Below are 56,303 nucleotides of genomic sequence, written 5' to 3' on the forward strand. Positions count from 1 at the left end.
GTACGAACCACCCGTTTTGGAGCGGCGCGAGCCGCGACCGCGACATTGAAACTCCGCCGATGCTGGCGTCGTGGTTGCGTTGTCGCGGTCGCGGCTCGCGCCGCTCCTACAGGGAGATACGCAGCAACACGTCAGTCGGGTTGCTTGCGTTGCGCCGCGATCGCCGCGATCCGCGCGCGCCGCATCGCCTCGCCGATGGCGGGGCCGCTCAGGCCCGGCGGCAGGTCGCTCGCACGCACCTTCAGCGCCGCGTGCAGCGCATCGACCAGCGCCTGCCGCGACGGGTAATCGCCGTCTTCCAGTCCCAGCCGGCCGCGCTTGTCGGCCTCGCACACCAGCGCCATCTGCTCGATGCGCTGCGGGTTGCGCCAGCCGTCGCAGCGCGCGATCAGCTCGTACACGCTGCGCGGGCGCATCTCGCCGAGGCGATGCACGTTGAGGTGTTCGCGGCACACCGCTTCGGCCAGCAGGCGATGCTCGGTCGGCACTTTCAGCCGCGCGCACAGCTGCGCCAGCGGCTCCAGGCCGTTGTGCTCGTGGTTGTGGTGGCGCGGCAGCAACTCGGCCGGCGTGCGCGCCTTGCCCAGGTCGTGGGTCAGCGCGGCGAAGCCGATCAGGTCGTCGCCGGGCGCGAGTTTCGCCGCCATGTCCACGACCATTTCGGTGTGGACGCCGGTATCGACTTCCGGGTGGTACTCCGGCCGCTGCGGCACGCCGTACAGCGCTTCGACTTCCGGCAGCACGACGCCGAGCGCGCCGGCCTCGTGCAAGGTGCGCAGGAACGCCGACGGCTTTTCGCAGCGCAGCGCGCGGCGCAGTTCTTGCCACACGCGCTCGGCGACCAGGTCGCTCAGTTCGCCCGATTCGGCCATGCGCCGCATCAGCGCCATCGTTTCCGGCGCCACGCGGAAGCCGTGCGCGGCAAAGCGGGCCATGAAGCGCGCCGCGCGCAGCACCCGCAGCGGGTCCTCGACGAACGCCTCGCCGACATGGCGCAGCACTTTCGCTTCCAGATCGCGCGCGCCGCCGTAGGGATCGACCAGGCGGCCGTCGGCTTCGTCGCGGGCGATGGCGTTGATGGTGAAGTCGCGCCGGCCCAGGTCGTCCTCCAGCGTCACCGCCGGATCGGCGTCGACGACGAAGCCGCGGTAGCCGCGGCCGGATTTGCGTTCGGTGCGCGCCAGCGCGTACTCCTCGCCGGTGTCCGGGTGCAGGAACACTGGGAAATCCTTGCCCACCGCCTTGAAGCCGGCGGCGAGCATGGCCTCGGGGGTTTCGCCGACGACCACGTAGTCGCGATCGCCCGCCGGCAGGCCGAGCAGGCTGTCGCGGACCGCGCCGCCGACGAGATAAGTCTTCATTGCGTTTTCTCCGTGGAACCGCGGGGCGATGTTTGCCGATGCGGATCCGTTGCGCTTGGCCGCGTATCGGAACGAAGCGGCGTCGCCGTTCTCGCAGCCTGCGAAGTCCCGGTGCCGCCGCGCTTCAGCGCGGCGCGTTCTGCGCCAGCAACGCGATGATGTCTTCCGCGCCGGCGCTGCGGCCCAGGTGGCGCACGATCGGATTGGGCTGGCCCGACACCCACAGCCGCAGTTCGGCTTCCAGGTCGAAATGGCCCGCGGTTTCCAGCGAGAACATGACGATGCTGCGGTAGGGCAGGCTGAGGAACTCGGTCTTGCGTCCAGTCACGCCCTGCTTGTCGACCAGGATCAGGCGGCGGTCGGTGAACACGATCAGGTCGCGGATTTCGCCGAACGCGCGCTGCACGGTTTCGCCCGGCGCCAGCAGCGCGCCGAAGTCCTGGTTGATCTTGTCGGCGGACTTGGCGCCGGCGTGGCCGAGCAGGGTATCGAGCAGGCCCATGGCGTATTCCTTTCGCGTGAGATGTGCTGCGCATCCTAGCGCAGTGGGGAGAACCCCTGTAGGAGCGGGGGGGGGGGGGGCGGCGCGCCCCCCCCCCCCCCCCCCCCCCCCCCCCCCCCCCCGGTATCTCACCTGAGGGATACTCAGGAGACCTGTGGGACTACGAGGTGACCTGCGCGGTCACCAGGCTGGAGAAGGTGGTCAGCCGGGTGTACACACCGGGGTAACCGGCCTGGGCGCAGCCCTCGCCCCAGGAAGTGATCCCTGCCAGGACGCCCCCGACGAGCAGGGGACCGCCGCTGTCGCCCTGGCAGGTGTCCACGCCGCCGGAGGTGTATCCGGCGCACACCATCTCGCTCTGCACGAAGTCGGTGCCGTACGAGCTGCGGCAGCTGGAGTCGGACACGACGGGCACGGTCGCGGTCCGCAGCTGGTTGGAGGAGCTGCCGCCCGAGGAGGTGGTGCCCCAGCCCAGGATCCGGGCGGTGGTGCCGGCCGCGTACACGCCGGTGTCCGAGGACGACACGTACTTCGCCGCGGTGTACGGCATGGCCGTCGACAGCGTCAGCACGGCCACGTCCTCGCCCCGGGTGGCGGTCGTGTAGCTCGGGTGGATCCAGATCCGACTGACCCGGCTGACCGTGCCGTTGGTGCCGTTCAGGTAGGTGCGCCCGCCGACCACGCGCACGCTGCCGGTGGTCTCGCCGACCATGCAGTGGGCGGCCGTGACGACCTTGGTGGGGGAGACGAGCGTGCCGCCGCAGAACTGGTTCTGCGAGGCGTCCGTGATCTGCATCACGAACGGGTACGCGGACGTCGTGGTCGTCGTGCCGCCGACGATGGGCTGGGGCGCGGCGGCGGCGGAGGGCGCGGACAGCAGCGCGGTCACGGCGGCGGCAGCGGTGGCGGCGGCGAGGGCGGCGGCCTGTCTGGCACGGGTGAGCCCGAACATGAGTCTCCTCGGGGAAGGGCCGGTGGGGGGTCGCGCGGGTGGGGGTGCTGCACCGGAGGTCTCGGGACCGACCCCCGCGTGCCCGGGCGAGCGGCACGCCCTTACGCTAGGACCGGCCCCGCGGGCGCCCCAATGAGGGACTCCCCTAAGGGAGTTGGGCAGGGTTAACCCTCGGTTCCCGTGCTCAAACCCGTGCGGCGGCCGTCCCGGTGCCCGAGCGGTCCGCGCGGAGCGGGGCGGGAGGGACGAGGCCCCGACGGCGGCCCGGGACCGGCGCGGCGCCGCGCCGGACCGCCGGACTCCGCGGCGGCCGGGCCCCGGCGTCGTGGTGCTACGGGGTGTGCCGCCCCGCCGCCAGTCTGACGATGTCCACCCGGGAACGGATCCCGAGCTTGCGGTAGACCCGGGTCAGGGTCGCCTCGACCGTCTTGACGCTGATGAACAGGCGGCCGGCGATCTCCCGGTTGGTGGCGCCCTCCATGACCAGCGCGGCGACCTGCCGCTCCATCGACGCCAGGCCCTCCAGGGCGTCCAGCGGAGCGGCCGGCGGCACGGCCGGCTCCGGGGGAGCGGCGGCCGCCGCCGTGGCGGCCGTCTCGACCCGGCGCAGCCAGGGCAGCGCGCGGCAGCGCCGGAACAGCCGGGCCGCCTCGTCGTACGCGGCCGGACCCGCCACGGGCGTCCCCGCGGCCCGGGGGAAGCCCGGCGGGACGGCGCGCAGCCGGGCCAGCGCGAACGCGGCCCGCGCCTCCTCCAGGCCGTACCCCAGCTTCGCGAGCCGGTCCTGCGCCGACGTCAGCTGGGCGAGCGCCGAATCCCGCTGACCGCGGGCCGCGCGCACCAGGGCCTCGGCCCGGTCCAGCACGGCCAGGACGCTCTCGCGGCCCAGCCGCAGCGCGTGCACCCGCGTGACGTCCACGACGTCCTGTGCCTCGCCCGGCTCCCCGATCCGCACCAGGGCCTCGGCGAGGTCGCCGTGCCAGCGGCCGCGCGCCGGGTCGTTGATGCCCAGGCCCTGCTCCAGCTCCCGCACCCGGCGCAGCGAGCGGACCGCGCCCGCCGCGTCGTCGGCCACCAGCTGGGCGTAGCCCAGGGCGGCCAGGGCCCGCGACAGGTACATGTGGTCGCCGTCCACCTCGGCGTGGTCCGCCGCCTCCCGGGCCAGGGCCAGCGCCTGGTCCACGTCCCCGGCCGAGGCCTCCGCGAGGGAGGTGAGCATCGCCGAGGCGCCCTCGCCGATGCCGGAGTCGCGGGCCAGCCGCAGGCTCTCGCGGGCCAGGTCCAGGGCCCGGCCGCAGTGCCCGGAGCGCAGTTCGGTGTCGGCGAGGAAGCGCAGGAAGTGCACCTCGCTCTCGACCATGCCGCGCCGCCGCGCCTCCCGCAGCAGCGCCGTGACGGCCGCCCGGGCCTCCGGCAGCCGGTCGCTCATGATCAGCCAGCGGAACCGGGCCGACCCGGCGCCGTTGTGGTGGCAGGCCACGTACGGGTCCTGCGGCTCGCGCAGCGCCTGCTTGATCGTCGCGGGCGCGTCGGGATGGCCCATCAGCGTCTCGGTGGAGGCCTGGAAGGCGAGCGACATCAGTTCGGTGCGCCGGTCCGCGCCCCGCGCGGCCAGCTCCGCCGCGTGCGCGGCCTCCTGACGGGCCTCGGCGAAGTCGCCCTCGACGACCAGGCCCCGCCAGGCCAGCTGGTAGTGGACCAGGGCCAGCAGCCGCGGGTCGTCGCCCGCGTCGGCCAGCACCTGCGGGAAGACGGCGTCGACCTCGCCCAGGGCCTGCCCGGCCGCCTCGATCACCACCATCCAGGCCCGCACCCGCTCCGTCGGCACCGTCGCCCGCGTCAGCACGTCCCGGGCGATGTCCCGCGCCAGGTCGACCTCGCCGGCGGTGATGGCGTCCTCGGCGGCCTGCAACCGCCGCTCGTCGGGGCCCGGCACACCGTCCGCGGGGGCGTGCCGCGCGGCCAGCAGCCCCAGGGAGGCGGCCACCGACGGCGCCCCGCGGTCCCGGGCCAGCGCGGCGGCCTCCGCGAGCCGGGCCGCCACGTCCGGATGGGTGCCGCTGGTCGCCAGGGCCAGGTGCCGGGCCCGCTCGATCGGGTCGGAGGCCGCCGTGGACAGCGCGGCGTGCGCGGCCCGCCGCTCCTGCGCCGGGGCCTCCGCGTACAGCGCGGCGGAGATCAGCGGGTGCGCGAACCGCACGCCCGGCCCCTCCGGCTCCGTCGCCAGCAGTCCCAGCGCGGCGGCCTGCGCGGTCTCGGCCTCGGCGTTCTCCCGGCCGGCCGCGTGCAGCAGCGCCAGGGTGGGGCGGGCGCCCGCGCTGGCCACCAGGAGGGTGCGGCGCGCCTCGTCCGACAGCATCTCCAGGCGGCTGAGCACCAGGGCGCGCAGGGAGGTCGGCACGGGCAGCGGCTCGCCGGGCCGGGGCCGGGTGCGGCTCTCGGCCAGGGCGCGGCCCAGTTCGAGGGCGAAGAGGGGGTTGCCGCCGCTGGTGCGGTGGAGGTCGCGGACGGTGGAGCGGGACAGGCCGGCGTAGCCGCGGTGGTCGAGCAGCTCGGAGACCTGGACGCGGGAGAGGGGACCCAGCCGGACGGCGAGGGTGTCCGGCGGGGAGGCGCGCAGGTGGCGGTCGTACTCCTCGCCCTCGGTCCGCACCGCGCACAGCAGCTGCACGGGCGTGTCCCCGAGGCGGCGGGCCGCGAACCCGAGCAGTTCGGCACTGGCCGAATCCAGCCACTGCAGGTCGTCGGCGACGACCAGGACGGGACCGTCGGCGGCGAGGGCGCGCAGCGTCGACAGCACGGCCAGGCGCAGCGCGAGCCCGTCGCGCTGGAGGGTGGACTCGCCCCGGCCGGTGAGGGCCGACTCCAGGGCGGTGCGCTGGGCGGCGGGCAGCTTGCCGGAGACCTCGTCGAGGACCAGCCCGAACAGGTCGGCCAGCGCCAGGAACGGCAGGTGCGATTCGGACTCGGTGGCCGAGCAGCGCAGAACGGTCCGCGCCGTCCCGGTGTAATCGGCGGCCAGGGCCCGCAGCACGGTCGACTTCCCGATTCCGGCGGGCCCGTGGAGCAGCACACTGCCCCCTCGGCCGAGCTGGTCCCGAGCCGTCGTGAACAGCTCCTCGCGGCCGATGACCAGGTCGGGGCGGCACCTGGCAGGCTCCTTGAAGTCCCGTCGCACGGTCACCGCTCCCTCCGTGTGTCGTGTCCTGGCCAATATTAGGCAACGGCTCTTTGAATTTCGGACGGACGGTGAGGTGAGGGACATAACAGCGGACGGAGCGGAGGGAAATCCAAGGATGCCTGAGTGAAGTGTGCCTGAGCGAATAGAAGCACCTCGGGGCTACGGCAACCAGCCCGCGCGGCGCGCGGCCACCACGGCCTCCCCGCGGGTCGCGGCCCCCAGCTTGCGCATGGCGGACCGCAGGTAGCCCTTCACGGTCTCCGCCGTCACCCCCAGCCGCGCGGCGGCGGCCGCGTTGGTGGCCCCGGTCGCGACACACGCCAGGACGTCCACCTCGCGGGGGGCCAGCCGGACCCCCGGCGCCGGCCGGGCGGTCAGCAGCGCGCACGCGTCGAGGAGCTCGGCCCGCACCACCGGGTCGGCGATCCGCGGCGCCAGGGCCCGCAGGGCCGCGTGCGCCTGCCGCACCTGCTCGTCCCGCGCCGCCCCGAACGGCCCCCGCGCCTCCGCGCGCACGGCCGCGAGCGTCTCCCGGGCCTCCTCCCGCACGAGCAGCGCCCGCGCCACCTCCCGCGCCGCCTCGACGGCCGCGTCCAGCGTCCGGTCGCCGAGCGGCCGGGCCGTGCGCAGCGCGCCGTACAGCACCGCGTGCACCCGGCGCCCCACGACGACGGGCACCGCCACCACCGACCGCAGCCCCTCGGCGGCGACCGGCCCGTCGTACTCGTGGCTGATCCGCCGCGACGCCGAGTAGTCCGTCACCTGGCACGGACGGGCCAGCGCCACCGCCTTGCCGCCCAGGCCGTTGCCGGAGGTCACCGTCAGCGCGCGCAGCGCCGAGGTGGTCGTGCCGTCCAGCTCCGTGATGCGCACCTGCCGCGGCCCGGCCTCCACCAGCCCGCCGAAGGCCACCGGGAGGCCCGTGGCGCGGCGCAGCCGCCCCAGCGCGTTCCGGATCTCCACCGCCTCGGCCGTCACCCGTTCGCCCTTTCCCTGCGGCCGCCTCGCCGCACACACCCCCGTTCGGGGGTGGTGAGACCTGCATCACGGATTACACGATGGTGCACGGCCGCCCGGCAATGGTCCGGCACCGGGCGGGAGCGGCCGAGGGGGCCGTGGACGCCCCCGACCGGTACGACCTGGCACACGGAGGACAGATGACGACGGCGACGGAGCAGTTCCGCAGGGCACGGGACTTCCTGCTGGAACACCGCGAGGACTACGCCACCGCGTACCGCGACTTCACCTGGCCGCGTCCCGCCCACTTCAACTGGGCGCTGGACTGGTTCGACGTGATCGCCGACGGCAACGACCGCACCGCGCTGCACCTCGTCGACGAGGACGGCTCCGCCGCCCGCCTGTCCTTCGCGGAGCTGTCGGCCCGCTCGGACCGGACGGCCGTCTGGCTGCGCGAGCGGGGCGTCGCCGCCGGGGACCGGGTCCTGGTCATGCTCGGCAACCAGGTGGAGCTGTGGGAGACCATGCTGGCGGCGATGAAGCTGCGCGCCGTCGTCATCCCCGCCACCCCGCTGCTGGGCCCCGCGGACCTGCGCGACCGGGTGGAGCGGGGCCGGGTGCGGCACGTCGTGGTCCGGGCCGAGGACACCGGCAAGTTCGACGAGGTGCCCGGCGACTACACCCGGATCGCGGTCGGCGGCGCGACGGGGGACTGGCGGCCCTACGAGGACGCGTACGGCGCCCCGGGCGGCTTCACCCCCGACGGCCCGACCCCGGCCGACGCCCCCCTGATGCTGTACTTCACCTCCGGGACCACCGCCCGGCCCAAGCTGGTCGAGCACACCCACACCTCGTACCCGGTGGGCCACCTGGCGACGATGTACTGGATCGGCCTGCGGCCCGGCGACGTGCACCTGAACATCTCCTCACCCGGCTGGGCCAAGCACGCCTGGTCCAACCTCTTCGCCCCGTGGAACGCCGAGGCGACCGTCTTCGTGCACACCTACACCCGCTTCGACGCGGCCCGGCTGATGGCCGAGATGGACCGGGCGAAGGTCACCACCTTCTGCGCCCCGCCGACCGTGTGGCGCATGCTCGTCCAGGCCGACCTCGCCCAGCTGCGCACCCCGCCCCGCGAGGTGGTCGCCGCCGGCGAGCCCCTCAACCCCGAGGTCATCGACCAGGTCCGCCGGGCCTGGGGCGTCACCGTCCGGGACGGCTTCGGCCAGACCGAGACCGCCGTGCAGATCGCCAACACTCCGGGCCAGTCGCTGCGGAGCGGCTCCATGGGACGGCCCAGCCCCGGCTACCGCGTCGAACTCCTCGACCCGGTCACCGGCGCGCCCGGCGCCGCCGAGGGCGAGATCGCGCTCGACCTGTCCGACCGGCCCGTCGGCCTGATGACCGGCTACCACGGCGACCCCGAGCGCACGGCGGAGGCGATGGCCGGCGGCTACTACCGCACCGGTGACATCGGCCGCCGCGACACCGACGGCCACCTCACCTACGTCGGCCGCGCCGACGACGTCTTCAAGGCCTCCGACTACAAGATCAGCCCCTTCGAGCTGGAGAGCGCCCTGCTGGAGCACGAGGCGGTGGCCGAGGCCGCCGTCGTCCCCGCCCCGGACGAGCTGCGCCTGGCCGTCCCCAAGGCGTACGTGGTCCTGGCGGAAGGCTGGGAGCCCGGACCGGCCACGGCGAAGGCGCTGTTCGCGCACTCCCGCGAGGTCCTCGCGCCGTACAAGCGGATCCGCCGCCTGGAGTTCGGCGCGCTGCCCAAGACCGTCTCCGGCAAGATCCGCCGGATCGAGCTGCGCGAGGCGACCGCGGCCGGCTCGGACGCCGAGTACCGCGAGGAGGACTTCCGGTGAACACCCCCGCCCGCGCGACCGGCGCGCCGCCGCCCTCCTACGCCCACGGCACCGGCACCACCCCGCTGCTCGGCGACACCGTCGGCGCGAGCCTCGACCGCGCCGTCGCCGCCTGGCCCGACCGGGAGGCGCTGGTCGACGTCCCCTCCGGCCGCCGCTGGACCTACGCCCGGTTCGCCTCGGACGTCGACGAACTGGCCAGGGCCCTGCTCGCCGCCGGGATCGCCAAGGGCGACCGGGTGGGCATCTGGGCGGTCAACTGCCCCGAGTGGGTCATCGTCCAGTACGCCACCGCCCGCATCGGCGCGATCATGGTGAACATCAACCCGGCGTACCGCACCCACGAAGTGGCCTACGTGCTCCGGCAGGCCGGTGTCTCCCTGCTGTTCGCCTCGCTCCGCCACAAGGCCAGCGACTACCGCGCCATGGCCGAACAGGTCCGCGGCGACTGCCCGGACCTGCGCGAGACCGTGTACTTCGGCGACCCGAGCTGGGAGGCGCTGCTGCGCCGGGCCGCGCCGGACGCGCGGTACGAGGAGCTGTCCTGCGACGACCCCGTCAACATCCAGTACACCTCCGGCACCACGGGCTTCCCGAAGGGCGCCACCCTCTCCCACCACAACATCCTCAACAACGGCTATTTCGTCGGGGAGCTGATCGGCTACACCGAGCAGGACCGGGTCTGCGTGCCGGTCCCCTTCTACCACTGCTTCGGCATGGTGATGGGCAACCTGGCGGCCACCTCCCACGGCGCCTGCATCGTCATCCCCGCCCCCTCCTTCGACCCGCGGGCCACCCTGGAGGCGGTGCAGCGGGAGCGCTGCACCTCCCTGTACGGCGTGCCGACCATGTTCATCGCCGAGCTCAACCTGCCCGACTTCGCCTCGTACGACCTGACCTCCCTGCGCACCGGCATCATGGCGGGCTCGCCCTGCCCGGTGGAGGTGATGAAGCGGGTGGTCACCGAGATGCACATGGCGCAGGTCTCCATCTGCTACGGCATGACCGAGACCTCGCCCGTCTCCCTGCAGACCCGGATGGACGACGACCTGGAGCACCGCACCGCCACCGTCGGCCGGGTCCTGCCGCACATCGAGGTGAAGATCGTCGACCCGGCGACGGGCGTGACCCGCCCCCGCGGCACCGCCGGGGAGCTGTGCACCCGCGGCTACAGCGTGATGCTCGGCTACTGGAACGAGCCGGAGAAGACCGCCGATGCCGTCGACGCCGGCCGCTGGATGCACACCGGCGACCTGGCCGTGATGCGCGAGGACGGCTACGTGGAGATCGTCGGCCGCATCAAGGACATGATCATCCGCGGTGGCGAGAACATCTACCCGCGCGAGATCGAGGAGTTCCTCCACGGCCATCCCGGGATCGCCGACGTCCAGGTCGTCGGCGTGCCGCACCCCGTGTACGGCGAGGAGGTGCTGGCCTGCGTCGTCCCCGGGGACCCGGACGACCCGCCGACCCTCGACGACGTGCGGGCCTTCTGCACCGGCCGGCTGGCGCACTACAAGATCCCCACCCGGCTGGAGGTCCTGGACTCCTTCCCGCTGACGGTGTCCGGCAAGGTGCGCAAGGTCGAACTGCGCGAGAGGTACGGCGCCTGAGCGGCGGAGGCCGACGTCCGGAACGCCGCCGGGGCGTTCGATCACGGCGGGGGCGGCCCCGTAAGATCGGGGCTCCTGGGGGGTGATTATGGTCAAGCGGCGTCTCGGCACGCCGACGCTGGAGGAGGTGGCCGCCCTCGCCGGCGTCGGACGGGGCACGGTCTCCCGCGTCATCAACAACGAGGCGGGCGTGAAGGAGTCCACGCGCCGTGCCGTGCAGCGCGCCATCGCCGAACTGGGCTACGTGCCCAACCTGGCGGCGCGCTCCCTGGCCGGGCGGCGCGCGGACGCCGTCGCGCTGGTCATGACGAAGACGGACTGGCGGCTGTTCGGCGAGCCGTTCTTCTCCGAGGTCGTCCGCGCGGTCGGCGACGCCCTGTCCGACACGGCGGTGCAGCTGCTGCTCACCCTCGTGCGCACCGACGCCGAGCGGCAGCGCTTCGTCGAGTACGCGCGCGGCGGCCGGGTCGACGGGGTGCTGCTGATGTCCGTGCGCGCCGAGGACCGGCTGCCGGACATGCTCGCCGGCGCCGGACTGCCCACCGTGCTGCTGGGCCGGCGCTCCGGCGACGAGCAGATCACCTACGTCGACGCCGACAACGTCGGCGGTGCCCGCGCCGCCGTCGAGCACCTGGTGCGCGGCGGCCGCCGGGCCATCGCGGCCATCACCGGCCCGCCCGGCATGTACGTCGCCCAGTGCCGGCTGCGCGGCTACCGGGAGGCGCTCGCCCAGGCCGGGCTCGACACGGGCCCGGCCCTGATCGCCGAGGGCGACTTCACCGAAGCCAGCGGGCGCCGGGCGACGGCCGGCCTGATCGAGCGGCACCCGGAGATCGACGCCGTCTTCGCCGCGTCGGACACCATGGCCGCCGGGGCGCTGGCCGCCCTGCGCGCGGCGGGCCGGCGGGTGCCGGAGGACGTCGCGGTGATCGGCTTCGACGACTTCGAGCTCGCCGAGCACACCGATCCGCCGCTGACGACCGTCCGCCAGCCGCTGGAGGAGATCGGCCGGACCCTGGTGCGGCTGCTCCTGGAGGAGATCGAGCAGCCCGAGGTGGCCTGGCGCCACGTGATCCTGCGGACGCAGTTGGTGGTCCGGGACTCGGCCTGACGCCCCGCCGCCGGTACGAAGGCCCCGTCACGTCCCTCGACAGGCACCGGGACCGCCGACTCCACGACCAGGAGTGGGAGCACCCCCACAGGCTTCTGTGCCCGGCGTCCGGGCCGCTGTGTCTCCCGGGTCCGGGAGCGGCCTCCGCCGGATCCCCGCCTCGTCCCGCCCGGCTCCGGCGGGGCACCCGACCGTCTACGAAAGTTTCGGGAGCGCTCCCAACTCGGGCTCCTGAGGCGGCAGTTGTCCACCCCGCCTGCCGCACCCCCGTTGAGCTGGGACTTCGAAATCCATTCGACACAATCGCTTCCGCAGGGTTGTCAGGGCCATGAATGGACTCCTACAGTCCACACCGAAACCAGTGGGTGGGAGCGCTCCCATCAGTGGGGAGTTGGGAGCGCTCCCGATTTCGGGTCAGAAACAGGTTGTCCGCCCAGAGAGGCCCCCGCATGCAACCGTTACCGCACCGCCCCCGGACCACGCGCGGCCTGGTCGGCGCGCTGCTCACCGCTCTCGCCGGCATCGCCGCCCTGATGACCGCCGCCCCGGCGGCGCAGGCCGACACCACCGTCTGCGAACAGTTCGGCTCGACCGTCATCCAGGGGCGCTACGTCGTCCAGAACAACCGCTGGGGCACCAGCGCCACGCAGTGCGTCACCGCCACCGACACCGGCTTCCGGATCAGCCAGGCCGACGGCTCCGTGCCCACCAACGGCGCCCCGAAGTCGTACCCGTCGGTCTTCAACGGCTGCCACTACACCAACTGCTCGCCCGGGACCAGGCTGCCCGCCCAGATCAGCGGCATCTCCAGCGCGCCCAGCAGCATCTCCTACGGCTACGTCAGCAACGCGGTCTACAACGCCTCGTACGACATCTGGCTGGACCCGACGCCCCGGACCGACGGGGTGAACCGCACCGAGATCATGATCTGGTTCAACCGGGTCGGCTCCATCCAGCCGATCGGCTCGCAGGTCGGCACGGCCACCGTGGGCGGGCGCACCTGGCAGGTGTGGACGGGCAGCAACGGCTCCAACGACGTGATCTCCTTCGTCGCCCCCTCGGCGATCACCAGCTGGAGCTTCGACGTCATGGACTTCGTCCGGCAGACCGTCTCCCGGGGCATGGCCCAGAACAACTGGTACCTGACGAGCGTCCAGGCCGGGTTCGAGCCGTGGCAGAACGGCGCGGGCCTGTCGGTCAACTCCTTCTCCTCGACCGTCAACACCGGCGACCCGGGTGATCCGGGCGACCCCGGGAACCCGGCGGTGAGCTGCGACGTGACGTACACGCCCAACGTCTGGCAGGGCGGCTTCACCGCCGACGTCACGGTCAAGAACACCGGTTCGTCCCCCGTGGACGCCTGGAAGCTGGCCTTCACCCTGCCCTCCGGGCAGCGCATCACCAACGCCTGGAACGCCACCGTCTCCCCGTCCTCCGGAACCGTGACCGCGAGCGGCACGACGAACAACGGGCGGATCGCGGCCGGCGCCAGCCAGACGTTCGGCTTCCAGGGCACCTACAGCGGCACCTTCGCCCAGCCGACCGGCTTCAGCCTGAACGGCACCGCCTGCTCGTGACCGGCCGGCCCGGGCCGCGCGCCACCCGCCCGGCCGGCCCCGACGGTCCCGCGTCCCCCGGGCGCGCGTGACCGTACGGCACCCGCCGGCCGGGCGACCCGAGCGGCACCGCCCGCCCGGGAGGTCCGCCGGGCCCGCCGCACCGGACCGCTCCGGGGCCCGCCCCGCCTCTTCCCCGCGCCGGCGAGCGGGGCGGACCCCGCAGCGACCCCCCCGTCACGGCGTCCCGTGCTCCCGCACCACCCCCGCACGACCGCCACGGCCCGCACCCTCCCGTGCCCCGTTCCCGCGCCCCCTCCGGCCCGCACCCGGAAAGGCCCCTCCTGCCATGAGCCCGAGTCCCGCACGGTCCCCCCGCCGTCCCGCGTTGGCCGCCGCGCTGTGCGCCGCGATCCTCGCCGTGACCGGGCTGACCGCCGCCGCCCCGCCCCTCGAACGGGCCGCGCCGGCCGCCGCCCTCCCGTACCAGGACCCCGCCCTGCCGGTGGCGGACCGGGTCGCCGACCTGCTGTCCCGGATGACGCTCGACGACAAGCTCGGCCAGATGACGCAGGTCGAGAAGGACGCGCTGGTCCCGCAGTCCGACCTCGCGTCCTACCGCATCGGCTCGGTGCTCTCCGGCGGCGACTCCACCGTCAGCCCCAACAACGCCCAGACCTGGGCCGACACCTACGACTCCCTCCAGCGCACCGCCCTCGGGACCCCGCTCGGCATCCCGATGATCTACGGCATCGACGCGGTGCACGGCCACAACGCGGTGCGCGGCGCCACGCTCTTCCCGCACAACATCGGCCTCGGCGCCACCCGTGACCCGGCCCTGGTGCAGCGCGTCGGACGCGCGGTCGCCGAGGAGGTGGCGGGCACCGGCATCGACTGGTCGTTCGCGCCCTGCCTGTGCGTGGCCCGCAACGACCGGTGGGGCCGCACCTACGAGTCGTTCGGCGAGAAGCCCGAACTGCCCACGTCCATGGCCACGTTCGTCACCGGGATGCAGGGCGGGACCCTGGGCGGCGACCCGGCCTCGGTGCTCGCCACCGCCAAGCACTACCTCGGCGACGGCGGCACCACCGGCGGCGTCGACCAGGGCGACACGGAGCTGTCCGAGGCCGAGCTGCGCGCGATCCACCTGCCGCCGTTCCAGGAGGCGGTCCGGCGGGGCGTCGGCTCGGTGATGCTCTCGTACAGCAGCTGGAACGGCGTGAAGTCGCACGCCCACAAGTACCTGGTGACCGACGTGCTCAAGGGCGAGCTGGGCTTCGGCGGGTTCGTCGTGTCCGACTGGGCCGCCGTCGACCAGCTCGACGGGCTCAGCGGCTTCACCGGCGCCGAGATCACCACGGCCGTCAACGCCGGCGTCGACATGGTGATGGTCCCGCACGACTACAAAAGGTTCCTCTCCCTGCTGCGCGGCGAGGTGAGCGCCGGGCGGATCCCTCTGGCGCGCGTCGACGACGCCAACCGGCGCATCCTCACCAAGAAGTTCCAGCTCGGACTGTTCGAAAAGCCGCTCACCGACCGGTCGTTGACCCCGACCGTTGGCTCTGCGGAGCACCGGGCGCTGGCCCGGCAGGCGGTGCGGCAGTCGCAGGTGCTGCTGAAGAACGACGGCGGTGTGCTGCCGCTGGCGAAGAACGCCAAGCTGTTCGTGGCGGGGAAGTCCGCCGACGACATCGGCAACCAGAGCGGCGGCTGGACCGTGGGCTGGCAGGGCCGCAGCGGCCCGGTCACCGAGGGCACCACCGTCCTGCAGGGCATCCGCGCCGCCGCGACCGACCCGTCCCGGGTCACGTACGACCGCTACGGCAACGGCGTCGACGGCAGCTACACCGCCGCCGTCGCGGTCGTCGGGGAGACGCCGTACGCGGAGATGCGCGGCGACCGGCCCGGCGGCATGGGACTGGACCAGGAGGACCTGCAGACCCTCGCCCGGCTGAAGGCGAGCGGGGTGCCCGTCGTCGTGGTCCTGATCTCCGGCCGCCCGCTCGACGTCGCCGCCCAGCTGCCCGACTGGAAGGCGCTGCTGGCGGCCTGGCTGCCCGGCACCGAGGGCGGCGGCGTCGCCGACGTGCTCTTCGGCGACCACGCCCCGACCGGCAAGCTGCCCATGACCTGGATGCGCAGCGCCTCCCAGCAGCCGATCAACGACGGCGACGGCAAGAGCCCGCTCTTCGCGTACGGGCACGGCCTGACCTACGGCACCGGTCCCGACCCCGATCCGGACCCCGACCCGGAGCCCCAACCCAAGTCCTGCACGGTCCAGTTCAAGGTCGCCTCGGCCTGGAACGGCGGCTACCAGGCGGAGATGACGGTCAAGAACTCCGGCACCGGCCCGCTCACCGGCTGGTCCGTCGCCTGGGATCTGGGCGGTTCCACCGTCACCAGCCTGTGGAACGGCTCCCTGACCGTGGCCCAGGGCCGCGCGACCGTCCGCAACGCCGCCCACAACGGCGCCCTGTCTCCCGGCGCCACCACCTCGTTCGGCTTCACCGCGAACGGCGGTGCGGGCACGCCCGCTCCGCAGTGCACCGGCTTCTGACGTACGACCGGCACACCCGCACGTACCACCGAGGAGGGCACGATGACCAACCCGACCAGAGCCCACGGCGCCTCGCTGCCGCGCAAGCGCCGACGACGGTCGGCAGCCCTGGCCACCGCCCTGGCCACCCTGATGCTCGGGGTGGCGGGTCAGATCGCGGGACAGCCCGCGGCAGCGGCGGAAGCTCATGTCGACAACCCCTTCGCCGGGGCCACCTTCTACATCAACCCCGACTACGCCGAGCGCGTCGACTCGTCCATCGCCCAGACCTCCGACGCCACGCTCAAGGCGAAGATGGAGAAGGTCAAGACCTATCCGACCGCCGTCTGGCTGGACCGGATAGCGGCCATCCACGGCGGTACCGCCAACGCCGGACGCAAGAGCCTCGCCGACCATCTCGACCTGGCGCTCGCCCAGAAGAAGCCCGGACAGCCGATCACCGCCACCATCGTGGTGTACGACCTGCCCGGACGGGACTGCGCCGCCCTCGCCTCCAACGGCGAACTCCCGGCCACCCAGGCGGGTCTGGATCGCTACAAGACCGAGTACATCGACGTCATCGCGAACGTCTTCAAGAACCCCAAGTACCAGGACATCCGCATCACCACGGTCATCGAGCCCGACAGCCTGCCCAACCTGGTCACCAACACCTCCGACCCCGAGTGCGCCCAGCTCAAGAGCAGCGGCCTGTACGTCAAGGGCATCCAGTACGCCCTGGACAAGCTGCACGCGATCCCGAACGTGTACACGTACCTGGACTACGCGCACTCCGGCTGGCTCGGCTGGGACAACAACCTCACCCAGACCGTGCAGCAGTACACCGAGGTGGCCAGGGGCACCGCGGCCGGTCTGAGCAGCGTCGACGGCCTGATCACCAACGTGGCCAACTACACGCCGCTGGAGGAGCCCTTCCTGACCAACCCCGACAAGACGGTCGGCGGCAACCCGGTCAAGTCGGGCAAGTACTACGAGTGGAACCCGAACTTCGACGAGGTGGACTTCACGAAGAACGTCCACCGGGCGCTGGTCGCGGCGGGCTGGCCCGCCTCCACCGGCATGGTGGTCGACACCTCCCGCAACGGCTGGGGCGGCGCCGCGCGGCCCACCGCGGAGAGCACCAGCACCACGCTCGACACCTACGTCACCGAGTCCAAGGCTGACCGCCGTACCCACCGCGGACTGTGGTGCAACGTGAGCGGAGCCGGCATGGGGCAGCCGCCGCAGGCCTCGCCCGCGGGATACCCCGACTCGCACCTCGACGCCTACCTGTGGGTCAAGCCGCCGGGGGAGTCGGACGGCGCGAGCAAGGACATCCCCAACGACGAGGGCAAGCGCCAGGACCCGATGTGCAACCCCGACTACACGGCGCCCAGCGCCGGGAACAACAAGACGGGGGCACTGCCCGACGCGCCGCTGGCCGGGCACTGGTTCCACGACCAGTTCTCCATGCTGGTGCGCAACGCCTACCCCGCCGTGCCGACGGGCGGCACCGACCCGGGTGACACCACGGCCCCGACCGCCCCGACCGGACTGCAGGCCACCGCGAAGACCGCGAGCAGTGTCTCCCTGGCCTGGACCGCGGCCACCGACAACGTGGGCGTGAGCGGCTACGACGTCTACCGCGACGGCGTCAAGGTCACCGCCCAGCCGGTCACCGGGACCGCCTTCACGGACACCGGGCTGCGCGCGGCGACGGCCTACGCCTACACCGTGCGGGCCCGGGACGCGGCCGGGAACGTCTCCGCCGCCTCGGCCGCGCTGAGCGTCACCACCGAGGCGGGCGACGGCGGACCCGACCCGGCGGGCGGCCTGAAGGTCGCCTACAAGAACAACGACGCCTCGGCCACCGACAACGCCATCCGCCCGGGCCTGCGCATCACCAACACCGGCAGTGCCGCCCTGGACCTGACCAAGGTGACCGCCCGCTACTACTTCACCCGCGACGGCGGCTCGTCCACCGTGAACGCCTGGTGCGACCACGCGGCCGTCGGCTGCTCCACCGTCAAGCTCCGGGTGGTGCCGCTGAGCACACCGGTCGCGGGCGCGGACGCCTACCTGGAGGTCGGCTTCTCCGCCGGCACGCTGGCCGCCGGCAAGGACACCGGCGACCTCCAGCTCCGCCTGGCCAAGTCCGACTGGTCCGCGTTCGACGAGACGGGCGACTACAGCCGCACCACCGCCACCGCGTACGCCGACGCCCCGGCGGTCCCCGCCTACGTCGGCACCGTCCTGGCCTGGGGCGCGCCGCCCGCCTGAGCCGCGCACGCCCTCCCCGCACTCCCTCGCCCGTCCGGCGGCGTCCTCCCCGGACGGGCGGGGGCTCCACCACCGGGCGGCGCACCGGCCGCGCGCCGCAAGGAGAACGGCACGACCCGTAAGAGAACGGCACGACCGCAAGGAGAGCGACAAGACCGCAAGGAGAACGGCACGACCCGCGACGATCCCCACGAAGTACAGGAGACACCATGGCTCGACCCAAGAAACGACTGGTTTCCCTGGCGGCGGTGCTGGCGACCCTGCTCGGCGGCATCGGTCTGGCCCTGCTGGGCCAGGGCAGCGCACAGGCGCACGGCGTGACGATGATGCCCGGATCGCGGACCTACCTCTGCTGGCTGGACGCCAAGACCAGTACCGGATCGCTGGACCCGACGAACCCGGCGTGCCGGGCCGCGCTCAACGAGAGCGGCGCGTCCTCGCTGTACAACTGGTTCGCCGTGCTCGACTCCAACGCGGGCGGCCGCGGCCCGGGTTACGTCCCGGACGGCAAGCTGTGCAGCGCCGGCGACCGCTCCCCGTACAACTTCACCGGCTACAACGCCGCCCGCGCCGACTGGCCCCGCACGCACCTGACCTCCGGGGCGACGGTCAGGGTCAAGCACAGCAACTGGGCGGCGCACCCGGGCAGTTTCCGGGTGTACCTGTCCAAGCCCGGCTACGCGCCCACCTCCCCGCTCGGCTGGGGCGACCTGGAGCTGATCCAGACGGTCACCAACCCGCCCCAGTCGGGTTCGGTGGGCTCCGACAGCGGCCACTACTACTGGGACCTGAAGCTGCCCTCGGGCCGCTCGGGCAACGCGGTGATGTTCATCCAGTGGGTGCGCTCGGACAGCCAGGAGAACTTCTTCTCCTGCTCCGACGTGGTCTTCGACGGCGGCAACGGCGAGGTGACCGGGATCCGCGGCTCGGGCGGCACGCCCACCCCGGAGCCCACGCCGACCCCGACGCCCACGCCGACCGACCCGCACTCGGGGTGCATGGCCCTCTACAAGGTGACGAACCAGTGGAACGGCGGCTTCCAGGGGTCCGTCGAGGTGATGAACCACAACACCACCGCGCGTGACGGCTGGGCCGTGCGCTGGCAGCCGGGCGACGGCACCAGGATCAGCCAGGTCTGGAACGGCACCCTGAGCACCGGCTCCGACGGCACGGTCACGGTCAAGAACACCGACCACAACCGCACCATCGCGCCGGACGGCAGCGTGACGTTCGGCTTCACCGCCACCTCGACCGGGAACAACCTGCCGGTCGGCTCGATCGGCTGCGTCAACCCGTAACACCCGGACCAGCGGCGCCGGTTCCCGATCCCGCGGGAACCGGCGCCGTCGTGTGCCCGGGGCGTCAGGCGGCGAACGCGTCGGCGTGCTCGTTGACCGGCTGCGGCGTGCCGGTCAGGTCGAGCACGAACAGCGGCACCCCCAGCCCGTCGGCCCGGGCGCGGGCGGCCTCGGTGTACCCGGCGAGGGAGAAGTGCACGCAGGCCGCGGACTCCGTCATCGCCGTCAGCCACAGGCACTCCACGTCCCGCAGCGGCACCGGGCGCAGCGAGGCGTCCACGTGGACCAGCAGCCCGGGGGCGGCCAGCCCGACGCCGGACACCGGCCGCCGGTCGGCCCGGCGGACGTCCCGGTGGCCGAGCCAGCGCAGGTAGAGGGCGGCGGCCGTCACGGCGTCGCGCACGGTGCGGATGCCCGGCGGCCGGAAGGCGGGGCGCCCGGCCGCGTCCGTTTCCGGTTCCGCGTCCGGCGGCCCGTCGCCGGGAGCCGTCCTGGGGCCCGCCACCGGTATCCGCAGCACCGTGCCGCAGGGGCAGCCCAGTTCGGGCACCGGCCACTCGGTCTCCCGCGCGCAGGCGGGACAGCGCACGGCGACCCACTCCTCCCGCCACGCCCGGTGCCGGACGGCCGCCGGCGTCCCGTGCCGGTCGAGCGGGACGGTGACGGCGGTCCCGCAGGCGCACGGGTAGGAGGGCGCGGAGTACAGGTGCGCGCGCCGGCAGGCGGGACAGCGCACGGACACGCTCGCGGACATGGCACCCATCGTGGGGCACGGGACCCCCTCCTGTCCGCCGCTCGGACGTCTCTCGTCTCTTGACGGCTCCCACGACCCTGCCTACATTACTTCCAGATCGTAGAAATTACTTTCCACAATACGGAATAGCTCACCGCGGGGCGCGACGGAGTGCGAATCCGACAGCCGAAGCAGGAGTACTCGATGGCTCGAATGACCGCTGCCCGCGCGGCAGTTGAGATCCTCAAGCGCGAGGGCATCACCGACGCGTTCGGTGTCCCGGGCGCGGCGATCAACCCGTTCTACGCGGCGCTCAAGGCCTCCGGCGGCATCACCCACACCCTCGCCCGGCACGTCGAGGGCGCCTCGCACATGGCCGAGGGCTACACCCGGACCCACCCGGGCAACATCGGCGTCTGCATCGGCACCTCCGGCCCGGCCGGCACCGACATGATCACGGGCCTGTACTCCGCGACCGGGGACTCCGTCCCGATCCTGTGCATCACGGGCCAGGCCCCGACCGCCGTGATCCACAAGGAGGACTTCCAGGCCGTCGACATCGCCTCGATCGCCAGGCCGGTCACCAAGATGGCGGTGACGGTCCTGGAGGCCGCGCAGGTCCCGGGCGTCTTCCAGCAGGCCTTCCACCTGATGCGCTCCGGCCGTCCCGGTCCGGTCCTGATCGACCTGCCGATCGACGTCCAGCTCACCGAGATCGAGTTCGACCCGGAGACCTACGCGCCGCTCCCGGCCTACAAGCCGGCCGCGACCCGCGCCCAGGCCGAGAAGGCGATCGGGATGCTGAACGCCGCCGAGCGGCCGCTGATCGTCGCGGGCGGCGGTGTCGTCAACGCCGACGCCTGCGACCTGCTCGCCGAGTTCGCCGAGCTGACCGGCACGCCGGTCGTGCCGACCCTGATGGGCTGGGGCGTCCTGCCCGACGACCACGAGCTCAACGCCGGGATGGTCGGCCTGCAGACCTCGCACCGCTACGGCAACGCGACCTTCCTGGAGTCCGACTTCGTCCTCGGCATCGGCAACCGCTGGGCCAACCGCCACACCGGCAGGCTCGACGTCTACACCGCGGGCCGCACCTTCGTGCACGTCGACATCGAGCCCACCCAGATCGGCCGGATCTTCGCCCCCGACTACGGCATCACCTCCGACGCGCGGGCCGCGCTGAAGCTGTTCGTCGAGGTCGCCAGGGAGCTGAAGGCGGCCGGGACGCTGCCCGACCGCTCCGCCTGGGCGGCCTCCGCGCAGGAGCGCAGGGCCACCCTCCAGCGCCGTACGCACTTCGACGACATCCCGATCAAGCCGCAGCGCGTCTACGAGGAGATGAACAAGGCCTTCGGACCCGAGACGCGGTACGTCTCCACGATCGGCCTCTCGCAGATCGCCGGCGCGCAGATGCTGCACGTCTACCGGCCGCGCCACTGGATCAACTGCGGTCAGGCGGGCCCGCTCGGCTGGACCGTCCCCGCCGCGCTGGGCGTCGCCAAGGCCGACCCGGAGGCGTCCGTGGTCGCCCTGTCCGGCGACTACGACTTCCAGTTCATGATCGAGGAACTGGCGGTCGGCGCGCAGCACAAGATCCCGTACGTCCACGTCCTGGTCAACAACGCCTACCTGGGCCTGATCCGCCAGGCGCAGCGGGCGTTCGACATCGACTTCCAGGTCAAGCTGGAGTTCGAGAACGTCAACGCGCCCGAGCTCGGCGTCTACGGCGTCGACCACGTCAAGGTCGCCGAGGGCCTCGGCTGCAAGGCGATCCGGGTGACCGACCCGAACGAGCTGGGCGCGGCCTTCGAGCAGGCCAAGAAGCTCGCCGCCCGGTACCGGGTCCCGGTCGTCGTCGAGGCGATCCTGGAGCGCGTCACCAACATCTCCATGTCCACGACCAACGACATCGGCAACGTCGTCGAGTTCGAGGAACTCGCCACCGAGCCCGGCCACGCGCCGACGTCGATCAGGACGCTGAAGGCCTGACCCGGGCAGCGCCCGCGGCGGCAGGGGCGGCCCCTCCGGAGGGAGGGGCCGCCCCTCGACGTTCCGCGGCGCGGCGGCGGCCCCGTCCGCCGCCGCGCACGGGGCCCGGGCCGCCCCCGTGACGGACCCGGGCTCCGTCTCCCCCGTCGGCGGGGCCCGCCTCCCCCGTGGCGGCGGGTCCCGTGTGACCGAGGATGGGCCCGTCCCGCCGGGAGGTGAAGCCCCCGGGACCTTGTTCAGAGGTTGATCTGAGGGTTGCGTAGCGGCGGTACGACCGGTGGCGTAGACGGGCACCGGCGTTCCCTCAGGGCTCGTGGTGCTCCGACAGCCCCGGCCAGTCGTCCGGGCCGCCGCCCTGCCACTCGATGAGGTCGCTGTCCGCGACGTCGGTGACGTACAGGTCGGCCAGCCGCAGGATCTCGCCGACGTCGTCGGCGTGCGAGGCGATGCCCAGCGTGTCGTCGCCCGCGGTGACCCGCCGGGACCCGTCGAGGGCCGGCGGGTGGACCACGATGTGCGGTTGCTCGGTCGGGTGGGTCATGCCTTCAGGTTCCTGCGGGCGGGACCGCGGCGCACCCCAGGACGCCGGCGAGCGCCGGATGCGGGAACCGTCCGCATCCGGCGCTCGCCGGGGTCTGGCCGTCCGGCGGCGCGAGGCTGGGCGCGACAGGACATTCGCGCCGCCGGACGGGGTCTTCGGGTGGTGCTCGGGCCGGGACCGCGGCGGGTGCGACGGAACCGGTGCCTCCTCCCCTCAGGTCGTAGGAGGAGGGTCCGGTCCTTCACCACCGCACTGGCTCGCACTCTCCCGCGTTCTCGCCTTCGCTCGAACACGGGGGATCCCGCCGCGGTCCTCGCCCTGCCCGCGATGCTCCGGGCGGCCACCCCTCATCCGGGCCGCTCCGGGACACCGCGGGCCGCGCGCACGGTCCCGGCCTCCGGCCGGGTCCCGTACGCGAGCCGTGGGCTCGCTCCTCGCGCAGGGCGTGGACCGCCTGCTCCGCGCGCCGGCCGTCCCCGGGGCCGGCCGGCGCGGAGGCGCGCGAGGTTCCTCTCGGTCACATCGTCGTTTCGGGAGGGGATCCGGGCGGCGCCACCGCCTGGGCGCGACAGGACAGGTGTCGGCGGCGGCGCCGCCCGGAGGACGGGGACCGCCGGGGTCAGACCCGGGCGCCCGACAGGCGCTCCACGGCCCGCAGCAGGGCCGAGTGGTCCAGGCCGCCGTCGCCCTGCGCGCGCAGCGACGCGACCAGTTGGGCGACCACGGCGCCGACCGGCAGGGCCGCGCCGACGGCGCGGGCGGCATCGGTGACGATGCCCATGTCCTTGTGGTGCAGGTCGATGCGGAAGCCGGGCTTGAAGTCCCGGTCCAGGAAGGCGTCCTTCTTCCGGGTCAGCACGGTGGAGCCGGCCAGGCCGCCGTTGAGGACGTCGAGGGCCGCGCGCAGGTCCACGCCCGACTTCTCCAGGAAGACCACGGCCTCGGCGCACGCCTGGATGTTCACGGCGACGATCAGCTGGTTGGCGGCCTTCACGGTCTGGCCGGAGCCGTGCGGGCCGCACAGCACGATGGTCCTGCCCAGCGCCTCGAAGACCGGCCCGGCCTCGTCGAAGTCGGCCTGGTCGCCGCCGACCATGATCGACAGGACGGCCTCGACGGCGCCGGCCTCGCCGCCGGACACCGGGGCGTCGAGCACCCGGATGCCCTTCTCCTCGGCGTTCCTCGCCAGGTCGACGGAGGTCTGCGGGGTGATCGAGGACATGTCGATCAGCAGCGCGCCGGGCCGCGCGTTCTCCAGGATGCCGTCCGGGCCGTAGGCGATGGCCTCCACCTGCGGGGAGGCGGGGACCATCGTGATGATCACGTCGGCGTCGCGCACCGCCTCGGCGAGGGATCCGGCGGCGGTGCCGCCGGCGGCGGCCAGGCGGTCCAGCTTCTCCCGCTCCAGGGTGTAGCCGGTGACGTCGTACCCCGCCTTGATCAGGTTCTCGGACATGGGGGAGCCCATGATGCCGAGGCCGATCCAGGCGATCTTGGGAAGGGTGCTGCTCATGATTGCGGGTGCCTCTCGGGGAATCGGATGGTCGGCGGGCGGCGCGGGCCCGGCTCAGCGGGCGGCGCGGGCCCCGCGCGGCAGCCAGTCGAAGGCCTCGGCGCTCGGACGGTCGCCCGGCTTGTACTCCAGGCCGACCCAGCCGTCGTAACCGGCCTTCGCCAGCCGGTCGAGGAGGTCCTCCAGCGGCAGGGTGCCGGTGCCGGGGGCGCCGCGGCCGGGGGTGTCGGCGATCTGGACGTGGCCGGTCCGCGCGGCGTACCGCTCGATCACCGCGGGCAGGTCCTCGCCGTTCATCGACAGGTGGTAGAGGTCCATCAGGAACCGGGCGTTGCCCAGTCCGGTCGCCTCGTCGACCTTGTCGGCGATCCCGACCGCGGCGGGCGCGCTCACCAGCGGGTACAGCGGCGACTCGGGCGCGTTGAGCGCCTCGATCAGCAGGACCGCGCCGATCCGGTCGGCGGCCCGGGCCGCGAGCACCAGGTTCTCCAGGGCCAGCGCGTCCTGCTCGGCCGGGTCGACGCCCGCCACGCGGTTGCCGTACAGCGCGTTGAGCGCCGTGCAGCCGAGGGAGCCGGCGAAGTCGGCGGCCACGTCGATGTTGGCGCGGAACCGCTCCGACTCCTCGCCCGGCACGGACAGGGCGCCGCGGTCCGGGCCCGGCAGCCGCCCGGCGTAGAAGTTGAGGCCGGTGAGCCGGACGCCCGCGTCCTCGATCGCGTGCCGCAGCGCGTCCAGCTCCGACCGCGCGGGGGTGGGGGAGTCGGTCCACGGCCACCACAGCTCGACCGCGCCGAAGCCGGCCGCGGCGGCGGCCGCGGGGCGCTCCAGGAGCGGGAGTTCCGTGAAGAGGATCGACAGGTTGACGTTGAAGCGCTGGTCTGCGAATCCCATCGGGGCCGCGCTCCCTTCCTGACTCGCCTTCCGCTCAGTCATTCCACATTGCGGAAGTTGGTTTCTGTCTAATGGAAGACACCGGGAAGACTGCCCGGCGGCCGGGAGGCTGTCAAGGGGGGCGGCCGCGAGGGCCGCCCGGGCAGGGGCTGCCCGAACGTCCACCGCGCGCGTTAGGTTGAGCCCGTGCGACTGCGAGTGGAATTCACGACCGAGCCCTTCGACCTGGACGAGGCACCCGCGCACGCGCTGGTGGCCCGTGAGGTGGTCGAGGCCGCCGAACTGGACGCGGTGGACGTCGGCCCGTTCGGCAACACCGCCGAGGGGCGTGCCGACGCGGTGCTCGACGTCGTGGGCGCGCTGCTGCGCAGGACCCTCCAGGCGGGCGCCACCCGGATCTCGCTCCAGGTCAACGTGGTCGAGGAGGCGGACCGGTGACCGGCGAGGAGCCGTTCATCGCGGCCGTGAAGCCGCTGGTCGACGCGATCGGCGGGGAGCTGCTCCCGCCGGACGAGGCCGGCCCCGACGACGTCGTGCTGTCCTGGGAGGGCGCGCACGTCGTCGCCGTGCGCCTGCCGCAGCTCGCGGACTCCCTGGACCACATCCTGGCCGCCATGGAGCGGCAGAAGGGCCGGCCGCTGTCCGAGCTGGAGCGCAAGGACAAGCAGGAGGTCGTCCGCACCCTGGAGGCGCGCGGCGCCTTCTCCGTGCGGCACGGCGTGGAGACGGTGGCGAGCGCGCTCGGCGTGAGCCGCTTCACCGTCTACAACTACCTCAACCGCGAGAAGGGCTCCTGATCCGGCCGGCCGCGGGCGGCGGGACGGGGCCGGCGTTCCGTAACCCCGATTTTTCAACAAAGTGTTGACGCGGTGGTGCGGAGGGCGTTAGCTACTGGCACGCCCGTTCAGCACGAAGGCCGACACGGCCACGGAGGCTCCCGTGACGCCCACTTCCACGCCGCCGGGCCTGGCCCGCTTCAACGCCCTCGACGAGCAGGCGGCCCACGCCGCCCTGCACGAGGCGTGCGCCGCCACGGCGTGGGTGAGGCGGCTGCTGGCCGCCCGCCCCTACGCCACCGCCGAGGACCTGTACGCCGCCAGCGACGCCGCCACGGCGGAGCTGACCCCCGCGGACCTCGCCGAGGCGATGGCCGGGCACCCGCCCATCGGCCGCCCCAGGCCGGGCGACCCGACCTCGGCGCGGGAGCAGCGCGGCATGGCCGGCGCCTCCGAGGAGCTCAAGGCCGAGATGCTCGAACTGAACCTGGCCTACCAGGAGAAGTTCGGTCACGTCTTCCTCGTCTGCGCCACCGGCCGGACCGGCGAGCAGATGCGCGACGCGGTCAGGGAACGGATCGGGAACGCGCCCGAGCGGGAGCGGGAGATCGTCCGCACCGAACTGGGCAAGATCAACCGGATCCGGCTCGCCCGACTCGTCGAAGGGGACTGAGAGCAGCATGAGCACGAGCACCACCGCATCCGTCTCCACGCACATCCTGGACACCAGCGCCGGCCGCCCCGCCGAGGGCGTCGCCGTCCGCCTGGCCGCCCGCGCCGGCCGCGACGCCGGCTGGCAGGCGCTCGGCGGCTCCGCCACCGACGCGGACGGGCGGTGCAAGGACCTCCCGGCCCTGCCCGAGGGGACCACCCACGTACGGCTCGACTTCGCCGTCGAGCCCTACTTCGCAACCCAGCAAGCCGATGCGCAGCAGGACGCCCCCGCGAATCGGGACAGCGGCCCCGCGGTGTTCTTCCCGGAGGTGGCGGTCACGTTCGCCGTCGTGCCCGGCGAGCACTACCACGTACCGCTGCTGCTCAACCCGTTCGGCTACTCCGTTTACCGAGGGAGCTAGCTACATGACCGTGCATGCCCGCCCCGGCCGCCCCGTCCTCCTGGGACAGAACCAGTACGGCAAGGCCGAGAACCGAGTCGTCAGGATCACGCGGGACGGCGCCACCCACCACATCAAGGACCTCAACGTCTCCGTCGCCCTCTCCGGCGACATGGAGGAGGTCCACTACTCCGGCTCCAACGCCAACGTCCTGCCGACCGACACCACCAAGAACACGGTGTACGCGTTCGCCAAGGAGTACGGCATCGAGTCCGCCGAGCAGTTCGGCATCCACCTCGCCCGCCACTTCGTCACCAGCCAGGAACCGATCCACCGGGCCCGCATCCGCATCGAGGAGTACGCCTGGGAGCGGATCGGGACCTCCGGCGCGGACGCGCCGGCCGCCGGAGCCGACCGGGCCGAGCACTCCTTCGTCCGCAAGGGCCAGGAGACCCGGCTGACGCAGATCACCTACGACGGCGAGCGGTGGGAGGTGATCTCCGGCCTGAAGGACCTCACCGTCATGAACTCGACGAACTCGGAGTTCTGGGGCTACGTCAAGGACAAGTACACGACGCTCAAGGAGGCCCACGACCGCATCCTGGCCACCCAGGTCTCCGGCCGCTGGCGGTTCAACTGGACCGACGACGACCAGCGCGCGCCCCACTGGGAGGAGTCCTACGAGCAGACCAGGAAGCACATGCTCCAGGCCTTCGCCGAGACGTACTCCCTGTCGCTCCAGCAGACGCTGTACCAGATGGGCGCGCGGATCATCGACCACCGCGACGAGATCGACGAGGTCCGCTTCTCCCTCCCGAACAAGCACCACTTCCTGGTCGACCTGGAGCCGTTCGGGCTGAAGAACGACAACGAGGTGTACTTCGCCGCCGACCGCCCCTACGGCCTGATCGAGGCGACCGTCCTGCGGGACGGCTGCGAGCCGAGGATCCCGGTCGACCTCACCAACCTCTGACGCGTCCGGGTGCCCCCGCAACCCCGGGGGCACCCGTCCTCCCTCGGCACCCGCGGCCCCCGGGCCGCGGCACTCAAACTCCCAGGGTCCTGCCGTGCCCTCGCCACAGAAGGAACCAGAGAAAAAGGGACGCACCATGGCAGCAGCCCAGCGCATCGTCATCGAGAACTGCGCGATCGCGACCGTCGACGCGAACGACACCGAGTACGCCTGCGGACACGTCGTCCTCGCCGGCAACCGCATCGAGTCGCTCGGCGCGGGCAAGGCCCCCGAGGGCCTGGAGAACGTCGTACGCCGGATCGACGCCACCGGGCACCTCGTCACCCCCGGTCTGGTCAACACCCACCACCACTTCTACCAGTGGATCACCCGGGGTCTGGCCACGGACCACAACCTGTTCGACTGGCTCGTCGCGCTCTACCCGACCTGGGCGCGCATCGACGAGCCGATGGTGTACGCGGCGGCCCAGGGCTCGCTCGCCATGATGGCCCGCGGCGGCGTCACCACCGCCATGGACCACCACTACGTCTTCCCGCGGGGCTCCGGCGACCTGTCCGGCGCGATCATCCGCGCCGCCCGCGACATGGGGGTGCGCTTCACCCTCGCCCGCGGCTCCATGGACCGCAGCGCCAAGGACGGCGGCCTGCCGCCGGACTTCGCCGTCGAGACCCTCGACGGCGCGCTCGCCGCCACCGAGGAGACCGTCAGGCAGCACCACGACGCCTCCTCCGACGCCATGACCCAGGTCGCCGTCGCGCCCTGCTCGCCGTTCTCCGTCTCCACCGAACTGCTGCGCGACGGCGCGCAGCTCGCCCGCCGCCTCGGCGTGCGGCTGCACACCCACGGCTCGGAGACCGTGGAGGAGGAGAAGTTCTGCCACGAGCTGTTCGGCATGGGCCCGACCGACTACTTCGAGTCCACCGGCTGGCTCGGCGAGGACGTGTGGATGGCGCACTGCGTCCACATGAACGACTCCGACATCGCCGCCTTCGCCCGCACCCGGACCGGCGTCGCCCACTGCCCCTCCTCCAACGCCCGGCTCGCGGCCGGCATCGCCCGCGTCCCGGACATGCTCGCCGCCGGCGTCCCGGTCGGCCTCGGCGTCGACGGCACCGCCTCCAACGAGTCCGGCGAACTCCACACCGAACTGCGCAACGCCCTGCTCATCAACCGTCTCGGCGCGCACCGCGAAGCGGCCCTGAACGCCCGCCAGGCGCTGCGCCTGGGCACCTACGGCGGCGCCCGGGTCCTCGGCCGCGCGGCGGAGACCGGCTCCCTGGAGCCGGGCAAGCTGGCCGACCTGGTGCTGTGGCGGATGGACACCCTCGCCCACGCCTCCATCGCCGACCCGGTCACCGCGCTGGTCCTCGGCGCGGCCGCCCCGGTCACGGCCTCGTTCGTGAACGGCCGGCAGATCGTCGAGGACGGACGGCTGCTCACGGCCGACGAGGACGCCATCGCCCGCGCCACGCGGGCCGAGGCGCAGCGGCTGGCGCGGATCGCCGCGCAGGGCTGAACCACCCGAAGGACTCCGGCCGGGAGGGACGGCTTCCGGCCGGCAGCCGTGGACCCGAGCGGGGCCCATGGCGGCCGTCGCCGGGGCGCGCGTGGACGCGCGCGCCCCGGAACGGTCCCGTTCCCTCCCGAACGGCCGTCCCGGTCCCTCCCCGCACCCCCGGCACCGCCCGAGCAGGGAGGTGTACCCGCACGCCCACCCGCACCACCTCCCTGAAACCCACGTCGGAGCCGACGTGTACCCGACCGGAGGAGCCGCCGTGGCCGCTCAGCCCGATGCCGTACCGCCCACGTCCCCCGCACCGCGCGCCGTACATCCCGTCGACGAGAAACTCCCCGCCCTCAAGATGGCGACCAGCGGCCTGCAGCACGTGGCCGCCATGTACGCCGGGGTCGTCGCCCCGCCCCTGATCGTCGGCGCGGCCATCGGCCTGACCGGCACCGACCTCACCTTCCTCACCGGCGCCTGCCTGTTCACCGCGGGCCTCGCCACCTTCCTCCAGACCCTCGGCGTCTGGAAGATCGGCGCCCGGCTGCCCTTCGTCAACGGCGTCACCTTCGCCGGCGTCGCCCCCATGACCGCGATCGTGGCCTCCACCGACGACCGGTCCGACGCGCTGCCGGTCATCTTCGGCGCGGTCATCGTCGCGGGCGTGCTGGGCTTCCTCGCCTCACCGGTCTTCTGCAAGGCCGTCCGCTTCTTCCCGCCGGTGGTCACCGGCACGGTGATCACCCTCATCGGCGTCTCGCTGCTGCCCGTCGCCTTCGGCTGGGCCCAGGGCGCCGCCCCCACGGCCGGCGACTACGGCTCGCCGACCAACCTGGGCCTGGCGGCGGCGACCCTCGTCGTCGTCCTGCTGCTGCGCCGCTTCACCCGCGGCTTCGTCAAGCAGATCGCCGTCCTGCTGGGCCTGGTCGCCGGCACGCTGGTGGCGGTCCCGTTCGGCGTGACGGACTTCTCGCCGGTCGCGGACGCGGACCTGGTCGGTTTCCCGACGCCGTTCCACTTCGGCGCCCCGCAGTTCCAGCTGGCCGCGATCCTGTCGATGTGCGTGGTCATGGTGGTGTCGATGACCGAGTCCACCGCCGACATGCTGGCGCTCGGCGAGATCGTCGACCGCAAGGCCGACGAGAGGACCATCGCGGCCGGCCTGCGCGCCGACACCCTCGGGTCCGCGGTCAGCCCGCTGTTCAACGGCTTCATGTGCAGCGCCTTCGCGCAGAACATCGGCCTGGTCGCGATGACGAGGATCCGCAGCCGCTACGTCGTCGCGACCGGCGGCGCGTTCCTGGTCCTGATGGGCCTGTGCCCGGTGGCCGCCTCGCTCATCGCCGTCGTCCCGCGCCCGGTGCTCGGCGGCGCGGGCGTCGTCCTGTTCGGCTCGGTCGCGGCCAGCGGCATACAGACCCTGGTCCGGGCCGGCCTGGACAAGGACAACAACGTCCTGATCGTGGCCGTCTCGCTGGCCGTCGGCATCATCCCGATCACCGCGCCGGAGTTCTACCACGCCTTCCCCGAGACGGCGAGGATCGTCCTGGACTCCGGCATCTCCACCGGCTGCGTGGCGGCCGTCCTGCTGAACCTCGTCTTCAACCACCTCGGCCGCGACGCCCGCGACGCCCGGGACGTGACCCATCCGATGGAGGCCGGCGAGGAGATCAAGGGGGTGACCCGGGCCCCGGCCACGCCATGAGGTCGGCCAGCAGCTCGGCCTGCTCGATCGCGTCGTCCAGGGCGTGATGGGTGTGGGGGCGCCGGGGCAGGAGGTGGCGGGGCATCGTGCCCTTGGCCACCGCCCGCAGCGGCACCCCCGCCTTCGTCGCGTACAGCGTCTTCATGTCCAGGCAGCCCGAGTGCCCGAAGGGACTGGAGCCGGTGAAGCGGATCAGGTACCAGTACAGGAACGTCCAGTCGTACGACGCCGGATAGCCGCACATCACCGGCTGGGCGCCGCCGCCGACGCTGCGGACCCAGGAGCAGAACTCCGCGAGCGCGACCGCCGGTTCGGCGCCCTCGGCGACGAGGCGCTCCCGGTCGAGCCCGCTCACCGCCAGCGCCTCGGGAACGAACTCCTCGCCGGTCGGCCGCAGTTCGCGGTAGAACGTCAGCTCCCCGGGATCGGCGGGGGTGAAGCCGTCGGCGTCGTGCCGTCCGGCCACCGCGGCCCCCAGGCTCAGCATGGAGTACGGCCCCGGGATCGGCCCGTCCGCCTCGATGTCGACGGACACGTACAGGCTGGGTCTGATGCGTCGTGCGGTCATGGAGGCGCAGCATCGCAGGCCGGCGGGGGCGCCGCATCCGGATTTCCCGGGTGCGGCCGGCGCTGCGACGGGCTCGCGCGGGGACGGGCCCCGGCCCGTCTCACAGCCCGAACACGGCCGGGTCCGACGCCAGTTCCCCGAACCGCTCCCGCGGGCGGGGGACCAGCTTGCGCGCCGTGAGGTCGATGAGGCCGCCGACCGCCGTGATCTCGGCCGCCACCGTGCCGTCCGCCTTGCGGATCGTCTGGTGGATCCGGAACGTCTTGCCCTCGCCCCACTCGAAGGCGCACGTCACCTCCACCTCGTCCCCGGCGAGCAGCTCGCGCAGGTAGCGGATGGTGGTCTCCAGGGCGACCGGCCCCACGCCCCGGGCGATCAGGGCGGACTGGCTGATCCCCGCGGCCCGGAGCAGGGACCAGCGGGCGTGTTCCGCGTAGTTCAGGTACACCGCCTGGTTGAGGTGTCCCTGCACGTCCGTCTCGTACCCGCGGACGGTCACCGGAACGGAAAACGGCTCGGTCACGGTCTCTCCTCCACAGCGGCGCCCACGGGTCCCGTCGATCCTGGCACGCGGCCGCTACGTCCGTCTCGGCGACGCCAGCAGATAGCGGGCCCGCGTGCGCGGGTCGGTGTGCTCGCCCACCTGCCATCCGGCCCGCTCCAGCGTCGCCGCGCAGGCCCGCAGGGCCGTGCCGTCCCCCGCGTGCACGGCGACGGCCTCCGGCTGCGGGGTCTCCCGCACCCGGTAGCCGTCCGCCCGCGGGTCCGCGGGGCGGTGGCCGTCCGCCTCCAGGGCCAGCGCCGCGGCCTGCACCAGGTGCGTGCGCTCCCAGCCGCAGGGCCGGTCCGTGGCGCCGTCGGTGTTCGTCATCCGGCGCAGCTCCAGCAGCCCCTGCCAGGCGCTGTGCACCTCGCGCCGCCGCGCCGGACCCGGGTCCGCGGGCGACGGCTCGTCGCCGGTCCGCGCGGCGAAGACACCGCCGGTCCCGGGATCCTGTCCGGCGGGCTCGGGGCGCAGGCCGATCCCCTGCCGGACCCGGTGTCCCTCCGGTGTCAGGAAGTGGTCGTGCGGCGGCCGCGGGTGCCGGAAGGCCAGGCCCTGCCGCACCAGCGCGGCGAGCTGGGCCGGCGTGCCCTTCAGCCGTCCGGTCACGGGGTCGGCGGCGTCGACGACCCGCCGCTGCGCGGCGGTGGGCGGTCGGGTCACGGCGTGCTCCTTCCAGGACCTGGTGCGCACGGGCGGGCGCGGGTCCCACGCTACGACCCGGGTCCGACAACCGGCCCCGCCGCCGGTGCCGCCTACTGCCGGTAGCCGCTCAGGAACCGCCCGATCCGCCCGATCGCCGCCTCCAGGTCGTCGGCGTGGGGGAGGGTCAGGATGCGGAAGTGGTCGGGGGCGGGCCAGTTGAAGCCGGTGCCCTGCACCACCTGGATCTTCTCCCGCAGCAGCAGGTCCAGGACGAACTTCTCGTCGTCGTGGATCCTGTGCACCTTGGGGTCCAGGCGCGGGAAGGCGTACAGGGCGCCCTTGGGCTTCACGCACGACACGCCGGGGATCTCGTTGAGCTTCTCCCACGCCACGTTCCGCTGCTCGTGCAGCCGCCCGCCCGGCGCGGTCAACTCGCGGATGGACTGCCGGCCGCCGAGCGCGGCCTGGATGGCGTACTGGGCGGGCGCGTTGGCGCACAGCCGCATGGAGGCCAGCATGGTCAGGCCCTCCAGGTAGTCCCTGGCGTGCTGCCGGGGCCCGGTCACCACCAGCCAGCCGGAGCGGAAGCCCGCCACCCGGTACGTCTTGGACAGGCCGCAGAAGGTGAGGACCACCAGGTCGGGGGCGAGTGCGGCGGCCGAGTGGTGCACGGCGTCGTCGTAGAGGATCTGGTCGTAGATCTCGTCGGCGAAGACCATCAGGCCGTGGCGGCGGGCGAGGTCGAGGACGCCCTCGACGACCTCCTTCGGGTAGACGGCACCGGTGGGGTTGTTGGGGTTGATCAGGACGACGGCCTTCGTGCGGTCCGTGATCTTGGAGGCCATGTCGTCGAGGTCCGGGTACCACTCGGCCTGCTCGTCGCACAGGTAGTGCACGGCCCTGCCGCCCGCGAGGGTCGTCACGGCCGTCCAGAGCGGGAAGTCCGGGGCCGGGATCAGGATCTCGTCGCCGTCCTCGACCAGGGCCTGGACGGCCATCGAGACCAGCTCGGAGACGCCGTTGCCCAGGAAGACGTCGTCGACGTCGACCTCCAGGCCGAGCGTCTGGTAGCGCTGGGCCACGGCGCGGCGGGCGGAGAGCACACCGCGCGAGTCGGTGTAGCCGTGCGCCCGCGGCAGCATGCGGATCATGTCCTGGAGGATCTCCTCCGGCGCCTCGAACCCGAACAGCGCGGGGTTGCCGGTGTTCAGGCGGAGCACGCTGTGGCCCGCCTCCTCCAGCGCGTCGGCGTGCTCGATCACCGGGCCCCGGATCTCGTAACAGACCTCGCTGAGCTTGCTCGACTGCCGGAACTCCATGCGCCGCCACCCTCTTCGGTATCTGGTGTTGCTTGGTTTTACCAAGTGAGAGCTTGGAAAGTCCAACAACTTGTCTAGACTGCGTCGCATGCCACCTCGCCGAAGCTACGACCAGTACTGCTCCGCCGCCCGCGCGCTCGACGTCGTCGGCGACCGCTGGACCCTGCTGATCGTCCGGGAGTTGCTGGCCGGTCCGCGCCGCTACACCGACCTGCACGCGGACCTGCCGGGCGTCAGCACGGACGTACTGGCCTCCCGGCTGAAGGACATGGAGCGCGACGGCCTCGCCGTCCGGCGCCGGCTGCCGCCGCCCGGGGCCGTCTTCGTGTACGAACTGACCGGCCGTGGGCGGGAGTTGCTGCCGGTGCTCCAGGCGCTGGGGGAGTGGGGACGGGCCGAGCTGGGCGAGCGGCGGCCCACGGACGCGGTGCGGGCCCACTGGTTCGCGCTGCCCCTGCTGCGCGCGCTGGAGGGCGGGGGAGTGGTGGAAGTCCGGCTGGAGGAAGGCGACTTCCACGTGTACGCGGGATCCGGGGACGGCCCCGTGTACGGCGACGGCCCCGCCCCCGGGGAGCCCGACGCACGGCTGGTCCTGGACACCGGCACCTGCACGGCCATCGCCCGCGGGGAGCTGCGCCTGGCCGACGCCGTGCGCGACGGGCGCGTCGAGGTGACCGGCGACGGCCCGGCCGCCAAGGCCCTGCGGGAGGGCTGAGCCGCACCCGGAGCGAACCGCACCCGGAGACGGCGGAAGGCCCGCACGGGGCGGGCCTTCCGACGTGACGTCACCTCGGGGAGGGGTCAGGGCCGCGGCGGCCGCCCCGATCCGCGCGTCAGCGCGTACCCGCCGACACCCGCCAGCGCGGCCAGCGCGCCGCCCGCCGCGGTCCACACCCAGCGGTCGGACCACCAGCCCGACGCCCAGCCGCCGTCCGGCTCGACGGCCGACAGGACGGCCGGCGTCCCGGAGTCCGTCTCCTCCGCCTCCTCCGTCTCCATCGCGACGCCCGGCACCAGCGGCTCGGCCAGCGAGCCGTCCACCGCCGCCGCCCCGCCCATGTCCTCGGAGTCGGCCCGCACCTCGGCGTCGACCCGGAGACCCCGGTCGGAGGCCGGGAGGCCCACCGCCGTCAGCCGGACGTAGTACGTGCCCGGCAACGGGTCGTTCGCCCACGGCTCCGACCAGGCACGGACCGTGCGCAGCACGCAGGCCAGCTCCACGGAGGACGCGTCCGCCGCCGCGGTGCGCGTGTTCGCCCCGTACTGGCAGGCCTGGCGGCGGCGCAGCCCGTCGTACACGTCGAGCTGCCAGGTCTCGGCGGCGTGCGTGTCCGGGAGCCTCACGGTGGCGCGGACGGTGGGGCGCCGGCCCGCGTCCGCCGGGAACGACCAGTACAGGTAGTCGCCCGCGGACGCGCGCGCCGTGGCCCGCTGTCCCTGGTCGATCTCCGTCGCCGTACGGAACGACGTGCCGGCCCGGGTCGGCGCCGCGTCGCCGTCCGAGGCGCCCGGTGACGGCGACGCGTCGGCCGCGGCGGGTCCCGCGGCCGGTCCGAGCGCGAGCAGGGCCGCGCCCACCACACCAGCGATACGCATCAGTTGGTCCTCCAGACGGCGACGCGCCAGCGCGACAGCCAGCCCCAGACGAGACCGGCGAGGAAGCCGGCCAGGATCAGCGTGCCGAGCAGCCACCAGCCGCGGCCCAGCCCGAAGGAGGCCACGTCGCCCGCCCGGTCCGGACCGTCCACGACGTCGACGGTCAGCTCCAGCGGCAGACCGGGCGTGGTCTGCACCCCGGGGGCCGCCGAGAAGGAGGTGGTCACCGCCAGGCACACGGCCTCCGCGGCGGGCTTGCCGTCGCCGGTGTCGGCGTCCTCGCGCTCGGGCCTGGGATACCTCAGCCCCGTGGAGATCACGTCGGTGCGGCCGTTGCCCGCCGCCTCGCCGCGCACGATCTCCCGGCCGTGCACCGTCACGGCCCGCAGCAGCACCCCGTAGTCCGGGCGCACGGCCCGGTCGGCGGCGACGCTCACCGAGGCGCGCAGCTCCTGGCCCGGCAGGACGTCCACGCGGTACCAGCGCTGCTGCCCGAACTCCTCGCGGTCGGTGTACAGGCCGGACGTCAGCGTCGGGGCCCCGGTGCACCGCGCGCCGCCCTCGGTCGCCACCGGCGTCACCACCGGCTCGGCGGCCCGGTCCACCAACTCGTTGACCCGGTCGGTGAGTTCGTCCTGGTGCTCGACCGAGGTGTAGGTGCCGCCGGTCGCCTCGGCGATGCAGCTGAGCTGCCGGCTCAGCTTGGCGGTCGGCACCAGGCCCAGGGTGTCGATGGTCAGGCCGATGCCCTTGGCCGCGATCTCCCGGGCCACCTCGCACGGGTCGAGCGGCGCGCAGGTGTCCTCGCCGTCGCTGATGAGCACGATCCGCTTGGAGCCGTTGCCGCCCTCCAGGTCGTCGGCGGCCTTCAGCAGGGCGGGGCCGATCGGCGTCCAGCCCGTCGGGGTGAGCGTGGCCACCGCCGTCTTGGCCTCGGTGCGGTCCAGCGGGCCGACCGGGTAGAGCTGCGCGGTGTCCTTGCAGCCCGTCCTGCGGTCGTCGCCCGCGTAGTCCGCGCCGAGCGTGCGGATGCCGAGCTCGACCTCCTCCGGTGTCGCGTCGAGCACCTCGTTGAACGCCTGCTTGGCCGCGGCCATGCGGGACCGGCCGTCGATGTCGCGGGCCCGCATCGAGCCGCTCACGTCGAGGACCAGGTCGACCTTGGGCGCGTCCTGGCCCGTGGGTTCACCGGCGGCCGCCCCGGCCGGGAGGACCAGCCCGGCCGCCAGCGCGGCGAGCAGGGCACCGGCCCCTGCCACCAGCCGTGTTCTTGTGATCATCGGGGGATCTTATGGAGCGGGGGTGCCGCGTTCCAAAACGCGGTGTCAGCGCAGGGGGTTGGGCAGTTCGGCCCACAGGTCCCCGGCCCGTCCGGGCGACAGGCGCATCAGCGTCAGCGCCTTCGCCGGGAGCGGGTCGTCGCGCAGGGCCGCCAGACCGGGGGTCCCGGGCAGGTCCCGCACGGCCGTCCCCAGCGCCTCGCGCAGCGCCGCGCCCGAGCCCGCCGTCCCGGCCAGCGCGCCCGCCACCAGGGAGCCGAACAGCTTGCGGCGCAGCGTCCGTTCGTCGTCCGTGACCATGCGGCCGGGCAGACCGGGCACCGGGATGCCGTGCCGGGCCAGGCGGGACGGGGAGACCCGGATGTCGGCCAGGTCGCGGTAGACCAGCCGCCGCGGCTCGCCCGACGGCGACAGCACCACCAGCAGGTTCTGGCCGTGCGCCTCCAGGGCCACACCCAGCTCCAGCAGCCGCAGCCCCACCGTGAGGGCGAGCCGCGCGAAACCGGCCGTCCAGCCGGGCGTGCGCGGCAGCCCGGTCGTGGCCAGCGCCGCCACCGGAACCACCCGTTCCCCGGCCGCCGCGTACCGCTGCGGCGACTCGCGCAGCACCGCCGCGAGGTCGGGGGAACCCGCCGCGGCGGCGCCCAGCGTGCGGGTGACGTGCAGCAGCCCGTCCGTGCGCGCGGCCACCGCCTGCCCGAAGTCCGACAGCACCGCGGACGCGGCGACCGAGCCCAGCGAGATGTCCCGCACCGACGAGGTCAGTCGCGCGCTGAGCGCGGTCTTCACGTGCGGCCCGTCCGGCAGCGCCAGCGTCCGCAGCGCCATCAGCGGATGCGCGGCGAGCCGCTCCTCGCAGCTCCGCTTCAGCACGTGCGCCGCCTGCCACGGATGCACCGGGATCACCACCCGGCCCGCCGCCCGCAGCGCCTCCGGCCACGCGCCCGCCACCAGGCACTCCCCGGCCGGGACCGGCACCAGCCCCAGCTCCACGACCGGCCCGTGCTCCGGCCCGTACGCCAGCTGCTCGGCCACCGAGAAGCCGGGCCGGGAACGGCAGGCGGGGTGGAAGGGGTGCCCGTCCACCACCCGCTGCTCCCACTCCCAGTCCCGGCCGGGCCACTCCTGCGGGTGATCCGGCTGGCCGGCCCGCGACAGCGCCAGCGAGGCGACGCTGTGCCCGAGTTCGGCGGCGAAGGCCGCCGCGTGCGGTACGGCCAGGTCCGCCATCAGCCGTGCGGGGTCGTCGTACTCCGTCCCGTCGAGCCGTACGGCGGTGACGTACGCGCCGGTCGCGTACGGGTCCGGGTGCGGGCCGTGCAGCCGGCGGCCGTCGGAGAGCCGCAGGACCAGACCGTCCCGGGCCGGCGCGCGGCCGGTCACCCAGGGCAGCGGCTCGTGCGACAGGCCGCGCCACAGCCGGGACAGCACGGCCGCGCGGGCGCCCGGCAGCGCGGCCGCGTACCGCTGCACGAGACCGGGGCGCACGGCGGCCAGCTCGTCGGCCACCTCGGCCTCGGCGGTGGGGGGACGGTGCACGGGCGGGCTCCTCGGGTACGAATAGGGCGTCACGGGGGAGGGACGCCGACCGACATACTGATCATCCCCGCCCGGACAGACCACAGGGAACGAGTGGAACGCGTGGACCTCATGCCCCCGCCCGCCGCCGACGACGCCGCCCGGCGCGCCGACGTCGCCGAGCGCGCCGACGCGTACGCGGCCGTGCCGCTGCTGAACTGCCTGCTGCGGGAGGTCGCGGAACCGGTGCGGGGCCCCGGCGCGGCGGCCGTCGCCCGCCCGGCGGACGACCGCCGCGTGTACCGGCTGCCCGGCGGCGACCGGCTGCTGCGGGTGCGCGGCACCCGGCGGCCCGCCGAGCCGGAGCTGTACGCCGCGGGCCGCTGGCGGCGCATCGGCCATCCGGAACTGGTCGAGCTCGTCGCCGAGGAACTGCGCCGGCACACCGGTCTGTCCAACCACGAACTGCCCGCCGAGATGTCCGACAGCCGGGACGCGGTGGCCGCCCTGCTGGCCGCCCGCGCCCGCGCCACCCCGCCCGGCGACCCCTACCTGCGCTCCGAGCAGTCCCTGCTCACCGGCCACACCCACCACCCCGCCCCCAAGGCCCGCGGCGGCGGCCCGGCCGCCGGCTGGCTGCCGTACGCGCCCGAGGCGCACGCCCGTTTCCCCCTGGTGCTGCTCGGCCTGCGCGCGGACACGGTCGTCGAGGAGGGCGACACCTCGGCCCTCGACTCCCTCGGCACCGCCCCGCCCGGCTACCGGCTGCTGCCCGCCCACCCCTGGCAACTGGACCTGGTCGGACCGAAGCTGACGGAGGCGTTCGCCGACGGCAGGCTCCTGCGGCTGGGCACCACCGCCTTCGACGCCTGGCCCACGGCCGCGATCCGCACCCTGTACGCGCCCGGCCGCGACCTGTTCCTGAAGTTCAGCCTCGACGTGCGCATCACCAACGACATCCGCCGGCTGTGGCGCCACGACCTGCGCAGGCTGCGCCGCACCGACGAGGCCGCCGCCCGGGCCTTCGCGGCGATGCGGGGCCCGGCCGCCTGGCTGGGCGACCGGGGCTACCGCACCGCCGGCTTCGCCCACGAGGAACTGGCCGTCCTCGTCCGCGACGGCTTCGCCGGGCACCTGCTGCCCGGCGCGACGCCGCTGCTCGCCGCCGGGCTGGTGGAGGGCTTCGACGGCAGCCCGCTCGACCGCGCCGCGGACCCGGCGGCCTGGTGGGAGGCGTACCTGGCCCAGGTCGTCCCGCCGGCCCTGACCGCGTTCGCCGAGCACGGCGTCGTCCTGGAGGCGCACCTGCAGAACACCCTGGTCGCCGTCGACCCCGCCGGTACGCCCGTGCAGGCGCTGTTCCGGGACGCCGAGGGCGTGAAGCTGCTGCCGGAGGTGGCGCGGGCCGCCGGCTGGGAGCGGCTGGTGTACTGCCTGGTCGTCAACCACCTCGTCGAGGTGGCCGGGGCCCTCGCCGAACGCCACCGCGGCCTCGACCCCTGGCCCGCCGTCCGCCGCGCCCTGGCCCGCCACGGCCTGCCCGAGGCACGGGCCCTGCTCACCGCCCCCACCCTGCCCGGCAAGACCAACCTGCTGCTGCGCTGGACGGGCGCGGACGGCGCCGACGCACGCTACCTGCCGCTGCCCAACCCGCTGGCCGGGCCGTGAGGACGATCAGCGCACCGGAGGTCTCCCGTACCCTTGCCGGTGTGCTGCGCGACGTGACCGCTGTTCGCTACGTGACCCCGCTGAGGTCGGGCGGCTCCGTGCCCGGAGTCGTCGAGGCCGACGACCTGGGGACGTACGTCGTGAAGTTCACCGGCTCCGCGCAGGGCCGCAAGGCGCTGGTCGCCGAGGTGATCGTGGGGGAGCTGGCCCGGGCCCTCGGCCTGCGCTTCCCGGAGCTGGTCCTCGTGCACTTCGATCCGGCGATCGCCGCGCACGAGCCGCACCAGGAGGTGCGGGAGCTGCACGCCTCCAGCGCGGGCGTCAACCTCGGCATGGACTGGCTGCCGGGCGCGCGGGACTTCACCCCGGAGGTCGCGGAGACCTTCCGCGTCGACCCGCTGGAGGCCGGGCGGATCGTCTGGCTGGACGCCCTCACCGTGAACGTCGACCGCACCGTGCACAGCTCCAACCTCATGCTCTGGCCGACGTTCGGCACCGCGCCGCCGCGGCTGTGGCTCATCGACCACGGCGCCGCGCTCGTCTTCCACCACCGCTGGGACGCCTCGGCGCCGGAGAAGGCCTACGACTTCCGCCACCACGCGCTCGGCCACTACGGGCCCGACGTCCGGGCGGCGGACGCGGACCTGGCGCCCCGGGTCACCGAGGAGCTGCTGCGCGCGGTCGTGGCGGAGGTCCCCGACGCCTGGCTCGCCGGGGAGGAGGGCTTCGCCACGCCGGACGAGGTCCGCGACGCGTACGTCCGGTACCTCCACGCGCGGGTGCGGGCCTCCGCCGCCTGGCTGCCCACCGACTTCCCCTCCCCGGAGGAACGGGCCGCGGAGGAGACCCGGCGGGCACGGAAGACCCGGCAGGGACGGCCGGACTGGCTCAAGCGGGTCCCGGACCTGCACGGCAAGCCGGCCGCGGAACAGGATTGGTCGGTGCACCTGGGATGACGGACGTCCAGCGCGTGGAGATCGAGTACTGCACGCAGTGCCGCTGGCTGCCGCGCGCGGCCTGGCTGGCGCAGGAACTGCTGACGACCTTCGAGGCCGAGCTGACGGAGCTGTCCCTGAAGCCCGGCACGGGCGGCGTCTTCGTCGTCCGGGTCAACGACGAGGTGGTGTGGGACCGCCGCGAGCAGGGCTTCCCGGAGCCGACGGCCGTGAAGAAGGCCGTACGCGACCGAGTGGCCCCGGGCAGGTCCCTGGGCCACTCGGAGCGCTGAGCGTCAGCCCCGGAGCTGCTCGTACGCCGGCAGCGTCAGGAAGTCCGCGTAGTCCTCGTCGAGGGCGACCTTCAGCAGCAGGTCGTGGGCCTGCCGCCAGGTGCCGGCGGCGAAGGCCTCCGCGCCGGTCTCGGCCTCGACGGCGGCCAGTTCCTCGGCGGCGACCTTGCGGACGAGGTCGGCGGTGACCCGCTCGCCGTTGTCCAGGACGACGCCGGCGTTGATCCACTGCCAGATCTGGGAGCGGGAGATCTCGGCGGTGGCCGCGTCCTCCATCAGGTTGAAGATGGCGACCGCGCCGAGGCCGCGCAGCCACGCCTCGATGTAGCGGATGCCGACCTGCACGGCGTTGACCAGGCCCGCGTACGTCGGCCTGGCGTCGAGGGAGTCGATCGCGAGGAGGTCGGCCGCCGTGACCCGCACGTCCTCGCGCAGCCGGTCCTTCTGGTGGGGCTTGTCGCCGAGGACCCGGTCGAAGGACTCCATGGCGATCGGCACCAGGTCGGGGTGGGCGACCCAGGAGCCGTCGAAGCCGTCGTTCGCCTCGCGGTCCTTGTCGGCGCGGACCTTCTCGAAGGCGACCTTGTTGACCTCGGCGTCCTTGCGGGACGGGATGAACGCCGCCATGCCGCCGATCGCGTGCGCGCCGCGCTTGTGACAGGTGCGCACGAGCAGTTCGGTGTACGCCCGCATGAACGGGGCGGTCATCGTCACCGCGTTGCGGTCCGGCAGCACGAACCGCTCGCCGCCGTCCCGGAAGTTCTTGACGAGGGAGAACAGGTAGTCCCAGCGGCCGGCGTTCAGCCCGGAGGCGTGGTCGCGCAGTTCGTAGAGGATCTCCTCCATCTCGTACGCGGCCGTGATCGTCTCGATCAGGACGGTGGCGCGGACGGTGCCCTGCGGGATGCCGACGTGGTCCTGGGCGAAGACGAAGATCTCGTTCCAGAGGCGGGCCTCCAGGTGCGACTCGGTCTTCGGCAGGTAGAAGTACGGGCCCTTGCCGAGGTCGAGCAGGCGCCGGGCGTTGTGGAAGAAGTACAGCCCGAAGTCGACCAGGGCGCCGGGGACCTGACGGCCGTCGCCGTCGACGAGGTGACGCTCGTCCAGGTGCCAGCCGCGCGGCCGCATGACGACGGTCGCCAGTTCCTCGTCCGGGCGCAGGGCGTACGACTTGCCGGTGCGTTCGTCCGTGAAGTCGATGTTCCGGGTGTACGCGTCGATCAGGTTGAGCTGACCGAGGACCACGTTCTCCCAGGTGGGCGCGGAGGCGTCCTCGAAGTCGGCGAGCCAGACCCTCGCGCCCGAGTTGAGCGCGTTGATGGTCATCTTGCGGTCGGTGGGGCCGGTGATCTCGACGCGGCGGTCGTTCAGGGCGTCCGGGGCGGGGGCGACCCGCCAGGAGTCGTCCGCGCGGATCGCGGCGGTCTCCGGGAGGAAGTCGAGGGTGCAGGTGCGGGCGATCTCGGCGCGGCGCCGCGCGCGGCGGGCGAGGAGCTCGTCACGCCGGGGCGTGAACCGGCGGTGCAGCTCGGCCACGAAGGCGAGCGCCGCGTCGGTGAGGACCTCCTCCTGCCGGGGCAGGGGCTCGGCGTCGACGACGGCCAGCGGGGACGGCGCTGGTGCGGACATGAACGGTCACTTCCTTCAGCGAGCCTGGCACCGGGTGCCAGTTTTCCCGGGGATGACGGAGAACGCCCGGAATGCGGGTCCCCTGCTCGGGCGAGGCCGAGACCTCGGGGAAGGGCGCTTCTGGTGAGTGGATATTAGTTTCCTCATGGTGGAAGTTCAATGGTTTGTTGATGTCGAGATTCTCCGGGTCGAGGAAAGGCGGCGCCCGGTGCCACCCCGTTCACTCCAGGTGGACCAGGTCTTCCGGCGTGTCGATGTCGTACGCCCGCGCCACGTCCCCGCACTCGACGAGCCGCACCGCCTCCTCGTGCTCCTTCAGGTAGGCGCGTGCCCCCCGGTCGCCGGTGGCGGTCGCGCGGATCCCGGCCCAGTGCGCGGCGCCGAAGAGCACCGGGTGGCCGCGCACGCCGTCGTAGGCGGCCGAGACCAGCGACTCCTCCGACCGGTACGCGGCGAGGACCCGGGTCACCGCCTCGGGGCCGATGCCGGGCTGGTCGACCAGGAAGACCAGCGCGGCCCGGCTGTCCGTCCCGGCGAGGGAGCCGAGCCCGGCCCGCAGCGACGAGCCCATGCCCCGCGCCCAGTCCGGGTTGTCGACCAGGACGCAGCCCGCGAGCGCCGCCCGGGCGCGCACCTCCTCCGCCCGGGCGCCCAGCACCACGTGGACCCGTGCGCAGCCGCCCTCGCGCAGGACCCGTACGGCGTGCTCCACGAGCGGCCGTCCGCGGTGCTCCAGCAGGGCCTTGGGTCGCCCGCCGAGCCGCCGTCCGCCTCCCGCGGCCAGCAGCAGCCCCGCCACGGCGCGTGTCCCTGAAGTCGCCTCCGGTGTCCTCATGCGTCCTGCATACCCCACCGGCCCGCCGCGCCGGGCACCCGCGGCCCCGGATGGCATGGTCACGCTGAGGAGCAACCCGGTGACGCTGCGGACTGGCGCGGGACGGCCGGAGTGGCGTTAACTGTCGCTCCACCGGTGAGTCCGGGCGGCCGGCGCCCGGGCGGGGAGAGGCGCCGGGTCGGTGACGCGCGGGCGGCGTGCGGAGGGGGCGGACTGTGTTGCGGAGCGCGGAACAGGGGCGGCAGGGGACTGCGACCGGCGGCGGCGAGGACCCGCGGGTGACGGGGCTGCGCTCCGCGGTGGCCCGGCTGCGTCGGCAACTCGCCGCCCATCCAGGGGAGTTCGCCGACCGGGGCATCGCCGAGGAGGAACTCGCCGCACTGGCCGCGACGGCCGCCGGCGGCACTCCCGAGATCCCGGGCCTGCGCCGCTCCCTGCTGCTCGTCGCGGGCGCGATCGGCTCGGTGAGCGCCCTGTCGCCGGCCCTGTCCGACCTGCGCGAGGCGGTCGACCTCTTCGCGGACCCGGAACGGCGCTGAGCCCCGCGGCCGTCCGGCCGGAGGGCGACGCCCCGAAGGGGCACGGGGAACCGCGCGCTCGGCCCGGCAGGGATCGCCCGCATCCACGCCCCGCACCCCTACGGCGCCGGGGCGTCCCGCGCGCCACGGCGGGGCCGGACGGCGACCGGCCCGCTCAACCGCCGGACGGCGTCACGCCGCCGGCCCGTTGGAGCCGGCCAGCGCCTCCGACAGTTCCGCCGCCACCTGCTGGAGCGCCGGGACGATCTTCTCCACGGCCTCCTCCGTGACCCGGCCCGCCGGACCGGAGATGGAGATGGCCGCCGCGGTGGGGGAGTCGGGCACGGGGACCGCGAGGCAGCGGACCCCCATCTCCTGCTCGTTGTCGTCGATGGCGTAGCCCTGCCGGCGCACGTCCTCCAGGGCCGCGAGGAAGCCCTCCGGGGTGGTGATCGTCCTGTCCGTCGCGGCGGGCATGCCGGTGCGGGTGAGCAGGGCCCGGACCTCCTCCGGCGGGAACCCGGCGAGCAGGGCCTTGCCCACGCCCGTGGAGTGCGGCAGGACGCGGCGGCCGACCTCGGTGAACATGCGCATGGAGTGCTTGGAGGGCACCTGCGCCACGTACACGATCTCGTCGCCGTCCAGCAGCGCCATGTTCGCCGTCTCGCCGGTCTCCTCGACCAGGCGGGCCAGGTACGGGCGGGCCCACGTGCCCAGCAGCCGGGCGGCGGACTCGCCGAGCCGGATCAGGCGCGGGCCGAGCGCGTACCGCCGGTTGGGCTGCTGACGCACGTACCCGCAGGCCACCAGCGTGCGCATGAGGCGGTGGATGGTCGGCAGGGGCAGCCCGCTGCTCGCGGACAGCTCGCTCAGGCCGACCTCGCCGCCCGCGTCCGCCATCCGTTCGAGCAGGTCGAAGGCGCGCTCCAGGGACTGGACGCCGCCGCTCGCGGAGGACCGGGCGGAGTCGGTGGTGCTGGCGCTGGACGTCGGCACGGCGCGTTCCTTTCGACACATGCGGGAAGGGCAGAAGCCTACCCGGCGGCCGGTCGACCGCCCGTTGGTACGGAGCTACGTTCTACTTGACGGAATTTTAATTCCGTCTTGTGAAAACATCCAGAGTCGGTGTGCGGGGCGCGCCCGCGCCCGGTGCGCCCTTGACGGCGCGGGGACGGGGGTGAAGACTCCTTCAACAGAACGTTGAAATTCCGTGCTGTGCGGCGTGCACGAACTGCTGCGAGAGGGGTCCGGGTGTCCGACGCTGAACTGGTGCTGCGCTCGACGCGCGTCATCACTCCGGAGGGGACGCGCGCCGCGTCGGTCGCGGTCGCCGGCGGCACGATCACGGCCGTCCTCCCCTACGACGCGCCCGTCCCCGGCGGCGCCCGCCTGGAGGACCTCGGCGACCACGTCCTGCTGCCCGGCCTGGTCGACACCCACGTGCACGTCAACGACCCCGGCCGCACCGAGTGGGAGGGCTTCTGGACCGCCACCCGCGCCGCGGCGGCCGGCGGCATCACCACCCTCGTCGACATGCCGCTCAACTCCCTCCCGCCCACCACGACGGTCGAGCACCTGCGGACCAAGCAGCGGGTCGCCGCCGACAAGGCGCACGTCGACGTCGGCTTCTGGGGCGGCGCCCTGCCGGACAACGTCAAGGACCTGCGCCCGCTGCACGAGGCCGGCGTCTTCGGCTTCAAGGCGTTCCTGTCGCCGTCGGGCGTGGAGGAGTTCCCGCACCTCGACCAGGACCGGCTGGCCCGCACCATGGCGGAGATCGCCGCCTTCGACGGGCTGCTGATCGTCCACGCGGAGGACCCGCACCACCTGGCCGCCGCGCCGCAGCACGGCGGCCCCCGGTACGCCGACTTCCTCGCCAGCCGCCCGCGCGACGCCGAGGACACCGCCGTCGCCACGCTCCTCGCGCAGGCCGCACGCCTCCACGCGCGCGTGCACGTCCTGCACCTGTCCTCCGGCGACGCGCTGCCGCTGATCGCCGCGGCGCGGGCCGACGGCGTACGCGTCACCGTCGAGACCTGCCCCCACTACCTCACCCTGACCGCCGAGGAGGTCCCGGACGGCGCCAGCGAGTTCAAGTGCTGCCCGCCCATCCGCGAGGCCGCCAACCAGGACCTGCTCTGGCAGGCCCTGGCGGACGGCACCATCGACTGCGTCGTCACCGACCACTCCCCGTCCACGGCCGACCTGAAGACCGGCGACTTCGCCACCGCCTGGGGCGGCATCTCCGGCCTCCAGCTGAGCCTGTCCGCGGTGTGGACCGAGGCCCGCAGGCGGGGCCACGGCCTGGAGGACGTGGTCCGCTGGATGTCCGCGCGCACCGCCGGCCTGGTGGGGCTGCGGCACAAGGGCGCCATCGAGGCGGGCCGCGACGCCGACTTCGCCGTCCTCGCCCCCGACGAGACCTTCACCGTCGACCCGGCCGCCCTCCAGCACCGCAACCGCGTCACGGCGTACGCGGGCCGGACCCTGTACGGCGTGGTCAAGTCCACCTGGCTGCGCGGGCAGCGCGTCGTCGCGGACGGCGTGTTCACCGAGCCGAAGGGGCGGCTGCTCACCCGCACCCCGTGAGGAGGCCGCCCCCTCCCCGACCACCCCGGCACCGGCCGGCTCCCGAAAGGCAGGACCAGATCACCGTGACGGCGACCGAGAACTTCACCGGCGACGCGAACCCCTACGGAGGCGGCGACCCGTACGCGGACTACCGCACCGCCGACTTCCCCTTCACCCACCACGCGAACCTCGCCGACCGGCGGCTCGGCGCCGGGGTCATCGCCGCCAACGACGAGTTCTTCGCCCAGCGCGAGAACCTGCTGCTGCCCGGGCGCGCCGAGTTCGACCCCGAGCACTTCGGGCACAAGGGCAAGATCATGGACGGCTGGGAGACCCGGCGGCGCCGCGGCGCCTCCGCCGACCACCCCTGGCCGGCGGCCGAGGACCACGACTGGGCGCTGATCCGCCTCGGCGCGCCCGGCGTCGTCCGCGGCATCGTCGTGGACACCGCCCACTTCCGCGGCAACTACCCGCAGGCGGTGTCCGTCGAGGGCACGTCCGTGCCGGGCTCCCCGTCCCCGGAGGAACTGCTCTCCGACCGGGTGAAGTGGACGACGCTGGTGCCGCGCACCCCGGTCGGCGGCCACGCGGCCAACGGCTTCGAGGTCGCCGTCGAGCAGCGCTTCACCCACCTGCGCGTCAACCAGCACCCCGACGGCGGCATCGCCCGCCTGCGCGCGTACGGCGAGGTCGTCCCCGATCCGGCGTGGCTGGAGGTGCTCGGCACCTTCGACGTCGTCGCCCTGGAGAACGGCGGCAGCGTCGAGGACGCGTCCGACCTCTTCTACTCGCCGGCCACGAACACCGTCCAGCCGGGCCGCTCCCGCAAGATGGACGACGGCTGGGAGACCCGGCGCCGCCGCGACCGGGGCCACGACTGGATCCGCTACCGGCTCGCCGCCCGGGCGCGGATCCGCGCGATCGAGATCGACACCGCCTACCTCAAGGGCAACAGCGCCGGGTGGGCGTCGGTCTCGGTACGGGACGGCGGGACCGGCGACTGGCGCGAGGTCCTGCCCCGCACCCGCCTCCAGCCCGACACCGACCACCGCTTCGTGCTGCCGGAGCCCGCCGTCGGCACGCACGCGCGCGTGGACATCTTCCCCGACGGCGGCATCTCCCGCCTGCGCCTGTTCGGCTCCCTGACCGAGGACGGCGCCGCGCGGCTCGCCGCCCGCCACCGGGAGCTGGGCGGCTGACCCGGTCCCGGCCCGCGCGGGGCGCACCGGCCCGGACGGTGCCGGTGCGCCCCGCGCGTCTCACGCCGCGTGGCCGCCGTCCACGGCGAACTCCGCGCCCGTGACGTAGGCGGCCGAGGCGAGGTGGGCGACGGTGGCCGCCACCTCGTCGGCCGTGCCGAAGCGGCCGAGCGCGGTGAGCGCCGCCTGGCCGGCCGCGTACGGCCCGTCGGCCGGGTTCATGTCGGTGTCGGTCGGACCGGGGTGGACGATGTTCGCCGTGATCCCGCGCGGGCCCAGCTCCCGTGCCAGGGCCTTGGTCAGCCCGACCAGCGCCGCCTTGCTCATCGTGTACAGCGTCCCGCCGGGGCCGGGGACCCGCTGGGTCATGCAGGTGCCGATGGTGATGATCCGGCCGCCGGGCCCCATCCGGGCGGCGGCCGCCCGGGAGGCCAGGAAGACGCCGCGCACGTTCACCGCGAGGACCCGGTCGACGTCGGCGGCCGACAGGGTCTCCAGCGGGCCCAGCACGCCCACGCCCACGTTGTTCACCAGCACGTCCAGCCCGCCGAGCGCCTGCGCGGCGCGCTCCACCGCCCCGGCCGCCTCCGCCGCGTCGGCGCCGTCCGCGCGCAGCGCCACCGCCCGGCGCCCCAGCGCCTCCACCGCCCGGACGACCTCCTGGGCCGCCTCCTTGCCGTCGAGATAGGTGACGGCCACGTCCGCGCCGTCCCGGGCCAGTCGCAGGGCGGTCGCGGCGCCGATGCCGCGGCTGCCGCCGGTCACGAGGGCCACCTTGCCGTCGAGGGCCGGCTGCGAGAAGCCGGCTGTCTCCTGAGAAGTCATGCGTCCATCCCAGCGCCCGCCGGCCCGGGACGCTGGCGGCGAACGGACACCTGCCTCGCGGCCACGCCCCGGAACCCGCCCCCGGCTCCCGGGCTCTCCCCGCGTGCCCCTTCGGCAAGGGCTCGTCGGCAACGCCATGCCGAGGCGGTCGCCGGCCTGCGGCCGGGGCGGACGGCGCACCGCGAGGCCGGCCAGGTCCTTGTCAGGACGCCGAACGCGACCACGGAGACCCGGCTGACCGGCCCGTCGGGCGGCGGGCAGCAGGCCGGGGGCGGCCCGGGCGGCGGCAGGGGCCTGCTGCGCCAGGCCGTGGGCACGGCCCCGCGGACCGGCCGGCGGGTCCTGCCGGGCGAGTCGGCCGCGTTCCCGTACCGCATCGCGGGGGACGGCGAGGGCCGCGGCATCCTCCGGTCCCTCACCCACCACCGGGAGCCTCGCCGACGCCCCGGGAAGGGCCCGGGGCGGCGACCGGCAGGGCCCCGCGGGGCGGACCGTTCCCGGCGCACACCGGGTGAGGTCGCCGCGCCGCCGATGAGTCGCGGGCGCGGACGGAGTCTGAGCTGATGACAACGGACCATCCCGAGCCCGGAAGAAGGCCACGCCATGGGCAAGCTCGTCCTCACCACCTTCCTCACCCTCGACGGCGTCTACCAGGCCCCCGGCGGACCGTCCGAGGACACCCGCGACGGATTCGACCAGGGCGGCTGGAGCGTCCCCTACGGCGACGAGGACTTCGTCCGGTTCGTGACCGGCGTCTTCGACCGCGCGGGCGCCTTCCTCCTCGGCCGCGTCACCTACGACATCTTCGCCGCGCACTGGCCGAGGGTGACCGACCCGGACGACCCGATCGCGGCCAGGCTGAACGGCCTGCCCAAGTACGTCGCCTCCACCACCCTCACCGACCCCGGCTGGGCGGGCACGACCGTCCTCGGCGGCGACCTCGCCGCGGAGGTCGCCGCCCTGAAGGAGCGCACCGACGGCGAGCTCCAGATCCACGGCAGCGGCGCCCTCGCGCGGTCCCTGCTGGCCCGGGACCTGGTCGACACCGTCCACCTGCTGACCTTCCCGGTCGTGCTGGGCGCCGGGCGCCGCCTCTTCCCGGAGGGCGCCGTACCGACCGCGTTCCGGCACACCGGCGGGCAGGTCACCGGGGCGGGCGTCTCCGTCCAGTCCTACGACCTGGCGGGGCGTCCGGAGTACGGCTCCTACCAGCTGCCGGAGAACACGTAGACGGGGTGCCGCGCGCCGCGCGCCGCGTGCCGCGTGGCCCCGGGGGGAGCGGCGGGAGGCGGCCGGCGGGGCGCGCGGGGCGGCCGCGCGAAAAATGTAGCCGCCACGCACCGGCCCGAGTACCGTGATCGCGCCCCGCGGGAGCCGCCGACGTCTCCACGCCCGCCCCAGCCCTGGAGACCGTCGCCATGTCGTCGATCGCCGTACCCGGCGCCCTCGCGCCCCGCCGCGCCTGGCTCACCGACCTGCCCGTCCTGCTCGTCGCCGTGGTCTGGGGCGCGAGCTACCTCGCCGCCAAGGACATCACCACCGCGCGGACCGTCGTCGCCGTCCTGGTGCTGCGCTTCGCGCTCGTCCTGCCGGCGCTGGCGCTCGCCGCGCACCGCTCCCTGCGCGCGCTGACGGCCGCGCAGTGGCGCGGGGCCGGACTCCTCGGGCTCGTCCTGAGCGGCATCTTCCTGCTGGAGACCTACGGCGTCGTCCACACCTCGGCGACCAACGCGGGCCTCATCATCAGCCTCACGATGATCCTCACCCCGCTCGCCGAGGCCGCCGTCACCCGCACCCGCCCCTCCCGCGCCTTCCTCGGCGCGGCCGGCCTGTCCGTGCTCGGCGTCGTCCTGCTCACCCAGGGCGGCGGTGTCACCCGGCCCTCCCTCGGCGACCTGCTGATGCTGCTCGCCGCCGTCGCCCGCACGGTGCACGTCCTGGCGATGGCACGCCTCAAGGCCGTCCGAGGGGCCGACGCGCTGTCCCTGACCACCGTCCAACTGGGCGCGGCGGTCGCCGTGTTCGCGGTGCTGTCGGCCGGTGCCGAGACCACCCCGTGGGGCGTGGCGGCGGGCTTCGGGCCGCGGGAGTGGGCCGGGCTGCTGTTCCTGTCCGCCTTCTGCACGCTGTTCGCCTTCTTCGTGCAGATGTGGGCGGTCCGCCGCACCTCTCCGTCCCGGGTCAGCCTGCTGCTCGGCACCGAGCCGCTGTGGGCCGCGGCGGCCGGCATCCTGATCGGCGGCGAACGGCTCGCGGCGCTCGGACTGCTGGGGGGCGCCCTGGTGCTGGTGGGGACGGCGTGGGGGCGCAGGGCGGCGGGTTAACTCCGCGCGAACACAGCGGACTTGACGGTAAATTCCACGGTCTTGTCATTGACATGCCATCTTCTACGCGCGTCATCATGGGCCCATGAGATTCCCCCCACGCCTCACCCGGCTCGGTGCCGCCGCCGCCCTCCTGTCCGGCCTCCTGGCCGGTGGCACCGCCGCCACGACCACCGCCCACGCCGCCGCCTCGGCCGTCGGCAGCATCTGCTACGGCGACCTGCCCTCCCAGGCGCACGACACGCTCGAACTGATCGAGCGGGGCGGGCCGTTCCCGTACTCCCAGGACGGCACCGTCTTCCAGAACCGGGAGCGCATCCTGCCCAGCAGGGCGAGCGGCTACTACCACGAGTACACGGTCGTCACGCCCGGCTCCGCCACGCGCGGCGCGCGCCGCATCGTCACCGGTGAGCAGTACCGGGAGGACTACTACACCGCCGACCACTACGCCTCGTTCGACCTGGTCGACCACGGCTGCTGACCCGCGGCGACCCGGGGGCGGGTCGGCACCGGTCCGTCCCGCCCCCGGGTCGCCGGCGGCCGGCCGGAAGGGCGGCGGGTCAGCCGGACTTCCGGCTCTCGGCGGCGGCGAAGAGGGCGAAGGCCAGCACGAGCAGGGTCACGCTCGCGTACACCTCGTAGCCGTCGAGGAGGTCCAGCCGCTCCACGAACCCCCAGTGCCAGCCGGCGAACCGGCCGGCCAGCCCCACCGCGCCCTGCACCAGGGCGATGAACCCGAGAATCTCCAGCACCTGCTTCATGGTGACGACCCTCGCCCCGCGGACCCCCCGCGCACATCGGCCGCGGGGCGGGACCCCGTCGGCGGAAGGTCGCGCACCGCCCCCGCCGGACGCGACCGAAGTCGGACGCCGTGCGACTTCCGTCGGCGATCCGGTCCGCACGGCGGCCGGGGGGAGCGGGGCTGCGTAGATTGGCGGCCGTGAGCGGTGACGTGTCGGTACAGGCCTCCCCGGTGTTCACGGGGCGCAGATGGTTCTTCCCCTCCGCCCTGCTGGACGAACTCGACCCCGGCACGCGGCGGTCCGGGCGGCGTCCGCGGCGCACCGCGCGCGACTGGGCCGTCGACTTCTCCTGCTTCGGGCTCGCCGCCGTCCTGGGCCTGCTCATCGCCGGGGACCTCGCCGGCCAGAGCCACCTTCCGCACGCGCTGATCCTCGTCGACCAGGTGACCGGCGCCCTCGCCTGCGCCGCGGTCTGGCTGCGCCGCCGGTGGCCGCTCGGGCTGGCCGTGGCCATGGTCCCCGTCGGCCTCGTCTCCGACACGGCGGGCGGCGTCCTCATGCTCTCCCTGTTCACCCTCGCCGTGCACCGCCCCTTCCGGTACGTGGCCTGGGTGGCCGGTGCCCAACTGGTGCTGGCGCCCGTGTACTTCTGGCTGCGCCCCACCCCCGGCCTGCCCTTCGCGGCAGGGGTCGCGCTCGGCGCGCTGCTCACCGTCGCGGCGATCGGCTGGGGCATGTTCGTACGGTCCAAGCGGCAGCTCGTGCTGAGCCTGCGCGACCGGGCCCGGCGCGCCGAGACGGAGGCGCGGCTGCGCGCCGAGCAGGCCCAGCGGCTCGCCCGCGAGGCCATCGCCCGGGAGATGCACGACGTCCTCGCCCACCGGCTGACCCTGCTGAGCGTGCACGCGGGCGCCCTGGAGTTCCGGCCCGACGCGCCCCGCGAGGAGATCGTCCGGGCGGCCGGCGTCATCCGGGAGAGCGCGCACGAGGCCCTGCAGGACCTGCGGGAGATCATCGGCGTCCTGCGGGCCGCCGAGGGCGACGACGCGGGCCGGCCCCAGCCGACGCTCGCCGCGCTGGACACCCTGGTCGCCGAGTCCCGCGCGGCCGGCACGAAGGTCACCCTGGACAACCGGGTCACCGACCCCGCCGCCGTCCCCGCCTCCGTCGGCCGCACCGCCTACCGCATCGCCCAGGAGGGCCTGACCAACGCCCGCAAGCACGCCCCCGGAGCCGAGGTCACCGTGTCCGTCACCGGCGCCCGCGGCGACGGCCTCACCGTGTCGGTGCGCAACCCGCCCCCCGAGGGCGAGGTGCCGCCCGTCCCCGGCTCCGGGCAGGGGCTGATCGGCCTGACCGAGCGGGCCGTGCTCACGGGCGGCACGCTGGAGCACGGCCCCGAGCCGGACGGCGGTTTCCTGGTACGGGCGTGGCTGCCGTGGGGGCCGTAGCCGGGCGGGACGCGACGGGCACCCGGGAGGAGCGGCGGCGCGCCCCGGCCCAATCGCCGCCCGCACGAGTCCTGTGGGGACCGGGCGGCGAGCGGCCCGGACCTCCCGCCGCCCGCGCGACCGTGATTACGTGACCCCATGACTGCGATCAGACTGCTCCTCGTCGACGACGATCCCCTGGTGCGGGCCGGGCTGTCCCTGATGCTGGGCGGCGCCGGCGACGTCGAGATCGTCGGCGAGGCCGCGGACGGCGGCGAGGTCGTGCCGCTCGTCGACCGCACCCGCCCGGACGTCGTCCTCATGGACATCCGCATGCCCGCGGTGGACGGCCTGACGGCCACCGAGCGGCTGCGCGGCCGCGAGGACGCCCCGCAGGTGATCGTGCTCACCACCTTCCACGCCGACGAGCAGGTCCTGCGGGCCCTGCGCGCGGGCGCCGCCGGGTTCGTCCTGAAGGACACCCCGCCCGCGGAGATCCTCGACGCGGTGCGGCGGGTCGCGGCCGGGGACCCCGTCCTGTCCCCGGCCGTCACCCGCCAGCTGGTGCGGCACGCGGTGGGCGGCGCCGCCGACACGCGCCGCGCCCACGCCCGGGAGCGCATCGGCCTCCTGAACGACCGCGAACGCGAGGTCGCCGTCGCCGTGGGCCGCGGCCTGTCCAACGCGGACATCGCCCGGCGGCTCTACATGAGCGTCGCCACCGTCAAGACCCACGTCTCCCGCATCCTGGCCAAGCTCGGCCTGAACAACCGGGTGCAGGTCGCGCTGCTGGCCTACGACGCGGGACTGCTGGAGGAGGAGACGGAAGGGCGACAGGCCCCGGCAGGCCGTCCGGACCCCGGGACCGGCCCGCTCACATCGCCGACCGCTCCGCCCCGCCCGCGATCTCCATGAGCCGTACCGGCCTGCGCTCCCGGCGGGACAGCTCGCACGCCTCCGCGATCCGCAGCGCCTGGAGGGCCTCCCGCCCGTCGCAGGGGTTGGGCCGCTCGCCGCGGACGACCTCGACGAACGCGTTCAGCTCCGCCTCGTACGCGGGCCCGAAGCGCTCCAGGAAGCCCGTCCACGGCTTGTCCGCGGCGGGCGGCCCGGTCGGCTCGGTCGACGCGATCGGCGTGCGGTCGTCGAGGCCGACGACGATCTGGTCGCGCTCCCCGGCCAGTTCCATGCGCACGTCGTACCCCGCGCCGTTCAGCCGCGTCGCCGTGACCGTGGCCAGCGTGCCGTCGTCCAGCGTGAGCAGCGCCGCGCCCGTGTCGACGTCGCCCGCCGCGCGGAACATCGCCGGACCGGCGTCCGACCCGGCGGCGTACACGTCCACCACCTCGCGGCCCGTCACCCAGCGCAGCGCGTCGAAGTCGTGGACGAGGGCGTCCCGGTACAGCCCGCCGGACAGCGCCAGCCACTCCGCGGGCGGCGGCGCCTGGTCGCCGGTCACCGCCCGGACGGTGTGCAGCCGGCCCAGCCGCCCGGACCGCACGGCCTCCCGGGCGCCGGTGTAGCCCGCGTCGAAGCGGCGCTGGAAACCCATCTGGAGGACCGTCCCGGCCGCCTCCACCTCGGCGATCGCGCTCAGCGTGCCCGCGAGGTCGAGCGCGATGGGCTTCTCGCAGAACACCGGCAGCCCCGAGCGCGCCGCCCGGCCGATCAGTTCGGCGTGGGCGGACGTGGCCGTCGTGACGACCATGGCGTCCACGCCCCAGCGGAAGATCTCGTCCACGCCGGGCGCCGCCGTCTCGCCCAGCCGGTGCGCCAGCTCCTGGGCCCGTGCGGCGTCCGCGTCCGTGAGGATCAGGGAGCCGACGTCGCGGTGCCGGCTGAGCGTGTTCGCGTGGACGGTGCCGATCCGGCCCGTACCGATGACCCCGATGCGCATGGAGACAAGGTGCGGCCCGGGACCGGCGGTGTCAACGCCCATGTCCGGACAACCGGACTACACGACTTCCCGTCAACAACGCGCGGAGCTACGCTCGGCCCGTGCCGAAACCAGAACCGGATCCGACCGTGCGGCTCGATCTGAGCGTGGACCGCAGCTCACCCGTGCCGCTGTACTTCCAGCTCGCCCAGCAGCTGGAGGCCGCCATCGAACACGGCACGCTGACCCCGGGCAGCCTGCTGGGCAACGAGATCGAGCTCGCCGCCCGGCTCGGCCTGTCCCGGCCGACCGTCCGCCAGGCCATCCAGTCGCTCGTCGACAAGGGCCTGCTCGTGCGCCGCCGCGGCGTCGGCACCCAGGTCGTGCACAGCCGGGTCAAGCGCCCCCTGGAACTGAGCAGCCTCTACGACGACCTGGAGGCGGCGGGGCAGCGCCCGGCCACGAAGGTGCTGGTCAACACCGTCGTCCCGGCGTCCGCCGAGATCGCGGCCGCGCTCGGCGTCGCCGAGGACAGCGAGGTGCACCGGGTGGAGCGGCTGCGGCTCGCGCACGGCGAGCCGATGGCGTACCTGTGCAACCACCTGCCGCCCGGCCTCATCGACCTGGACACCGCGCAGCTGGAGGCGACCGGGCTGTACCGCCTGATGCGGTCCGCCGGGATCACCCTGCACAGCGCCCGCCAGTCCATCGGCGCCCGCGCCGCCTCCGCCGCCGAGGCCGAACGGCTCGGCGAGGAGGCCGGCGCCCCGCTGCTCACCATGGAGCGCGTCACCTTCGACGACACCGGCCGCGCGGTCGAGCACGGCAGCCACACCTACCGGCCGTCCCGCTACTCCTTCGAGTTCCAGCTGCTCGTACGGCCCTGAGCCGCACCCCCGGGCCGCACCCCCGAGCCGCCGTCCCGGCCCGCGATCCCGGGCCGCCGTCCCGGGCTCCCTGCCCCCAGCGGCTCCCGCCCGGCGGGGCCCGCCCTTCGTCCTGATGTCCGGACAATGTGACCCGGCCGCCCTCCCCGGCCGCCCGGCGCCGGACGCCCGTGGTCGACAATGGAGCGTTTGCGGCTGGTGA

The 56,303-nt window shown here is 74.1% G+C and carries 50 protein-coding genes; 28 read left to right on the forward strand and 22 right to left on the reverse strand.

Annotated elements, in window-relative coordinates; all coding sequences use genetic code 11:
• Positions 1-131: 131 nt before the first annotated feature.
• From ACIF8T_RS28375 to ACIF8T_RS28395, 5 genes are all read right to left on the reverse strand, one after another.
• Complete coding sequence (locus tag ACIF8T_RS28375) at positions 132-1,361, reverse strand: multifunctional CCA addition/repair protein (RefSeq protein ID WP_096382047.1); 1,230 nt, start codon at positions 1,359-1,361, stop codon at positions 132-134.
• 124 nt (positions 1,362-1,485) lie between these two features.
• Positions 1,486-1,863 carry a PH domain-containing protein gene (locus tag ACIF8T_RS28380; protein WP_074872597.1) on the reverse strand — a complete coding sequence of 126 codons (378 nt, stop codon included), beginning with the start codon at positions 1,861-1,863 and terminating at the stop codon, positions 1,486-1,488.
• A gap of 160 nt (positions 1,864-2,023) precedes the next feature.
• The gene (locus tag ACIF8T_RS28385) at positions 2,024-2,815 is read right to left on the reverse strand and encodes a S1 family peptidase (RefSeq protein WP_400038947.1); all 792 of its coding nucleotides are present in this window, start codon (positions 2,813-2,815) and stop codon (positions 2,024-2,026) included.
• A 331-nt stretch (positions 2,816-3,146) separates the two neighbouring features.
• Positions 3,147-5,999 (reverse strand): AAA family ATPase, encoded by a 2,853-nt coding sequence (locus ACIF8T_RS28390; protein WP_400038948.1) that lies wholly within the window; start codon positions 5,997-5,999, stop codon positions 3,147-3,149.
• A gap of 156 nt (positions 6,000-6,155) precedes the next feature.
• Complete coding sequence (locus ACIF8T_RS28395) at positions 6,156-6,974, reverse strand: response regulator transcription factor (protein ID WP_400038949.1); 819 nt, start codon at positions 6,972-6,974, stop codon at positions 6,156-6,158.
• Positions 6,975-7,153: 179 nt separating this feature from the next.
• Between ACIF8T_RS28395 and ACIF8T_RS28400 the strand changes: the two genes are divergently transcribed.
• The 7 genes from ACIF8T_RS28400 to ACIF8T_RS28430 all read left to right on the forward strand — a co-directional run bounded on the left by ACIF8T_RS28400 (position 7,154) and on the right by ACIF8T_RS28430 (position 19,215).
• Positions 7,154-8,824, forward strand: coding sequence for an AMP-binding protein (locus ACIF8T_RS28400; RefSeq protein ID WP_400038950.1), 1,671 nt, complete (start codon positions 7,154-7,156; stop codon positions 8,822-8,824).
• The gene (locus ACIF8T_RS28405) at positions 8,821-10,437 is read left to right on the forward strand and encodes an AMP-binding protein (RefSeq protein WP_400038951.1); all 1,617 of its coding nucleotides are present in this window, start codon (positions 8,821-8,823) and stop codon (positions 10,435-10,437) included. The genes ACIF8T_RS28400 and ACIF8T_RS28405 overlap by 4 nt, the downstream gene beginning before the upstream one ends.
• A gap of 88 nt (positions 10,438-10,525) precedes the next feature.
• Positions 10,526-11,548: a LacI family DNA-binding transcriptional regulator gene (locus tag ACIF8T_RS28410; RefSeq protein ID WP_400038952.1), complete on the forward strand. Its 1,023-nt coding sequence runs from the start codon at positions 10,526-10,528 to the stop codon at positions 11,546-11,548.
• A 449-nt stretch (positions 11,549-11,997) separates the two neighbouring features.
• Positions 11,998-13,125: a cellulose binding domain-containing protein gene (locus tag ACIF8T_RS28415; protein ID WP_400038953.1), complete on the forward strand. Its 1,128-nt coding sequence runs from the start codon at positions 11,998-12,000 to the stop codon at positions 13,123-13,125.
• 328 nt (positions 13,126-13,453) lie between these two features.
• Positions 13,454-15,661 carry a glycoside hydrolase family 3 N-terminal domain-containing protein gene (locus tag ACIF8T_RS28420; RefSeq protein WP_400038954.1) on the forward strand — a complete coding sequence of 736 codons (2,208 nt, stop codon included), beginning with the start codon at positions 13,454-13,456 and terminating at the stop codon, positions 15,659-15,661.
• 42 nt (positions 15,662-15,703) lie between these two features.
• The gene (locus tag ACIF8T_RS28425) at positions 15,704-17,917 is read left to right on the forward strand and encodes a glycoside hydrolase family 6 protein (protein WP_400038955.1); all 2,214 of its coding nucleotides are present in this window, start codon (positions 15,704-15,706) and stop codon (positions 17,915-17,917) included.
• Positions 17,918-18,126: 209 nt separating this feature from the next.
• Entirely contained in the window at positions 18,127-19,215 is a 1,089-nt protein-coding gene (locus ACIF8T_RS28430; RefSeq protein WP_400038956.1) for a lytic polysaccharide monooxygenase, read from the forward strand.
• A 64-nt stretch (positions 19,216-19,279) separates the two neighbouring features.
• Here the strand turns inward: ACIF8T_RS28430 and ACIF8T_RS28435 are convergent, their stop codons facing one another.
• On the reverse strand, positions 19,280-19,978 hold the full coding sequence (locus ACIF8T_RS28435) for a hypothetical protein (protein ID WP_400038957.1): 699 nt from the start codon (positions 19,976-19,978) through the stop codon (positions 19,280-19,282).
• A gap of 174 nt (positions 19,979-20,152) precedes the next feature.
• Here ACIF8T_RS28435 and gcl point away from each other — a divergent pair, with 174 nt between their 5' ends.
• Positions 20,153-21,937, forward strand: a complete 1,785-nt coding sequence (gene gcl, locus ACIF8T_RS28440) for a glyoxylate carboligase (protein WP_400038958.1) — start codon at positions 20,153-20,155, stop codon at positions 21,935-21,937.
• Positions 21,938-22,241: 304 nt separating this feature from the next.
• Here the strand turns inward: gcl and ACIF8T_RS28445 are convergent, their stop codons facing one another.
• The 3 genes from ACIF8T_RS28445 to ACIF8T_RS28455 form a co-directional block, all read right to left on the reverse strand.
• On the reverse strand, positions 22,242-22,478 hold the full coding sequence (locus tag ACIF8T_RS28445; RefSeq protein WP_400038959.1) for a hypothetical protein: 237 nt from the start codon (positions 22,476-22,478) through the stop codon (positions 22,242-22,244).
• 619 nt (positions 22,479-23,097) lie between these two features.
• Positions 23,098-23,991 (reverse strand): 2-hydroxy-3-oxopropionate reductase, encoded by an 894-nt coding sequence (locus ACIF8T_RS28450; RefSeq protein WP_400038960.1) that lies wholly within the window; start codon positions 23,989-23,991, stop codon positions 23,098-23,100.
• Positions 23,992-24,045: 54 nt separating this feature from the next.
• Entirely contained in the window at positions 24,046-24,885 is an 840-nt protein-coding gene (locus tag ACIF8T_RS28455) for a TIM barrel protein (protein WP_400038961.1), read from the reverse strand.
• Positions 24,886-25,071: 186 nt separating this feature from the next.
• Here ACIF8T_RS28455 and ACIF8T_RS28460 point away from each other — a divergent pair, with 186 nt between their 5' ends.
• The 7 genes from ACIF8T_RS28460 (at position 25,072) to ACIF8T_RS28490 (ending at position 30,898) form a co-directional block, all read left to right on the forward strand.
• Positions 25,072-25,323: a thiamine-binding protein gene (locus ACIF8T_RS28460; protein WP_400038962.1), complete on the forward strand. Its 252-nt coding sequence runs from the start codon at positions 25,072-25,074 to the stop codon at positions 25,321-25,323.
• Positions 25,320-25,682 (forward strand): helix-turn-helix domain-containing protein, encoded by a 363-nt coding sequence (locus tag ACIF8T_RS28465; protein WP_400038963.1) that lies wholly within the window; start codon positions 25,320-25,322, stop codon positions 25,680-25,682. Before ACIF8T_RS28460 ends, ACIF8T_RS28465 begins: the two co-directional genes overlap by 4 nt.
• Positions 25,683-25,824: 142 nt before the next feature.
• Positions 25,825-26,334: a 2-oxo-4-hydroxy-4-carboxy-5-ureidoimidazoline decarboxylase gene (gene uraD / locus ACIF8T_RS28470; protein WP_400038964.1), complete on the forward strand. Its 510-nt coding sequence runs from the start codon at positions 25,825-25,827 to the stop codon at positions 26,332-26,334.
• Between the two features lie 7 nt (positions 26,335-26,341).
• Positions 26,342-26,737, forward strand: a complete 396-nt coding sequence (uraH, locus tag ACIF8T_RS28475; protein WP_400038965.1) for a hydroxyisourate hydrolase — start codon at positions 26,342-26,344, stop codon at positions 26,735-26,737.
• 4 nt (positions 26,738-26,741) lie between these two features.
• A complete protein-coding gene (gene pucL, locus ACIF8T_RS28480) occupies positions 26,742-27,689 on the forward strand; it encodes a factor-independent urate hydroxylase (protein ID WP_400038966.1) in 948 nt (315 codons plus the stop codon).
• A 136-nt stretch (positions 27,690-27,825) separates the two neighbouring features.
• Positions 27,826-29,205 (forward strand): 8-oxoguanine deaminase, encoded by a 1,380-nt coding sequence (locus ACIF8T_RS28485; protein ID WP_400038967.1) that lies wholly within the window; start codon positions 27,826-27,828, stop codon positions 29,203-29,205.
• 346 nt (positions 29,206-29,551) lie between these two features.
• Positions 29,552-30,898 carry a nucleobase:cation symporter-2 family protein gene (locus ACIF8T_RS28490; protein ID WP_400039086.1) on the forward strand — a complete coding sequence of 449 codons (1,347 nt, stop codon included), beginning with the start codon at positions 29,552-29,554 and terminating at the stop codon, positions 30,896-30,898.
• Here ACIF8T_RS28490 and ACIF8T_RS28495 read toward each other — a convergent pair.
• The 4 genes from ACIF8T_RS28495 to ACIF8T_RS28510 form a co-directional block, all read right to left on the reverse strand.
• On the reverse strand, positions 30,864-31,466 hold the full coding sequence (locus tag ACIF8T_RS28495) for an exonuclease (RefSeq protein WP_400038968.1): 603 nt from the start codon (positions 31,464-31,466) through the stop codon (positions 30,864-30,866). The two genes, ACIF8T_RS28490 and ACIF8T_RS28495, sit on opposite strands and share 35 nt — an antisense overlap.
• Before the next feature lie 100 nt (positions 31,467-31,566).
• The gene (locus ACIF8T_RS28500) at positions 31,567-31,989 is read right to left on the reverse strand and encodes an acyl-CoA thioesterase (protein WP_400038969.1); all 423 of its coding nucleotides are present in this window, start codon (positions 31,987-31,989) and stop codon (positions 31,567-31,569) included.
• 54 nt (positions 31,990-32,043) lie between these two features.
• On the reverse strand, positions 32,044-32,673 hold the full coding sequence (locus ACIF8T_RS28505; protein ID WP_400038970.1) for a hypothetical protein: 630 nt from the start codon (positions 32,671-32,673) through the stop codon (positions 32,044-32,046).
• A gap of 92 nt (positions 32,674-32,765) precedes the next feature.
• Positions 32,766-33,974: a pyridoxal phosphate-dependent aminotransferase gene (locus ACIF8T_RS28510; protein ID WP_400038971.1), complete on the reverse strand. Its 1,209-nt coding sequence runs from the start codon at positions 33,972-33,974 to the stop codon at positions 32,766-32,768.
• 88 nt (positions 33,975-34,062) lie between these two features.
• Here ACIF8T_RS28510 and ACIF8T_RS28515 point away from each other — a divergent pair, with 88 nt between their 5' ends.
• Positions 34,063-34,689: a winged helix-turn-helix transcriptional regulator gene (locus ACIF8T_RS28515; RefSeq protein WP_400038972.1), complete on the forward strand. Its 627-nt coding sequence runs from the start codon at positions 34,063-34,065 to the stop codon at positions 34,687-34,689.
• Between the two features lie 86 nt (positions 34,690-34,775).
• Here the strand turns inward: ACIF8T_RS28515 and ACIF8T_RS28520 are convergent, their stop codons facing one another.
• Genes ACIF8T_RS28520 through ACIF8T_RS28530 form a run of 3 tightly spaced genes read right to left on the reverse strand, consistent with a single transcriptional unit; the run spans position 34,776 to position 38,389 of the window.
• Positions 34,776-35,570 carry a hypothetical protein gene (locus ACIF8T_RS28520; RefSeq protein ID WP_400038973.1) on the reverse strand — a complete coding sequence of 265 codons (795 nt, stop codon included), beginning with the start codon at positions 35,568-35,570 and terminating at the stop codon, positions 34,776-34,778.
• Complete coding sequence (locus ACIF8T_RS28525) at positions 35,570-36,850, reverse strand: VWA domain-containing protein (protein ID WP_400038974.1); 1,281 nt, start codon at positions 36,848-36,850, stop codon at positions 35,570-35,572. The genes ACIF8T_RS28520 and ACIF8T_RS28525 overlap by 1 nt, the downstream gene beginning before the upstream one ends.
• Positions 36,851-36,895: 45 nt before the next feature.
• Positions 36,896-38,389 (reverse strand): IucA/IucC family protein, encoded by a 1,494-nt coding sequence (locus ACIF8T_RS28530; protein WP_400038975.1) that lies wholly within the window; start codon positions 38,387-38,389, stop codon positions 36,896-36,898.
• Between the two features lie 93 nt (positions 38,390-38,482).
• On the opposite strand from ACIF8T_RS28530, the gene ACIF8T_RS28535 reads away from it, so the two are divergent.
• Genes ACIF8T_RS28535 through ACIF8T_RS28545 form a run of 3 tightly spaced genes read left to right on the forward strand, consistent with a single transcriptional unit; the run spans position 38,483 to position 41,264 of the window.
• Complete coding sequence (locus ACIF8T_RS28535; protein ID WP_400038976.1) at positions 38,483-40,036, forward strand: IucA/IucC family protein; 1,554 nt, start codon at positions 38,483-38,485, stop codon at positions 40,034-40,036.
• A gap of 41 nt (positions 40,037-40,077) precedes the next feature.
• On the forward strand, positions 40,078-40,992 hold the full coding sequence (locus ACIF8T_RS28540) for a HipA family kinase (protein WP_400038977.1): 915 nt from the start codon (positions 40,078-40,080) through the stop codon (positions 40,990-40,992).
• Entirely contained in the window at positions 40,989-41,264 is a 276-nt protein-coding gene (locus ACIF8T_RS28545) for a SelT/SelW/SelH family protein (protein WP_400038978.1), read from the forward strand. Before ACIF8T_RS28540 ends, ACIF8T_RS28545 begins: the two co-directional genes overlap by 4 nt.
• A 3-nt stretch (positions 41,265-41,267) precedes the next feature.
• On the opposite strand, the gene aceB is transcribed toward ACIF8T_RS28545, so the two are convergent.
• The gene (gene aceB, locus ACIF8T_RS28550; RefSeq protein ID WP_400038979.1) at positions 41,268-42,893 is read right to left on the reverse strand and encodes a malate synthase A; all 1,626 of its coding nucleotides are present in this window, start codon (positions 42,891-42,893) and stop codon (positions 41,268-41,270) included.
• A gap of 220 nt (positions 42,894-43,113) precedes the next feature.
• Entirely contained in the window at positions 43,114-43,728 is a 615-nt protein-coding gene (locus tag ACIF8T_RS28555) for an NTP transferase domain-containing protein (protein ID WP_400038980.1), read from the reverse strand.
• A 278-nt stretch (positions 43,729-44,006) separates the two neighbouring features.
• Here ACIF8T_RS28555 and ACIF8T_RS28560 point away from each other — a divergent pair, with 278 nt between their 5' ends.
• A complete protein-coding gene (locus tag ACIF8T_RS28560) occupies positions 44,007-44,267 on the forward strand; it encodes a DUF5955 family protein (protein WP_400038981.1) in 261 nt (86 codons plus the stop codon).
• A gap of 171 nt (positions 44,268-44,438) precedes the next feature.
• On the opposite strand, the gene ACIF8T_RS28565 is transcribed toward ACIF8T_RS28560, so the two are convergent.
• Positions 44,439-45,242 carry an IclR family transcriptional regulator gene (locus ACIF8T_RS28565; RefSeq protein ID WP_400038982.1) on the reverse strand — a complete coding sequence of 268 codons (804 nt, stop codon included), beginning with the start codon at positions 45,240-45,242 and terminating at the stop codon, positions 44,439-44,441.
• 255 nt (positions 45,243-45,497) lie between these two features.
• Here ACIF8T_RS28565 and allB point away from each other — a divergent pair, with 255 nt between their 5' ends.
• Both allB and alc read left to right on the forward strand, forming a co-directional pair.
• Positions 45,498-46,835 carry an allantoinase AllB gene (gene allB, locus ACIF8T_RS28570; protein WP_400038983.1) on the forward strand — a complete coding sequence of 446 codons (1,338 nt, stop codon included), beginning with the start codon at positions 45,498-45,500 and terminating at the stop codon, positions 46,833-46,835.
• 65 nt (positions 46,836-46,900) lie between these two features.
• Positions 46,901-48,016, forward strand: a complete 1,116-nt coding sequence (gene alc / locus ACIF8T_RS28575; protein ID WP_400038984.1) for an allantoicase — start codon at positions 46,901-46,903, stop codon at positions 48,014-48,016.
• A gap of 60 nt (positions 48,017-48,076) precedes the next feature.
• On the opposite strand, the gene ACIF8T_RS28580 is transcribed toward alc, so the two are convergent.
• Positions 48,077-48,841: an SDR family oxidoreductase gene (locus ACIF8T_RS28580; protein ID WP_400038985.1), complete on the reverse strand. Its 765-nt coding sequence runs from the start codon at positions 48,839-48,841 to the stop codon at positions 48,077-48,079.
• Between the two features lie 603 nt (positions 48,842-49,444).
• Between ACIF8T_RS28580 and ACIF8T_RS28585 the strand changes: the two genes are divergently transcribed.
• The 3 genes from ACIF8T_RS28585 (at position 49,445) to ACIF8T_RS28595 (ending at position 51,646) form a co-directional block, all read left to right on the forward strand.
• On the forward strand, positions 49,445-50,071 hold the full coding sequence (locus tag ACIF8T_RS28585) for a dihydrofolate reductase family protein (RefSeq protein ID WP_400038986.1): 627 nt from the start codon (positions 49,445-49,447) through the stop codon (positions 50,069-50,071).
• Between the two features lie 188 nt (positions 50,072-50,259).
• Entirely contained in the window at positions 50,260-51,165 is a 906-nt protein-coding gene (locus ACIF8T_RS28590; RefSeq protein ID WP_400038987.1) for a DMT family transporter, read from the forward strand.
• Between the two features lie 85 nt (positions 51,166-51,250).
• The gene (locus ACIF8T_RS28595) at positions 51,251-51,646 is read left to right on the forward strand and encodes a ribonuclease domain-containing protein (protein WP_400038988.1); all 396 of its coding nucleotides are present in this window, start codon (positions 51,251-51,253) and stop codon (positions 51,644-51,646) included.
• A 79-nt stretch (positions 51,647-51,725) separates the two neighbouring features.
• Here ACIF8T_RS28595 and ACIF8T_RS28600 read toward each other — a convergent pair whose 3' ends face one another.
• Entirely contained in the window at positions 51,726-51,926 is a 201-nt protein-coding gene (locus ACIF8T_RS28600; RefSeq protein ID WP_400038989.1) for a hypothetical protein, read from the reverse strand.
• A 179-nt stretch (positions 51,927-52,105) separates the two neighbouring features.
• Here ACIF8T_RS28600 and ACIF8T_RS28605 point away from each other — a divergent pair, with 179 nt between their 5' ends.
• On the forward strand, positions 52,106-53,359 hold the full coding sequence (locus ACIF8T_RS28605) for a sensor histidine kinase (protein ID WP_400038990.1): 1,254 nt from the start codon (positions 52,106-52,108) through the stop codon (positions 53,357-53,359).
• 138 nt (positions 53,360-53,497) lie between these two features.
• Positions 53,498-54,253, forward strand: a complete 756-nt coding sequence (locus ACIF8T_RS28610) for a response regulator (RefSeq protein ID WP_400038991.1) — start codon at positions 53,498-53,500, stop codon at positions 54,251-54,253.
• Here the strand turns inward: ACIF8T_RS28610 and ACIF8T_RS28615 are convergent.
• On the reverse strand, positions 54,213-55,235 hold the full coding sequence (locus ACIF8T_RS28615; protein WP_400038992.1) for a Gfo/Idh/MocA family oxidoreductase: 1,023 nt from the start codon (positions 55,233-55,235) through the stop codon (positions 54,213-54,215). The genes ACIF8T_RS28610 and ACIF8T_RS28615 overlap by 41 nt on opposite strands.
• A 128-nt stretch (positions 55,236-55,363) precedes the next feature.
• On the opposite strand from ACIF8T_RS28615, the gene ACIF8T_RS28620 reads away from it, so the two are divergent.
• Positions 55,364-56,101, forward strand: a complete 738-nt coding sequence (locus ACIF8T_RS28620; RefSeq protein ID WP_400039087.1) for a GntR family transcriptional regulator — start codon at positions 55,364-55,366, stop codon at positions 56,099-56,101.
• The last annotated feature ends 202 nt before the right edge of the window (positions 56,102-56,303 follow it).

This window comes from Streptomyces sp. NPDC085946, from assembly GCF_044540485.1.
In the GTDB taxonomy this organism is placed as follows: domain Bacteria; phylum Actinomycetota; class Actinomycetes; order Streptomycetales; family Streptomycetaceae; genus Streptomyces.

Excerpts from the sequence above, each read along its gene's own strand:
- ACIF8T_RS28555 (WP_400038980.1), bottom strand. The coding sequence starts at position 43,728 with ATGAGGACACCGGAGGCGACTTCAGGGACACGCGCCGTGGCGGGGCTG.
- ACIF8T_RS28455 (WP_400038961.1), bottom strand. The coding sequence starts at position 24,885 with ATGGGATTCGCAGACCAGCGCTTCAACGTCAACCTGTCGATCCTCTTC.
- ACIF8T_RS28615 (WP_400038992.1), bottom strand. The coding sequence starts at position 55,235 with ATGCGCATCGGGGTCATCGGTACGGGCCGGATCGGCACCGTCCACGCG.
- aceB (WP_400038979.1), bottom strand. The coding sequence starts at position 42,893 with ATGTCCGCACCAGCGCCGTCCCCGCTGGCCGTCGTCGACGCCGAGCCC.
- ACIF8T_RS28410 (WP_400038952.1), top strand. The coding sequence starts at position 10,526 with ATGGTCAAGCGGCGTCTCGGCACGCCGACGCTGGAGGAGGTGGCCGCC.
- ACIF8T_RS28585 (WP_400038986.1), top strand. The coding sequence starts at position 49,445 with ATGGGCAAGCTCGTCCTCACCACCTTCCTCACCCTCGACGGCGTCTAC.
- ACIF8T_RS28420 (WP_400038954.1), top strand. The coding sequence starts at position 13,454 with ATGAGCCCGAGTCCCGCACGGTCCCCCCGCCGTCCCGCGTTGGCCGCC.
- ACIF8T_RS28385 (WP_400038947.1), bottom strand. The coding sequence starts at position 2,815 with ATGTTCGGGCTCACCCGTGCCAGACAGGCCGCCGCCCTCGCCGCCGCC.
- ACIF8T_RS28525 (WP_400038974.1), bottom strand. The coding sequence starts at position 36,850 with ATGATCACAAGAACACGGCTGGTGGCAGGGGCCGGTGCCCTGCTCGCC.
- uraH (WP_400038965.1), top strand. The coding sequence starts at position 26,342 with ATGAGCACGAGCACCACCGCATCCGTCTCCACGCACATCCTGGACACC.
- ACIF8T_RS28415 (WP_400038953.1), top strand. The coding sequence starts at position 11,998 with ATGCAACCGTTACCGCACCGCCCCCGGACCACGCGCGGCCTGGTCGGC.
- ACIF8T_RS28485 (WP_400038967.1), top strand. The coding sequence starts at position 27,826 with ATGGCAGCAGCCCAGCGCATCGTCATCGAGAACTGCGCGATCGCGACC.
- ACIF8T_RS28375 (WP_096382047.1), bottom strand. The coding sequence starts at position 1,361 with ATGAAGACTTATCTCGTCGGCGGCGCGGTCCGCGACAGCCTGCTCGGC.
- ACIF8T_RS28610 (WP_400038991.1), top strand. The coding sequence starts at position 53,498 with ATGACTGCGATCAGACTGCTCCTCGTCGACGACGATCCCCTGGTGCGG.
- ACIF8T_RS28510 (WP_400038971.1), bottom strand. The coding sequence starts at position 33,974 with ATGGAGTTCCGGCAGTCGAGCAAGCTCAGCGAGGTCTGTTACGAGATC.
- ACIF8T_RS28380 (WP_074872597.1), bottom strand. The coding sequence starts at position 1,863 with ATGGGCCTGCTCGATACCCTGCTCGGCCACGCCGGCGCCAAGTCCGCC.
- ACIF8T_RS28435 (WP_400038957.1), bottom strand. The coding sequence starts at position 19,978 with ATGGGTGCCATGTCCGCGAGCGTGTCCGTGCGCTGTCCCGCCTGCCGG.
- ACIF8T_RS28590 (WP_400038987.1), top strand. The coding sequence starts at position 50,260 with ATGTCGTCGATCGCCGTACCCGGCGCCCTCGCGCCCCGCCGCGCCTGG.
- ACIF8T_RS28450 (WP_400038960.1), bottom strand. The coding sequence starts at position 23,991 with ATGAGCAGCACCCTTCCCAAGATCGCCTGGATCGGCCTCGGCATCATG.
- gcl (WP_400038958.1), top strand. The coding sequence starts at position 20,153 with ATGGCTCGAATGACCGCTGCCCGCGCGGCAGTTGAGATCCTCAAGCGC.
- ACIF8T_RS28490 (WP_400039086.1), top strand. The coding sequence starts at position 29,552 with ATGGCGACCAGCGGCCTGCAGCACGTGGCCGCCATGTACGCCGGGGTC.
- ACIF8T_RS28545 (WP_400038978.1), top strand. The coding sequence starts at position 40,989 with ATGACGGACGTCCAGCGCGTGGAGATCGAGTACTGCACGCAGTGCCGC.
- ACIF8T_RS28495 (WP_400038968.1), bottom strand. The coding sequence starts at position 31,466 with ATGACCGCACGACGCATCAGACCCAGCCTGTACGTGTCCGTCGACATC.
- ACIF8T_RS28445 (WP_400038959.1), bottom strand. The coding sequence starts at position 22,478 with ATGACCCACCCGACCGAGCAACCGCACATCGTGGTCCACCCGCCGGCC.
- ACIF8T_RS28520 (WP_400038973.1), bottom strand. The coding sequence starts at position 35,570 with ATGCGTATCGCTGGTGTGGTGGGCGCGGCCCTGCTCGCGCTCGGACCG.
- ACIF8T_RS28600 (WP_400038989.1), bottom strand. The coding sequence starts at position 51,926 with ATGAAGCAGGTGCTGGAGATTCTCGGGTTCATCGCCCTGGTGCAGGGC.
- ACIF8T_RS28400 (WP_400038950.1), top strand. The coding sequence starts at position 7,154 with ATGACGACGGCGACGGAGCAGTTCCGCAGGGCACGGGACTTCCTGCTG.
- ACIF8T_RS28580 (WP_400038985.1), bottom strand. The coding sequence starts at position 48,841 with ATGACTTCTCAGGAGACAGCCGGCTTCTCGCAGCCGGCCCTCGACGGC.
- ACIF8T_RS28595 (WP_400038988.1), top strand. The coding sequence starts at position 51,251 with ATGAGATTCCCCCCACGCCTCACCCGGCTCGGTGCCGCCGCCGCCCTC.
- ACIF8T_RS28430 (WP_400038956.1), top strand. The coding sequence starts at position 18,127 with ATGGCTCGACCCAAGAAACGACTGGTTTCCCTGGCGGCGGTGCTGGCG.
- pucL (WP_400038966.1), top strand. The coding sequence starts at position 26,742 with ATGACCGTGCATGCCCGCCCCGGCCGCCCCGTCCTCCTGGGACAGAAC.
- ACIF8T_RS28515 (WP_400038972.1), top strand. The coding sequence starts at position 34,063 with ATGCCACCTCGCCGAAGCTACGACCAGTACTGCTCCGCCGCCCGCGCG.
- ACIF8T_RS28425 (WP_400038955.1), top strand. The coding sequence starts at position 15,704 with ATGACCAACCCGACCAGAGCCCACGGCGCCTCGCTGCCGCGCAAGCGC.